The 57,487-nt window shown below is 61.1% G+C and carries 56 protein-coding genes (1 of these 56 running past the window's edge); 35 read left to right on the top strand and 21 right to left on the bottom strand.

What is annotated here, in order from left to right:
- Positions 1-169 precede the first annotated feature (169 nt).
- The 3 genes from ASB58_RS16070 to ASB58_RS16075 all read right to left on the bottom strand — a co-directional run bounded on the left by ASB58_RS16070 (position 170) and on the right by ASB58_RS16075 (position 2,743).
- On the bottom strand, positions 170-1,027 hold the full coding sequence (locus ASB58_RS16070; protein WP_118131620.1) for a DMT family transporter: 858 nt from the start codon (positions 1,025-1,027) through the stop codon (positions 170-172).
- Positions 1,028-1,108: 81 nt separating this feature from the next.
- Positions 1,109-1,258: a hypothetical protein gene (locus tag ASB58_RS20080; RefSeq protein ID WP_160003172.1), complete on the bottom strand. Its 150-nt coding sequence runs from the start codon at positions 1,256-1,258 to the stop codon at positions 1,109-1,111.
- Between the two features lie 474 nt (positions 1,259-1,732).
- Positions 1,733-2,743, bottom strand: a complete 1,011-nt coding sequence (locus ASB58_RS16075; RefSeq protein ID WP_118131621.1) for a zinc-binding alcohol dehydrogenase family protein — start codon at positions 2,741-2,743, stop codon at positions 1,733-1,735.
- A 98-nt stretch (positions 2,744-2,841) separates the two neighbouring features.
- On the opposite strand from ASB58_RS16075, the gene ASB58_RS16080 reads away from it, so the two are divergent.
- A complete protein-coding gene (locus ASB58_RS16080) occupies positions 2,842-3,738 on the top strand; it encodes a LysR family transcriptional regulator (RefSeq protein ID WP_181977960.1) in 897 nt (298 codons plus the stop codon).
- A gap of 109 nt (positions 3,739-3,847) precedes the next feature.
- Here ASB58_RS16080 and ASB58_RS16085 read toward each other — a convergent pair whose 3' ends face one another.
- Together ASB58_RS16085 and ASB58_RS16090 are read right to left on the bottom strand one after the other, a co-directional pair.
- Entirely contained in the window at positions 3,848-4,888 is a 1,041-nt protein-coding gene (locus tag ASB58_RS16085; protein WP_118131622.1) for an aminopeptidase, read from the bottom strand.
- The gene (locus tag ASB58_RS16090; RefSeq protein WP_118131623.1) at positions 4,885-5,781 is read right to left on the bottom strand and encodes a LysR family transcriptional regulator; all 897 of its coding nucleotides are present in this window, start codon (positions 5,779-5,781) and stop codon (positions 4,885-4,887) included. The genes ASB58_RS16085 and ASB58_RS16090 overlap by 4 nt, the downstream gene beginning before the upstream one ends.
- 99 nt (positions 5,782-5,880) lie before the next feature.
- Here ASB58_RS16090 and trpB point away from each other — a divergent pair, with 99 nt between their 5' ends.
- Positions 5,881-7,089: a tryptophan synthase subunit beta gene (gene trpB / locus ASB58_RS16095; RefSeq protein WP_118131624.1), complete on the top strand. Its 1,209-nt coding sequence runs from the start codon at positions 5,881-5,883 to the stop codon at positions 7,087-7,089.
- Positions 7,086-7,877, top strand: a complete 792-nt coding sequence (trpA, locus tag ASB58_RS16100) for a tryptophan synthase subunit alpha (RefSeq protein WP_118131625.1) — start codon at positions 7,086-7,088, stop codon at positions 7,875-7,877. Before trpB ends, trpA begins: the two co-directional genes overlap by 4 nt.
- Here the strand turns inward: trpA and aroE are convergent.
- From aroE to ASB58_RS16125, 5 genes are all read right to left on the bottom strand, one after another.
- Positions 7,868-8,680: a shikimate dehydrogenase gene (gene aroE, locus ASB58_RS16105; RefSeq protein ID WP_118131626.1), complete on the bottom strand. Its 813-nt coding sequence runs from the start codon at positions 8,678-8,680 to the stop codon at positions 7,868-7,870. The two genes, trpA and aroE, sit on opposite strands and share 10 nt — an antisense overlap.
- Positions 8,680-9,615, bottom strand: a complete 936-nt coding sequence (gene hemF / locus ASB58_RS16110) for an oxygen-dependent coproporphyrinogen oxidase (protein WP_268877918.1) — start codon at positions 9,613-9,615, stop codon at positions 8,680-8,682. Before hemF ends, aroE begins: the two co-directional genes overlap by 1 nt.
- A gap of 20 nt (positions 9,616-9,635) precedes the next feature.
- Positions 9,636-10,193 (bottom strand): L-threonylcarbamoyladenylate synthase type 1 TsaC, encoded by a 558-nt coding sequence (locus tag ASB58_RS16115; RefSeq protein WP_118131627.1) that lies wholly within the window; start codon positions 10,191-10,193, stop codon positions 9,636-9,638.
- Positions 10,194-10,247: 54 nt separating this feature from the next.
- Positions 10,248-11,360, bottom strand: coding sequence for a DNA-processing protein DprA (gene dprA / locus ASB58_RS16120; protein WP_118131628.1), 1,113 nt, complete (start codon positions 11,358-11,360; stop codon positions 10,248-10,250).
- A gap of 80 nt (positions 11,361-11,440) precedes the next feature.
- A complete protein-coding gene (locus ASB58_RS16125; RefSeq protein ID WP_096004997.1) occupies positions 11,441-12,466 on the bottom strand; it encodes a LysM peptidoglycan-binding domain-containing protein in 1,026 nt (341 codons plus the stop codon).
- Positions 12,467-12,606: 140 nt separating this feature from the next.
- Here ASB58_RS16125 and def point away from each other — a divergent pair, with 140 nt between their 5' ends.
- The 5 genes from def to ASB58_RS16150 are packed head-to-tail and all read left to right on the top strand — an operon-like array spanning position 12,607 to position 18,288.
- Complete coding sequence (gene def, locus ASB58_RS16130; RefSeq protein ID WP_065335664.1) at positions 12,607-13,119, top strand: peptide deformylase; 513 nt, start codon at positions 12,607-12,609, stop codon at positions 13,117-13,119.
- A 54-nt stretch (positions 13,120-13,173) separates the two neighbouring features.
- Positions 13,174-14,127 (top strand): methionyl-tRNA formyltransferase, encoded by a 954-nt coding sequence (gene fmt / locus ASB58_RS16135; protein ID WP_118131629.1) that lies wholly within the window; start codon positions 13,174-13,176, stop codon positions 14,125-14,127.
- Positions 14,124-15,458 (top strand): 16S rRNA (cytosine(967)-C(5))-methyltransferase RsmB, encoded by a 1,335-nt coding sequence (gene rsmB / locus ASB58_RS16140; RefSeq protein WP_118131630.1) that lies wholly within the window; start codon positions 14,124-14,126, stop codon positions 15,456-15,458. Before fmt ends, rsmB begins: the two co-directional genes overlap by 4 nt.
- Complete coding sequence (gene trkA / locus ASB58_RS16145) at positions 15,455-16,828, top strand: Trk system potassium transporter TrkA (RefSeq protein WP_096004994.1); 1,374 nt, start codon at positions 15,455-15,457, stop codon at positions 16,826-16,828. The genes rsmB and trkA overlap by 4 nt, the downstream gene beginning before the upstream one ends.
- A gap of 11 nt (positions 16,829-16,839) precedes the next feature.
- Positions 16,840-18,288, top strand: coding sequence for a TrkH family potassium uptake protein (locus ASB58_RS16150; RefSeq protein ID WP_118131631.1), 1,449 nt, complete (start codon positions 16,840-16,842; stop codon positions 18,286-18,288).
- Positions 18,289-18,304: 16 nt separating this feature from the next.
- Here the strand turns inward: ASB58_RS16150 and ASB58_RS16155 are convergent, their stop codons facing one another.
- The 3 genes from ASB58_RS16155 to ASB58_RS16165 form a co-directional block, all read right to left on the bottom strand.
- A complete protein-coding gene (locus tag ASB58_RS16155; RefSeq protein WP_096004992.1) occupies positions 18,305-18,574 on the bottom strand; it encodes a PilZ domain-containing protein in 270 nt (89 codons plus the stop codon).
- 129 nt (positions 18,575-18,703) lie between these two features.
- A complete protein-coding gene (locus tag ASB58_RS16160; RefSeq protein ID WP_096004991.1) occupies positions 18,704-19,591 on the bottom strand; it encodes a lysophospholipid acyltransferase in 888 nt (295 codons plus the stop codon).
- A gap of 68 nt (positions 19,592-19,659) precedes the next feature.
- Complete coding sequence (locus tag ASB58_RS16165) at positions 19,660-20,229, bottom strand: DNA-3-methyladenine glycosylase I (RefSeq protein ID WP_096005020.1); 570 nt, start codon at positions 20,227-20,229, stop codon at positions 19,660-19,662.
- A gap of 79 nt (positions 20,230-20,308) precedes the next feature.
- Here ASB58_RS16165 and ASB58_RS16170 point away from each other — a divergent pair, with 79 nt between their 5' ends.
- The 7 genes from ASB58_RS16170 (at position 20,309) to ASB58_RS16200 (ending at position 27,625) form a co-directional block, all read left to right on the top strand.
- Positions 20,309-20,650, top strand: a complete 342-nt coding sequence (locus tag ASB58_RS16170) for an FKBP-type peptidyl-prolyl cis-trans isomerase (protein WP_118131632.1) — start codon at positions 20,309-20,311, stop codon at positions 20,648-20,650.
- Positions 20,651-20,827: 177 nt separating this feature from the next.
- On the top strand, positions 20,828-21,871 hold the full coding sequence (gene ilvA / locus ASB58_RS16175) for a threonine ammonia-lyase, biosynthetic (protein WP_118131633.1): 1,044 nt from the start codon (positions 20,828-20,830) through the stop codon (positions 21,869-21,871).
- Positions 21,872-22,007: 136 nt separating this feature from the next.
- The gene (gene glyQ / locus ASB58_RS16180) at positions 22,008-22,955 is read left to right on the top strand and encodes a glycine--tRNA ligase subunit alpha (RefSeq protein ID WP_083728303.1); all 948 of its coding nucleotides are present in this window, start codon (positions 22,008-22,010) and stop codon (positions 22,953-22,955) included.
- Positions 22,955-25,027, top strand: a complete 2,073-nt coding sequence (glyS, locus tag ASB58_RS16185) for a glycine--tRNA ligase subunit beta (protein WP_118131634.1) — start codon at positions 22,955-22,957, stop codon at positions 25,025-25,027. Before glyQ ends, glyS begins: the two co-directional genes overlap by 1 nt.
- A gap of 77 nt (positions 25,028-25,104) precedes the next feature.
- Positions 25,105-25,638: a D-glycero-beta-D-manno-heptose 1,7-bisphosphate 7-phosphatase gene (gene gmhB, locus ASB58_RS16190; RefSeq protein WP_096004986.1), complete on the top strand. Its 534-nt coding sequence runs from the start codon at positions 25,105-25,107 to the stop codon at positions 25,636-25,638.
- Between the two features lie 4 nt (positions 25,639-25,642).
- Complete coding sequence (locus ASB58_RS16195; RefSeq protein ID WP_118131635.1) at positions 25,643-26,377, top strand: lysophospholipid acyltransferase family protein; 735 nt, start codon at positions 25,643-25,645, stop codon at positions 26,375-26,377.
- A 60-nt stretch (positions 26,378-26,437) separates the two neighbouring features.
- On the top strand, positions 26,438-27,625 hold the full coding sequence (locus ASB58_RS16200) for a PilT/PilU family type 4a pilus ATPase (RefSeq protein ID WP_096004984.1): 1,188 nt from the start codon (positions 26,438-26,440) through the stop codon (positions 27,623-27,625).
- 114 nt (positions 27,626-27,739) lie between these two features.
- On the opposite strand, the gene gyrB is transcribed toward ASB58_RS16200, so the two are convergent.
- From gyrB to dnaA, 4 genes are read right to left on the bottom strand one after another with little or no spacing between them, the layout of a single operon-like run.
- Complete coding sequence (gene gyrB / locus ASB58_RS16205; protein ID WP_096004965.1) at positions 27,740-30,154, bottom strand: DNA topoisomerase (ATP-hydrolyzing) subunit B; 2,415 nt, start codon at positions 30,152-30,154, stop codon at positions 27,740-27,742.
- An 18-nt stretch (positions 30,155-30,172) separates the two neighbouring features.
- The gene (gene recF / locus ASB58_RS16210) at positions 30,173-31,267 is read right to left on the bottom strand and encodes a DNA replication/repair protein RecF (protein ID WP_096004964.1); all 1,095 of its coding nucleotides are present in this window, start codon (positions 31,265-31,267) and stop codon (positions 30,173-30,175) included.
- Positions 31,268-31,273: 6 nt separating this feature from the next.
- Complete coding sequence (gene dnaN, locus ASB58_RS16215) at positions 31,274-32,377, bottom strand: DNA polymerase III subunit beta (protein ID WP_118131636.1); 1,104 nt, start codon at positions 32,375-32,377, stop codon at positions 31,274-31,276.
- 49 nt (positions 32,378-32,426) lie between these two features.
- Positions 32,427-33,914: a chromosomal replication initiator protein DnaA gene (dnaA, locus tag ASB58_RS16220; RefSeq protein ID WP_096004962.1), complete on the bottom strand. Its 1,488-nt coding sequence runs from the start codon at positions 33,912-33,914 to the stop codon at positions 32,427-32,429.
- 601 nt (positions 33,915-34,515) lie between these two features.
- Here dnaA and rpmH point away from each other — a divergent pair.
- The 7 genes from rpmH (at position 34,516) to ASB58_RS16255 (ending at position 41,397) form a co-directional block, all read left to right on the top strand.
- Positions 34,516-34,650, top strand: a complete 135-nt coding sequence (rpmH, locus tag ASB58_RS16225) for a 50S ribosomal protein L34 (RefSeq protein ID WP_083728495.1) — start codon at positions 34,516-34,518, stop codon at positions 34,648-34,650.
- 11 nt (positions 34,651-34,661) lie between these two features.
- A complete protein-coding gene (gene rnpA / locus ASB58_RS16230; RefSeq protein WP_096004961.1) occupies positions 34,662-35,060 on the top strand; it encodes a ribonuclease P protein component in 399 nt (132 codons plus the stop codon).
- Complete coding sequence (gene yidD / locus ASB58_RS16235) at positions 35,053-35,304, top strand: membrane protein insertion efficiency factor YidD (RefSeq protein WP_096004960.1); 252 nt, start codon at positions 35,053-35,055, stop codon at positions 35,302-35,304. Before rnpA ends, yidD begins: the two co-directional genes overlap by 8 nt.
- Positions 35,301-36,989 carry a membrane protein insertase YidC gene (gene yidC, locus ASB58_RS16240; RefSeq protein WP_118131637.1) on the top strand — a complete coding sequence of 563 codons (1,689 nt, stop codon included), beginning with the start codon at positions 35,301-35,303 and terminating at the stop codon, positions 36,987-36,989. The genes yidD and yidC overlap by 4 nt, the downstream gene beginning before the upstream one ends.
- Positions 36,990-37,061: 72 nt before the next feature.
- Entirely contained in the window at positions 37,062-38,432 is a 1,371-nt protein-coding gene (gene mnmE / locus ASB58_RS16245; RefSeq protein WP_118131638.1) for a tRNA uridine-5-carboxymethylaminomethyl(34) synthesis GTPase MnmE, read from the top strand.
- 387 nt (positions 38,433-38,819) lie between these two features.
- On the top strand, positions 38,820-40,514 hold the full coding sequence (locus ASB58_RS16250; protein ID WP_118131639.1) for an AAA family ATPase: 1,695 nt from the start codon (positions 38,820-38,822) through the stop codon (positions 40,512-40,514).
- 7 nt (positions 40,515-40,521) lie between these two features.
- Positions 40,522-41,397: a DNA adenine methylase gene (locus ASB58_RS16255; RefSeq protein WP_118131640.1), complete on the top strand. Its 876-nt coding sequence runs from the start codon at positions 40,522-40,524 to the stop codon at positions 41,395-41,397.
- 436 nt (positions 41,398-41,833) lie between these two features.
- On the opposite strand, the gene ASB58_RS16260 is transcribed toward ASB58_RS16255, so the two are convergent.
- The 4 genes from ASB58_RS16260 to codB all read right to left on the bottom strand — a co-directional run bounded on the left by ASB58_RS16260 (position 41,834) and on the right by codB (position 46,530).
- The gene (locus ASB58_RS16260) at positions 41,834-43,168 is read right to left on the bottom strand and encodes an MFS transporter (RefSeq protein ID WP_202974650.1); all 1,335 of its coding nucleotides are present in this window, start codon (positions 43,166-43,168) and stop codon (positions 41,834-41,836) included.
- Positions 43,169-43,253: 85 nt separating this feature from the next.
- The gene (codA, locus tag ASB58_RS16265; RefSeq protein ID WP_118131642.1) at positions 43,254-44,510 is read right to left on the bottom strand and encodes a cytosine deaminase; all 1,257 of its coding nucleotides are present in this window, start codon (positions 44,508-44,510) and stop codon (positions 43,254-43,256) included.
- A complete protein-coding gene (locus ASB58_RS16270; protein WP_118131643.1) occupies positions 44,507-45,250 on the bottom strand; it encodes a PucR family transcriptional regulator in 744 nt (247 codons plus the stop codon). The genes codA and ASB58_RS16270 overlap by 4 nt, the downstream gene beginning before the upstream one ends.
- Positions 45,247-46,530, bottom strand: coding sequence for a cytosine permease (gene codB / locus ASB58_RS16275; protein WP_118131644.1), 1,284 nt, complete (start codon positions 46,528-46,530; stop codon positions 45,247-45,249). Before codB ends, ASB58_RS16270 begins: the two co-directional genes overlap by 4 nt.
- 231 nt (positions 46,531-46,761) lie before the next feature.
- Between codB and ASB58_RS19955 the strand changes: the two genes are divergently transcribed.
- From ASB58_RS19955 to atpD, 13 genes are all read left to right on the top strand, one after another.
- Complete coding sequence (locus ASB58_RS19955; RefSeq protein ID WP_147336849.1) at positions 46,762-47,121, top strand: hypothetical protein; 360 nt, start codon at positions 46,762-46,764, stop codon at positions 47,119-47,121.
- 127 nt (positions 47,122-47,248) lie between these two features.
- On the top strand, positions 47,249-49,147 hold the full coding sequence (mnmG, locus tag ASB58_RS16280) for a tRNA uridine-5-carboxymethylaminomethyl(34) synthesis enzyme MnmG (RefSeq protein WP_118131645.1): 1,899 nt from the start codon (positions 47,249-47,251) through the stop codon (positions 49,145-49,147).
- A complete protein-coding gene (gene rsmG / locus ASB58_RS16285) occupies positions 49,144-49,788 on the top strand; it encodes a 16S rRNA (guanine(527)-N(7))-methyltransferase RsmG (RefSeq protein ID WP_118131646.1) in 645 nt (214 codons plus the stop codon). The genes mnmG and rsmG overlap by 4 nt, the downstream gene beginning before the upstream one ends.
- Before the next feature lie 17 nt (positions 49,789-49,805).
- A complete protein-coding gene (locus ASB58_RS16290) occupies positions 49,806-50,609 on the top strand; it encodes a ParA family protein (protein ID WP_096004952.1) in 804 nt (267 codons plus the stop codon).
- Between the two features lie 17 nt (positions 50,610-50,626).
- Entirely contained in the window at positions 50,627-51,487 is an 861-nt protein-coding gene (locus ASB58_RS16295; RefSeq protein WP_096004951.1) for a ParB/RepB/Spo0J family partition protein, read from the top strand.
- Between the two features lie 352 nt (positions 51,488-51,839).
- A complete protein-coding gene (locus tag ASB58_RS16300) occupies positions 51,840-52,238 on the top strand; it encodes a F0F1 ATP synthase subunit I (RefSeq protein ID WP_096004950.1) in 399 nt (132 codons plus the stop codon).
- Positions 52,239-52,255: 17 nt separating this feature from the next.
- Positions 52,256-53,131 (top strand): F0F1 ATP synthase subunit A, encoded by an 876-nt coding sequence (atpB, locus tag ASB58_RS16305; RefSeq protein WP_118131647.1) that lies wholly within the window; start codon positions 52,256-52,258, stop codon positions 53,129-53,131.
- A 71-nt stretch (positions 53,132-53,202) separates the two neighbouring features.
- Positions 53,203-53,457, top strand: coding sequence for a F0F1 ATP synthase subunit C (gene atpE, locus ASB58_RS16310; RefSeq protein WP_083728481.1), 255 nt, complete (start codon positions 53,203-53,205; stop codon positions 53,455-53,457).
- A gap of 63 nt (positions 53,458-53,520) precedes the next feature.
- Complete coding sequence (locus ASB58_RS16315) at positions 53,521-53,991, top strand: F0F1 ATP synthase subunit B (protein ID WP_096004948.1); 471 nt, start codon at positions 53,521-53,523, stop codon at positions 53,989-53,991.
- An 11-nt stretch (positions 53,992-54,002) separates the two neighbouring features.
- On the top strand, positions 54,003-54,539 hold the full coding sequence (locus tag ASB58_RS16320) for a F0F1 ATP synthase subunit delta (protein ID WP_118131648.1): 537 nt from the start codon (positions 54,003-54,005) through the stop codon (positions 54,537-54,539).
- A gap of 29 nt (positions 54,540-54,568) precedes the next feature.
- Positions 54,569-56,113: a F0F1 ATP synthase subunit alpha gene (atpA, locus tag ASB58_RS16325; RefSeq protein ID WP_083728478.1), complete on the top strand. Its 1,545-nt coding sequence runs from the start codon at positions 54,569-54,571 to the stop codon at positions 56,111-56,113.
- A 76-nt stretch (positions 56,114-56,189) separates the two neighbouring features.
- Positions 56,190-57,053 (top strand): F0F1 ATP synthase subunit gamma, encoded by an 864-nt coding sequence (gene atpG, locus ASB58_RS16330; protein ID WP_083728477.1) that lies wholly within the window; start codon positions 56,190-56,192, stop codon positions 57,051-57,053.
- 50 nt (positions 57,054-57,103) lie between these two features.
- On the top strand, positions 57,104-57,487 hold the 5' portion of the coding sequence (gene atpD / locus ASB58_RS16335) for a F0F1 ATP synthase subunit beta (protein ID WP_096004946.1). The gene runs 993 nt beyond the window's last position; 384 of the gene's 1,377 nt are visible here — the first part of the coding sequence; the start codon lies at positions 57,104-57,106; its stop codon lies off the right edge, out of view.

A 57,487-nucleotide genomic window follows, 5' to 3' on the forward strand; every position in this document is an offset into this window, starting at 1 on the left:
GGGGGGCCGGGCAAGCGGCCCCCTTTGGCTCGCCGTGAAGGCGAAAGGCGGGTTATCAGACAGCGCCGAAGTGACCGGCATGACCGCCAACCCCATGGATCCTCGCCTTCGCGAGGATGACGTGGTGATAGGGTCAGCGCACCGGGGCTATCCGAGCACGGGCGCTGGATTAACCCCGTTGGCGAAACACCAACACCAACCCCAGCACAATCGCCCCCATCCCCACCAAACTCAACGCCGCCATCCGATTCCCCAAAAACAGAAAATCCAGCAGCGCGGTGCAGCCGGGCATCAAGTAGAACAGGCTAGTGACGTTGACCAGATTGCCCATGCGGATCAGCCGGTACAGCAACAAGGTCGCGCCAACCGAGATCAGCACACCCATGTACAGCAGCGGCACGATAAAGCCGACGCTCCATTCCACGTCAAACGGCTGAAAGGGTACGACCACCGCGCACATCAGCAGGCCAATGGCGTATTGCAGCGGCAGTACGTCCATGGGTGATTGCTGAATACCCTTCTGGAAGATCGAACCTAGGGTGATGCACAGCAGGGCTGCCAACGACAGGCCAATGCCCAGCAGCGAAAAGCGCGCCGCCAGCAGGCTGTCGAGCACTACCAGCGTCAGGCCACCGAGCGCCAGCAGCAAGCCCAATACCCGCAGCAGGTTGGCGCGGCGTTCGACTAGCATCAGGGTGAGGATCGGCTGCACGCCCAGCACCGTTGCCAGCACGCCCGGCGTGAGCCCGGCGTCCAGCGAGAGCAGGTAGAAGATGGTGTAGCCGCCGGTCAGCAGTACCCCCACCAGCGCTACCTGCCTGCGGGTGCCGCGCGCCGGCAGCCAGCGCCGCCGGGTGAGCGCCAGCAGCCCGAGGGCAGCGCAGGCCAGCACAAAGCGCAGCAGCAGAAAGGCAAAGGCAGAGGCGTGTTCCAGCCCCCATTTGGAGAAGATCGCGCCCGCGCTCCACAGCAGCACGAACAGCGCAGTCGGGCCAATGGCGGCCCAGTTCAAACGTTGAATAAACATATGTCACCTGTCAGGACACAGGTTCGCCCTGCGGCGTGACGCCAGTCAGGGAGAACAGAAATCAGAAAAGGGGTAACGGGATCAGTGCGCTGGTGGCGGTGAAGCCACTGCAGCCACGATGGCTACGCCGGGAGGGGTGACCGGCAGGCAGGCCACGGCAGCCTGCACGCGCGCAACCACACCGGCAAGCGCGGGGCGGTTTACAACAGCAGTGGTCTGGGCAGTGGACATGCGGTCACTCTGGACAGGTAAAAACGAAAGGTCGTCGTTTGACGACTCGGTGAGACTAGCACCGTGATGGTGCATGGGCAAGACGGGAGGGTTGCGGCATCGGATGGGCAGCGCACGAACGCGAAGCATGCGCGGACCCACTCCCCGTTTACGCGGGCGAGTAGCGGAGATTTATCGGGAAAAAGAGCCACAGGATGTCTGAGGCTCAAAGAGCCGAGTTTTGTGGCTCCCCGATAAATCGAGCAACGCAGCGAACCCGAAGGGCCGCGTAGTCGGGTGCCCGGGGGGATCGCCAGGGGGGGCCGGGCAAGCGGCCCCCCTTGGCTCGCCGGGAAGGCGAAAGGCGGGTTACCAAACGGCGCTGAAGTGGCCGGCATGACCGCTGAACCCCATGGATCCTCGCCTGCGCGAGGATGACGTGTGGGCAGTGATGCCGAGTGCATCAGCCAGAAGGGCTAATGGGCGCAACGCCGTTCAGAACCCCTCCAACACCAATTTCCCCCGCGCCTTGCCGCTCTCCAGGAGCGCATGCGCGCGCTTGAGGTTGGCCGCGTTGATCGCGCCGTAATGCTCACCCAGGGTGCTGCGCAGGGTGCCGGCATCGACCAGGTCGGCGACGCGTTGCAGCAGTTTGCCCTGCTCGGCCATGTCGGCGGTTTCGAACATGCTGCGGGTGAACATGAACTCCCAGTGGAAGGACGCGCACTTGCGCTTGAGCACGCTCATGTCGAGCGGGCCGAAGTCGTCAATCACGCCGAGGCGGCCCTGTGGGGCGATGCAGTCGCCGTATTGCGGGTAGTGCTGATCGGTGTGGGTCAGCGAGGCGATCAGTTCGACGTCCCTGATACCCAGCGCCTGCAGTTGCGGCAGCAGCGGCTGGCTATGGTCGATGACGTGATGGGCGCCCAGGCCCTTGACCCATTTCACGCTCTCGGCGCGGGCGGCGGTGGCGACTACGGTGAGCTTGGTCAACTGGCGGGCGAGCTGAACCAGGATCGAGCCAACGCCACCGGCGGCGCCGACCACCAGCAGGGCCTGACCTTCACCGCCGCCTTCACGCACTCCCAGCCGGTCGAACAGCAGCTCCCAGGCAGTGATCGCGGTCAGCGGCAGGGCGGCCGCTTCGGCGGCGGACAGCGACAGCGGCGCGTGGGCGGCGATGCGGGCGTCGACCAGTTGGTATTCGGCGTTGCTGCCGGGCCGCTCCAGCGCGCCGGCGTAGTAGACCCGATCACCCGCCGCGAAGCCGGAAACGGCGCTGCCGCAGCTGACCACTTCACCCACGGCGTCCCAGCCGAGCACTTCGGGCGTGTCGCCGGTCGCGCCGCGACGACTGCGGATCTTGGTGTCGACCGGATTGACCGAGATGGCGGCGACCTTGACCAGCAGATCCTGCGGGCCGGGAGAGGGCATGGGGACGTCCAGGTCGATCAGGGCATCGGTGCGGTCCAGCGCGCCAGCTTCAAAGTATCCAATTGCTTTCATTCGGGTGCCTCCGGGGCTGTTCGGTCAGTTGCGTACAGCTTGACTTGCGTGAATGCGAAGAAAAAGATGCGCAAAAGCAAATCACTTTATTCATTACGATGAAAATCCAACGACTTGATGACCTGGCGCTGTTCCTCACTACGGTAGACGCTGGCAGCTTTTCTGCTGCGGCACGTCAGCTGGACGTGGCACCGGCGGTTGCCAGTGCGGCGATCAAGCGGCTGGAGGAGCAACTGGGGGTGCGACTGTTCGAGCGTACCACCCGCCGCCTGCGCCTGAGCGAAGCGGGTGAGCGCTTCCTGCCCAACGCCCGGCAGGCCTGGCAGCACCTGCGTGACGCCGAACAGGCGCTGGATGCAGACGCCCACGCGCTGACCGGTACCTTGCGCCTGACGCTGCCGTCGAATCTGGCGCGCAGCCATCTGCTCGACTGGCTGGAGAACTATCTGGCCGAACGCCCGGCCGTGCGGCTGGAGATGCAGGTGAGTGACCGGGTGGCGGATCTGTACCAGCAGCCGATTGATCTGGCGGTGCGCTACGGCCAGCCGGAAGACTCACGCTTTATCGCCCTGCCGCTGGCCCCGGACAATCGCCGGGTGCTGGTCGCCTCGCCGGGTTATGTTGCCCGTCACGGCGAACCCGGCTCGCTGATCGAGCTACAACAGCACGCCTGCCTGCTCTATCGGTTAGGGGACGCGGTGCACGACCGTTGGCGCTTCGACCTGCCGGGCGAGCCACAGATCAAGGTGCGTGGTACGCGCATCAGCGACGATGGTGACGTGGTGCGGCTGTGGGCACTACGCGGTCTGGGTGTCGCCTACAAATCCTATCTGGATGTCTCCCGTGAACTGGCCTCGGGCGAGCTGGTACAGCTGTTGCCGGAACTGCCGGGCGAACTGGCGCCAGTGCACCTGTTGCTGATTCATCGCCAGCGCCTGAACCCGGCGTTGCGCGAGCTGGCACAGGCCATGGCGCGCTTCTGTCAGCAGCTGTGATCTGATCGTCACTCGGCCACGGCATGCCGTGGCCCTACGCAAGGAGGCTATCTGTTCTGCCGTAGGGATACGACATGTCGCGTCCGGCGCCACGTGCGGAGACAACATGCTAATCGCCGCACTGCTGCCCCAACGCGGCGGTGCGCGCCTCCGCTGCCAACGCGCCCAGAGCTTCAACCCGCTGGTGAAAATCAGCCCAACCGCTGCTGCGCTGATACAGGCACTCAAACGCCGGCACCCATTGATCATAGAGGCCAAAGGGCAGCAGTCGGGCGTTGTTCAGGTCGGCAGCAAACCAATGGTCGAAGCGCGGGTCGCCAGCCCATTGCTGGTCGCGTACAGCGGTATAGTCGACCTTCAGTTGCGCAAGCAGGGCGGCCTTGGCGCGACGCTTGGCATCGTCCGACTGCTCACTCTGATAGAGCGCTTCCAGTCCGGCGCGGGTCCCCAGCACCAGCTCGACAAAGACACGCAGGCGCTCACCGGCAACCGGGTCCAGCGCCTCCCGCCCCAACGCCTTGAGCCACGCACGCTGCCCCTGTTGACCAACAAAGCTGGCATAGGACTCGTTGAAGGCGGTGTCGTTCTTAACGTAAACGCGCTGGTGCGCCAGCTCGTGGAACAGCATCTCGGCGAGATAGTCGTCGCTCCAGTGCAGCATGGAGCTGAACAGCGGGTCGTTGTACCAGCCGAGGGTCGAGTAGGCGGGGATGCCGGCGACATAGACGTCCTTGCCGCGGGCACGCCAGTCATCGGCGGCCTGCTCGGCGCGGGCCTGGTCGAAATAGCCCTTGTAGGCGATGCAGCCGAAGAACGGGTAGCAGTGCTGCACCGGCGCCAGCGACAGTTCGTCGGTGACAAACAGGTTCCACAGCGGATAGGGGCCGGGCAGCGCGGCGTAGCGGGTGTAGGTGGTGTTGTCCGGCAGGGCCAGCGCCTCGACCGCGTAACGGCGAATCTGGCTGGCGGTACGCAGGCGCTCGGCCAGTTGCGGGTCGGTCTGCGGGTCCGCAATCAGCTGCTCAACGGGCTCGGCGCGGGCCATCAGCGCGCGCTGACCCTGCCAGCTCTGATACAGGTAGCCAACCGAGCTGCAGCCGGACAGCCAGAGCAGGCAGGCACCGAGGCCAAGGGTCGCGAGGCGCTTCATGCGTCGGCCTGCTGCAGCGCCTTGCCGAGCCAGTCTGCCAGTTGCTGCGCCGGGCCCTGGGGCTGGCGCTCCGGCACCCAGAGGCCGAGCTGGTGACGGGTCTCGACAAAGCCCCAGGGCGCGAGCAGGCGGCCGGCGGCGATATCGTCTGCGACCAGCAGCTGCGGCGCGATGGCCACGCCAAGGCCCGAGAGCGCCGCTTCCAGCAGGTAGTACAGATGCTCAAAGCCCTGACCTGTTCGCAATTGAGCCGCATCCAGGCCCTGCCGCTCGGCCCAGTCGCGCCAGGCGCCGGGCCGTGAACGGGTGTGCAGCAGCGCTTCGCCGAGCAGCACCTCGGCGGGTTGATCGAGCAGGCGCGCAGCGCCCGAATACCGCGGACTGAGCACCGGGCCGATGCGTTCCTGACGCAGCGGATACACCTGCATGTCGGCCGGCCACGGCGGCTCGGCGTAGAGCAGGGTGGCGCTAACACCGGGGCGGCGCGGGTCGAGTTCACCCTCGGAGGCCGACAGGTGCAGATTCAGTTCGGGCAGTTCAGCGTTCAGGCGGTCCAGTCGCGGGATAAACCAGCGGGCCAACAGGCTGCCCGGGCAGGCGAGCAGGAAGGGCGCCTGCTGCTGGTCCTGCCGCAGCGCCGAGCAGGTGTCGCGCAGACCGTCGAACGCCTCGCGGCAAGCGTCGCGCAGCTGGCGACCGGCCGGGGTCAGGCTGATGCCGCGCCCGGCTTTGCTGAACAGGGCGATGCCGAGCTCGTCTTCAAGCTGACGAATCTGCCGGCTGACGGCGCCGTGGGTGACGTGCAGCTCGCCCGCCGCCTGACTCACGCTTTCCAGTCGGGCAGCGGCTTCGAAGGCGCGCAGGGCGTTCAGTGAGGGAAGGTCTCTGGCCATGGAACTTGTCACTTTTTCTCACAGGTTGCGGCCATCTTATCGATTTTTTCCCGCCTGCGCTTGCCCTAATCTGCGTCCATCGCTCAGGAGGTTCTATCCATGCCCAATCATAATTATCGCCGTGAAGCCGATGCCCTCGGCCAGTTCGGCCAGTTTGGCGGCCGCTTTGTAGCCGAGTCGCTGATGCCGCTGGTGCTGCAGCTGGAACAGGCCTACAACGAGGCCCGCGCCGAGCCCGCGTTTATCGCCGAGTTGGACCGCTTCAACGCCGAGTTCATCGGCCGCCCCAGCCCGCTGTATTTCGCCGAGCGGCTGACCGAGCAATACGGCGGCGCGAAGATCTTCTTCAAGCGCGAGGAGCTCAATCACACCGGCGCGCACAAGATCAACAACTGCATCGGCCAGGCCCTGCTGGCCCGCCGCATGGGCAAGCAGCGGATCATCGCCGAGACCGGCGCCGGCATGCACGGCGTGGCGACCGCCACCGTGTGTGCGCGCTTCGGCCTGCAGTGCGTGGTCTACATGGGCGCAACCGACATTCACCGTCAACGCGACAACGTCGCCCGCATGCGGCTGCTGGGTGCCGAGATCGTCCCCGTGACCTCCGGCACCGGCACCCTCAAGGACGCCATGAACGAGGCGCTGCGCGACTGGGTGACCAACGTCGACAACACCTTCTACATGATCGGCACCGTGGCCGGCCCGCACCCCTACCCGACGCTGGTACGCGACTTTCAGGCGATCATCGGCCGTGAGGCGCATCAGCAGATGCTGGAACGCGAAGGCCGTCTGCCCGATAGCCTGGTCGCCTGTATCGGCGGTGGCTCGAACGCCATGGGCCTGTTCCATCCGTTCCTCGATTACCCCGAGGTGCAGATGGTTGGCGTGGAAGCGGCCGGTCACGGCATCGACACCGGCAAGCACGCCGCCAGCCTGAAGGGCGGCACGCCCGGCGTGCTGCACGGCAACCGCACCTACCTGCTGCAGGACGGTGACGGCCAGATTGCCGATGCCCACTCGATCTCCGCCGGTCTGGACTACCCCGGCATTGGCCCCGAACACGCCTGGTTGCACGAGCAGGGCCGCATCGAATACGTCGCGGTAACCGATCAGCAGGCGCTGGACGCCTTCCACAACTGCTGCCGCACCGAAGGCATCATCCCGGCGCTGGAAACCTCGCACGCGCTGGCCGAAGTGGCGCGCCGCGCGCCGACGCTGCCAAAAGATCACCTGATGGTGGTGTGCCTGTCCGGCCGCGGCGACAAGGACATGCCGACCATTCTGGGTCTGATGGAGGAAGGAAAATGAGCCGTCTGGAAACCCGCTTTGCCGACTGCGCCCGCGACAACCGCGCGGCCCTGGTGACCTACATCTGCGCCGGTGATCCGGACTTCGATACCAGTCTGGAACTGCTGCAGGAGCTGCCCGCCGCCGGTGCCGACATCATCGAACTGGGCATGCCGTTCAGCGACCCGACCGCCGACGGCCCGACCATTCAGGCCGCTGCCCTGCGCGCCCTGCAGGGTGGGCAGAATCAGCAGCGCACGCTGGAGCTGGTGCGCCGTTTCCGCGAACAGAACCAGAGCACGCCGCTGGTGCTGATGGGTTACTACAACCCGATTCATCGCTACGGTGGTGCGGACTTTATTCGTGACGCCGCAGCGGCCGGTGTCGACGCCCTGCTGGTGGTCGACCTGCCGCCCGAGCACGACAACGAACTGGGCCCGATGGCCCGTGATGCCGGTCTGCAAATGATCCGTCTGGCAACGCCAACCACTGACGCCCAGCGTCTGCCCAAGGTGCTGGAGCACGCCAGCGGCTTTCTCTACTACGTGTCGCACAACGGCGTCACCGGGGTGGGCGCAGCGGATCACACCGCGGTGGCGCAGGCGCTGGAAGGCATTCGCGCGCAGAGCAGTGTGCCGATCTGCGTCGGCTTTGGCGTACGCCGGGCCGAACAGGCGGCGCCGCTGGCGCAGGTCGCCGATGGTGTGGTGGTGGGTTCAGCCCTGATCGAGGCGCTGCAGCAGGGTGGGGTGGCAGCGGCGCTCGGGCTGACTGCCGAGCTGGCCGCTGCAATGCCGCGTCAGGCCTGACGCAGGGCTGCCAGCACAGGGGCGGTGTCCGGGCGGACGCCGCGCCACAGGGCAAAGGCTTCGGCGGCCTGCTCAACCAGCATGCCGAGACCATCGATGCAGCGCGCTGCGCCGCGTTCGCGGGCCCAGCGGTTGAACGGGGTCTCTTCGGCGCCGTACATCATGTCGTAGCACCAGGTATGACCGGGCTTGATCAGGCTGTAGGGAATCGGCGGCAGCTCGCCGGCCAGACTCGCCGAAGTCGCATTGATGATCAGATCGACCGGCTCGACCAGCCATTGCAGGCCGGCAGCGGCAATCGGCCCCTGATCGACAAACAGCGCCGCCAGCTCTTCCGCCTTGCTGACCGTGCGGTTGATCACGCACAGATGCGCAGGCCCGGCCGCCAGCAGCGGCTGAATCACGCCGCGAGCGGCACCGCCGGCACCGACCAGCAGCACACTCAGGCCCTTCAGCGACAGCCCGGCATTCACTTCGATATCGCGCACCAGCCCCTTGCCGTCGGTGTTATCACCTAGCAGGCTGCCGTCTTCACGGCGCAGGATGGTATTGACCGCGCCGGCGCGCTCGGCCGCCGGGGTATGTTCATCCACCAAGGCCCAAGCCTGCTCCTTGAACGGCACGGTCACATTGACGCCGCGACCCTCGCGCAGAAAGTCGCGCACCGTGCCGATAAAGTTGTCGAGCGGCGCCAGCAGCTTGCCGTATTCCAGCTGCTGGCCGGTCTGCTCGGCGAACATGGCGTGGATCAGCGGCGACTTGCTGTGCTCAATCGGGTTACCGACCACGGCGTAACGGTCCATCAGGCGTCTCCTGCCAGCCAGTCACGCGGGGTGAGGTAGCGCTCGGTCAGCTCGGCTTCCGGGCTGCCCGGCTCGGGCTGCCAGTTGTAGCCCCAGCGCACGGTCGGCGGCAGCGACATCAGGATCGACTCGGTACGCCCGCCGGTCTGCAGACCGAACAGGGTGCCGCGGTCGTAGACCAGGTTGAACTCGACATAGCGGCCACGGCGGAATTCCTGGAACTGCTTCTGCTCTGGCGTCCAGGCGCTGTTGCGACGGCGCTCAAGAATCGGCAGATAGGCCTCAAGGTAGGCGTCGCCAATGGCGCGCAGGAAAGCAAAGCTGCGCTCGAAGCCCCACTGGTTCAGGTCATCAAAGAACAGACCGCCAATGCCCCGGGCCTCGCCACGGTGCTTGAGGTAGAAATACTCGTCGCACCACTTCTTGAAGCGCGGATACACATCATCACCGAAGGGTGCGCAGGCGTCGCGGGCCACCCGGTGCCAGTGCACGCAGTCTTCCTCATTGGCGTAGTAGGGCGTCAGATCGAAGCCGCCACCGAACCACCAGACTGGATCGGCACCGTCTTTCTCGGCGATAAAGAACCGCACGTTGGCATGCGAGGTCGGCACGAAGGGGTTTTCCGGGTGCATCACCAGCGACACGCCCATGGCCTGGAAGTGGCGACCCGCCAGTTCCGGGCGGTGCGCGGTTGCCGAGGGCGGCATGCCGTCACCAAAAACATGGGAAAAGCCGACACCGCCCTTTTCCAGCAAAGCTCCGTCGGTAATGATCCGCGAGCGGCCACCGCCGCCACCGGGCCGCTCCCAGGCGTCCTCGATGAACTGCTCACGCCCGTCTGCTGCCGCCAGGGCATTGCAGATACGGTCCTGCAGATCCATCAGATAGGCTTTTACCGCGGCAACATCGGCGGCGCTGGGTTGGTCCTGTTTCACGTGGAATCTCTCCGGGCGGCTCAGGCGCCGCGTATGACTTGGTCGGTTTGCAGATCGCGAATGATACTGGGATTACGCGCGCCACCCAACGCACCGGGGACAATGGCATCCAGTTCGCCGTGAAAATACTGCTCGACCCGCAACCGCGAGCGCGCTGAAGGGCGACCAGCGGGATTGGCCGAGGTCGACACCAGCGGCCCGGCAACAGCGCACAGCTGACGCACGATGGGGTGCGTGGTTACCCGCAGGGCGACGGTATCGTGAGCACCGGTAATCCATTCAGGCAGGCGCCCCTGATGGGGCACCAGCCAAGTGTTCGGCCCCGGCCAGGACAGCCGCAGCTTGGCCAGCTGGGCATCGGGCAGATCCCAAAGCAGGAAGTCGAACTGCTCGATCTCGCCGGCAATCAGAATCAGCCCCTTGTGCACCGGGCGCTGCTTGAGGTCCAGCAGGCGCTCTACCGCCGCACCATTCCAGGGATTGCAGCCCAGCCCCCAGACGCCCTCGGTCGGATAGGCAATCACACCGCCTGCCTGCAGCAAACGGTTCAGACGGGTAATGCGCCAGTTAGCCAGCATGTGAACTCCACCGTTATTCAATGCCTGCGACAGTAGCCGAGGCGGCGCGGCGGCTCAAGGCTGGCGACGACAATAGCCGGCCGGCGAAGCCAGCACCTGGCCATCCAGCTCCAGGTCGAGCAATTGCTGCAGCACCTCGGATACCCCGATCCCAGACTGTCGAGCCAGCCAGTCCGGGCTGACCGGATCCGTGCCCAGCCAGCGCCAGAGCGGGGGATCCGGGGAGCCCGGCCTTGTGCTGTCCGGCTCCTCCAGCGCCGCCATTAGCGGCAACCGCAGGGCATCGAGCACGTCCTGCACCTGCTCGACCAGGCAGGCGCCCTCACGCAGCAGGCGATGGCAGCCACGGGCCTGCACATTGTGAATCGAGCCCGGCATGGCAAACACCTCACGGTTGTGCTCCAGCGCCAATCGCGCGGTGATCAACGAGCCGCTGTTGAGGCTCGCCTCGACCACCAGCGTGCCCAGACTCAAGCCGCTGATGATGCGGTTACGGCGCGGAAACTGCGCCGGATGCGGGCCGGCATCAGGCCACAGCTCGGACACCAGCGCACCGCCGTACTCTAAAATCGCCTCGGCCAGCTTGCGGTGACGGCGCGGATAGCAGTTGTCCAGCCCGGTCCCCCAGACCGCGACCGTTTGCCCGCCCGCATCCAGCGCGCCCTGATGACAGGCACCGTCCACACCTAGCGCCATACCGCTGGTCACCGTCAGCCCGCTGGCGGTGAAACTGTGGGCAAAGCGCCGGGCTGTTTCAGCACCGAGCGGGCTGGGATGACGGGTGCCGACCATGGCGATTTGCGGGTCATGCAGGGCGCTTGCGTTGCCGCGCACAAAAAGCACCGGCGGCGGGTCGCTGATGGCCGCCAGCAGCGGCGGATATTCGGGGTCATCCACAAACAGCAACTGGCAGCCCTCGTGGCTCTGCCACTGCAGCGCCATCTGCAGACGCTGGTGCAGCTCGGCATCACCCCGCTGCCAGCGGCGCAGATCGGCGAGGGTCGATGCGGCCATCTGCAAAGGTGCCAGCGTCTCGGGGCGAGCAATCAGAAAGTCGGTGGGGGATAAAGCGAGGGAGCGCAAGCGCTGGAAAAAACGCGGGCCAACGCCGTCTAGCAGCATCAGCGCCAACCAGGCCTGCCGCTCGGCGGACAGGTCGTGGGGCATGGGTCGTCCCTGATCAGAAGGAAACGACAGAGCTTAAACAACAAGGCCGCCCGAAGGCGGCCTTGTCACAGCGTTTTGATTCAGGGGTTGCGAACCTGATCAAGAATTGCCATCTGGCGGCTGGCTTGCAGCACAATGCCGTAGCTCATCTTGTCGTAGGCACGGAACACCATCAGCAGACCGGCGCGCTCGGCGGGCAGCTGCACGCGCTCGTTCATGACGCGGTCACGCACCACTTCACCGGTCTTGTAGATCGCCAGCACGTTGCCAACGGTCAGGCCGTCACGCTCGCCCTTGTCGATCAGCACCACATCGTACTGGCCAATCTGGGTCACGCCATTCGGCACATCCATGATCAGGCCGTTGATCTCCTGGCTCGGCTCGCTGGGGAAGAAGGTCGACGCCACGGCGCGCTCTTCGGATTCCAGCAGACGATCATCAACCAGGACTTCCTGACGGCTGCGGGTGACGTTCAGGGTAGCAATGTCGCCCTCAACGGCGGCAACGGTGCCGTTGCCGATTTCCTGCAGGTGAATACCGAGGAACTCGCTGGTTTCGGGGTTAACGTAGGTCTTGCCGCGACGATAGAACTCGTAGGCAGGGACGTTGTCGGAGAAATCACCACGGGCGTACACCTTGTTGCCCGCACCCAGCACCACGCTTTCGGCTTCGCCACCAATTACGTAAGGCGCGTTTTCGATGATCGCTTCATCCTCGATGATGCGACCGGCACGCAGGAAGGCGTTGATGGCATCCAGCGGAATGGTCGGAATGGCCTCGGCAATCGGCTTCACGCGGGCCTGTGGTGACAGCTTGATGGTGCCGCCGTTACCGCGGTTGACCATCAGGCGAGGCTGACCGTCGATGTAGACCAGGGAGATCACATCACCGGGGTAGATTAGATGGGGGTTGGATATCTGCGGGTTGGCGTGCCAGATTTCCGGCCACTTCCAGGGCAGACGAAGAAAACGTCCCGAGATATCCCACAGGGTATCACCCTTGACCACCGTGTAAGTATCCGGATGATCTTCCTTGAAAACAGGCTCTTGCGCCTGCACCCATACGCTCGCCGCGAGCAACACGAGGCCGAGTAGTGTTTTCCTCATGACACGAATCCCTTTATTATAGAGGCCAGCATCCAGGCCTGGCGACGTGCTCCCACACGCTAGACCCGCTTTATTTCCAAGCTGCTCATCATCTTAGCAGCACAATTTAGATTTGTTCCAGACAAAGCGGTACAAACCCCATGGCGATATTGAACATACTGGAGTTTCCCGACCCACGGCTGCGTACCATCGCCAAGCCGGTGGCAGCAGTGGACGCGCGAATCCAGCAGCTTGTCGACGACATGTTCGAGACCATGTATGACGCTCCCGGTATCGGGCTGGCGGCGACCCAGGTCAACGTGCATGAGCGCATCGTCGTGATCGACATCTCCGAGGACAAGTCCGAACCACGGGTGTTCATCAACCCCGAGCTGGAGCCGCTGACCGAGGATCTGGAGCAGATGCAGGAAGGCTGCCTCTCGGTACCCGGCTTCTACGAAAACGTCGAGCGCCCGGAGCGCGTCCGCGTCAAGGCACTGGACCGTGACGGCAACGCCTTTGACGAGGTCTACGACGGCCTGTTGGCTGTCTGCATCCAGCATGAGTGCGATCACCTCAACGGTAAGCTGTTCGTTGACTATCTGTCCAACCTCAAGCGTGACCGCATTCGCAAGAAGCTGGAGAAAATCCATCGCAGCCAGGCGCAGGCCTGATCTGTCACCGGGTATCAAGGCTTGCTTCGGCAAGCCTTTTCTTTACGGATTTCCATGAACGCATCCGATCTACGCATCGTCTTTGCCGGCACGCCCGAGTTTGCCGCCGCCCACCTGCAGGCGCTGATTGACGCCAAACTCAACATCGTTGGCGTCTACACCCAGCCCGATCGACCCGCTGGCCGTGGCCAGAAACTGGCCATGAGCGCCGTCAAGCAACTGGCGCTGGCCCACAACCTGCCGGTCATGCAGCCCGAGCGGCTGCGTGCCGCCGAGGACCAGCAGGCGCTGGCCGCGCTCAAGCCGGACCTGCTGGTGGTGGTGGCTTACGGGCTGATCCTGCCGCAGGCGGTGCTGGACATTCCACGTCTGGGCTGTATCAACAGCCACGCCTCGCTGCTGCCGCGCTGGCGCGGCGCGGCACCGATCCAGCGCGCCATCGAGGCGGGCGACCGCGAAACCGGCGTCACCGTGATGCAAATGGAAGCCGGGCTGGACACCGGCCCCATGCTGCTCAAGGTCAGCACCCCGATCAGCGCCGATGACACCGGCGGCAGCCTGCATGACCGGCTGGCCGAGCTGGGCCCGCCGGCGGTGCTGCAGGCCATCGACGGCCTGGCCGCCGGCACGCTGCAAGGCGAGGTGCAGGATGATGCCCTGGCCACCTACGCTCACAAACTGAACAAGCAGGTGGCCGCCATCGACTGGCAGCGCCCGGCACCCGAGCTGGACTGTCTGATCCGCGCCTTCACTCCCTGGCCGCTGGCCCACGCGCAGCTGGATGGCAAGCCGCTCAAGGTCTGGGCTGCGCAGGTCGAGGAAGGGCAGGGAGAGCCCGGTCAGGTGCTGGCTTGCGAGAAGCAGGGCCTGCTGGTTGCCTGTGGCCAGGGCGCCCTGCGCCTGACTCGCCTGCAACTGCCCGGCGGCAAGCCGCTGGCCTTTGCCGACCTCTACAACGCTCGCCGCGAGCAGTTTGCGCCCGGCCTGCTGCTGGGTAACGGCCAGTGAATCCGCGCGCCGCGGCGGCCCGCGCCCTGGCTGCCGTGCTGGCCGGCAAGGCCTCACTTGGCGGCAGTCTACCGGTGCAACAGAAGAACGTTGCCCCGCGCGATCAGGCTCTGGTGCAAGAGCTGGCCTTTGGCACCGCCCGCTGGTACAACCGCCTCGAAGCGCTGGCCCGCGAGCTGCTCAACAAACCCATGAAACCCGCCGATCAGGATCTGCACGCGCTGCTGCTGATCGGTCTGTACCAGCTGCTGTACCTGCGGGTGCCGGCCCACGCCGCCATCGCCGAAACCGTAAACGCGGCGGTCAGCCTGGACAAAGCCTGGGCCAAGGGCCTGCTCAACGCCGTACTGCGGCGCGTGCAACGCGATGGCGAGGCGCTGCTGGCCGCCGTGGATAGGTCGCCTTCGCAGCGGTGCGCCCACCCAGGCTGGCTGTACAAGCGCCTGCAACGCGCCTGGCCTGAGCAACTCGACGCCATCACCAGCGCCAATAACCTGCATCCGCCCATGACCCTGCGGGTGAATGTGCGCCGGCAGAGCCGTGACGCCTACCTGCAGCAGTTGGCCGAGGCGAACATCGCCGCCACTGCTTGCTCCTTCAGCCCGGTCGGCATTCAGCTGGCCAGCCCCTGCGACGTCCAGCAGCTGCCCGGGTTCGCCGACGGGCTGGTCAGCGTGCAGGATGAAGCCGCTCAGCTGGCGGCGCCGCTGCTCGATCTCAAGCCCGGTCTACGCGTGCTGGATGCCTGCTGCGCCCCTGGCGGCAAGACCTGTCAGATGCTGGAGCAGCAGTCCGATCTGGCCGAGGTGGTCGGCCTGGATCTGGAGCCGGCGCGGCTCAAGCGGGTAGAGGAGAACCTCACGCGCCTGCAGCTGGCAGCACAACTGATCGCCGCCGACGGTCGAGACGTTGACCAGTGGTGGGACGGCACGCCCTTCCAGCGTATCCTGCTGGACGCACCCTGCTCGGCCACCGGCGTGATTCGCCGCCATCCGGACATCAAGCTGACCCGCAAGGCCGCGGATATCGCCGCACTGGCCAGTTTGCAGGGCGAGCTGCTCGATGCCCTATGGCCTACGCTGGAGGTAGGCGGCATCCTGGTGTACGCCACCTGCTCGGTGCTGCCGCAGGAAAACACCGAGGTGGTCGAGGCGTTTCTCGCGCGCCAGCCCGGTGCCCGCGCGCTGGATATCGTTGCTGACTACGGTATCGTGCAGCCCTGTGGTCGCCAATTGCTGCCGCAGGCAGACGGGCACGACGGTTTTTACCTGGCCCGCCTGATCAAGCTCAGTGCCAGCCCGCAACAGAAGAACAGGGAGTCTGCGGCATGAAGATCATCATTCTCGGTGCCGGTCAGGTCGGCGGCAGCCTGGCAGCGCAGCTGGCCAGCGAAGCCAACGACATCACCGTGATCGACACCGACAACGTGCGGCTACGCGAACTGGGCGACCGCCTGGATATCCGCACCGTGCATGGCAAGGGCTCGTTCCCCACGGTGCTGCGCCAGGCCGGTGCCGATGATGCCGACATGCTGATCGCCGTTACCAGTAGCGACGAAACCAACATGATCGCCTGCCAGGTGGCCTACACCCTGTTTCGCACCCCGACCAAGATCGCCCGCGTGCGCGAGTCGGCCTATCTGACCCGCGGCGGCCTGTTCCACAACGAGGCTGTGCCGATCGACGTGCTGATCAGCCCCGAGCAGGTGGTGACCAACTACGTCAAACGCCTGATCGAGAACCCCGGTGCACTGCAGGTGCTCGACTTTGCCGAGGGCAAGGCCCAGCTGGTGGCGGTGCGCGCCTACTACGGCGGCCCGCTGGTCGGCCAGGAGCTGCGCTTTCTGCGCCAGCACATGCCCGGCGTGGATACGCGGGTGGCGGCCATTTTCCGCAAGGACCGCCCGATCATTCCCAAGGGTGACACCATCATCGAGGCCGATGACGAGGTGTTCTTCATCGCCGCCACCCGCGACATTCGCGCGGTAATGAGCGAGCTGCGTCGCGTCGAGAAGACCCACAAGCGGGTGGTGATCGCCGGCGGCGGCAATATCGGCGAGCGCCTGGCCGAGGCCATCGAGAGCCGCTATCAGGTCAAGATCATCGAAGCCAGCAAGGCCCGCGCCGACTACCTGTCGAAAAATCTCGACCGCTCGGTCGTACTGCACGGCAGCGCCTCGGATCGCGAGCTGCTGATCGAGGAAAATATCGAGGACGTCGATATCTTCTGCGCCGTGACCAACGACGATGAGGCCAACATCATGTCGTCGATGCTGGCCAAGCGACTGGGCGCGCGCAAGGTGATGACGCTGATCAACAACCCGGCCTACGTTGATCTGGTGCAGGGCGGCGAGATCGACATTGCCATTTCACCCTCGCAGGCGACCATCGGCACGCTGCTGACCCACGTGCGTCGGGGCGATATCGTCAATGTTTACTCCCTGCGCCGGGGGGCGGCCGAGGCCATCGAGGTGGTCGCCCACGGCGACGGCCGCTCCTCCAAGGTGGTCGGCAAGTCGGTCGGTCAGATCGATCTGCCGCCGGGCACGACCATCGGCGCCATCGTGCGCGATGACGAGGTACTGATTGCCCACGATTCCACCGTGATCGAATCGGATGACCACGTCATCCTCTTCGTCATCAACAAAAAACATGTTCGCGATGTGGAGCGTCTGTTCCAGGTCGGACTGACCTTTCTCTAAGGCGCCCCGGAATGCAGTATCCGCAGATACAGCGCATCATCGGCATCCTGCTGATGCTTTTCTCCACCAGCATGCTGCCGGCCGCAGCGGTTGGGCTGTACTACCACGAGGAGGCGATGAACGCCTTCCTCAGCGCCTTTGTCATCACCATGATCGCCGGTGCCTGCATCTGGCTGCCGGTGCGCGGACAGCGCGCGGAGCTGCGTACCCGTGACGGCTATCTGATTACCGTTTTGTTCTGGCTGGTTCTCGGCCTGTTCGGGGCCGTGCCGCTGTGGCTGCTGGATATGCCCGACCTGACCGTCGCCGATGCGGTGTTCGAGTCCTTCTCGGGGCTGACGACCACCGGCGCCACGGTGATTACCGGGCTGGATACGCTGCCGCGCGCACTGCTGTATTACCGCCAGCAGCTGCAGTGGTTTGGCGGCATGGGGATCATCGTGCTGGCGGTGGCCATTCTGCCGATGCTGGGCGTGGGCGGCATGCAGCTGTACCGCGCCGAGATGCCCGGCCCGCTGAAAGAGAACAAGCTGACCCCGCGTATTGCAGAAACCGCCAAGGTACTCTGGTACATCTACGCCGGCCTGACCGTGGCCTGTGCGCTGGCCTATTGGGCCGCCGGCATGGACCTGTTCAACGCCATCGGCCACAGTTTCTCGACCGTCGCCATCGGTGGCTTCTCGACCCACGACGCCAGCATCGGCTACTACAACAGCCCGCTGATCGAGGCGATCTGCATCCTGTTCATGCTGATCTCGGGCATCAACTTTGCGCTGCACTTTCTCGCCTGGCGCTTCCGCTCGCTGAAAAACTACTGGCAGGATCCGGAATGCCGGGCCTACGTGCTGGTGATTCTGGCGCTGTTCATCATCTGCTTTGCGGTGCTGGTGCACTATCAGCACCACGATGTCTGGACCTCCGTGCGCTATGCGGCCTTCGAAACCGTGTCCATCGCCACCACCACCGGCTTCGGCGTCACCGACTTCTCAACCTGGCCGACCCTGCTGCCGTACCTGTTGTTGTACGCCAGCTTCATCGGTGCGTGCGCCGGCTCTACCGGCGGCGGCATGAAGGTGATTCGCGTGCTGCTGCTGTACAAACAGGGTGAGCGGGAGATCAAGCGCTTGCTGCATCCGCGCGGAATCTTTCCGGTCAAGCTGGGCAACAGCCCGGTGCCGGATCGCGTGGTAGAAACCGTCTGGGGCTTCTGCGCGGTCTACGTGTTTACCTTCGCGATGCTGTTCCTGATCCTGCTGGGTACCGGTCTGGACTTTGTCACCGCCTTTTCGGCGCTGACCGCCTGCATCAACAACCTGGGCCCGGGTCTGGGCGAGGTGGCGGTGCACTACGGCAATCTGGATGGCGGGGTAAAGTGGGTGTTGAGCTTTGCCATGCTGCTCGGGCGTCTTGAAGTATTTACCCTGCTGGTGCTGCTGTCACCGATGTTCTGGCGGCGCTAGCGCGCCGACCGTCAGATCAGGCCTCGTCGATAAAGGCCAGACCAGCCCCTTCGCCGGCGATCACCCGCTGCACCTGCATGCGCAAAATCGGCGCCTCGAAGGGCATGCCCTGCACCTGCCCGGTGACCTCATCACCGGGCTGCAGCGTGGCGAGCACGGGATGCTCGACAAAAACACCACCGTCGGACAGGTCTCGTGTGTGACCAACCACGTCACCAAAACTCGGGTGGGCAATCTTGATCTGTGCCTTCATCGGCGTGCGCGGATGCTGTCGCTGGTTGGCCAATCCCTTTCCTCACTTCGCAAGATACGCCTGATGAGCACCAGTCATCGCGTATTACATCATCACCTTGGCGAACACTAACATAGCCCGTTGACGGTTTTGCAGCCACAGTGCAAGCGCGCGACTTACCGCTCAGTACCAGCGCTTTTCACCTTCGGGCCGCTTCTTGAAGCGCTTCATGCTCCACATGTACTGGCTCGGCCAGCGCCGCACGTAGCTCTCGATCACCGCACTCATGCAGGCCACGGCCTCGTACTCATCCTGGCTGTAGAGCCCGTCGGGCGCTGCCTCGAGAATGACCTTGAAACCGCTGTTGTCCGGCAGCCGCACACAGTGGAAGAACACCGCCTGGGCCTCGCCGCCCTTGAGCAGGTTGGGCACAAACTTGCTGGTCAGCGCCTGGGTGGCAAAGAAGGGCACGAACAGGCCGCTCTTGAGCGCTGGCTCCGGGTCGGCCGGAATACCCACGGCACCGCCGCGGCGCACTTCACGCATGACGCTGATGATGCCTTCGCGGGTAGACGCCGCTACCTTGTTGCCCAGCTGGGTACGCTGGCGCTGCAGCAGCTCATCCACCGCTTTCTGCTTGGGCGGACGATAGAAGATGATCGGTTTGGCGCGCAGGCAGTACCAGTGATTCAGCACCTCCCAGTTGCCCAGGTGGCTGGTGATGCCCACCACGCCCTTGCCGGCCTCAAGCGCCTTGACCAGGACCTCTTCGCCTTCCACTTCCTTGATTAGGCTGACGGTCTTCTGCGGCGACCACATCCAGGCGCAGGCACTCTCGGCAAAGCTGCGCCCGGTATCGATCAGGGTACGACGCACCAGATCGTTCAGCTCAGCCTCGGTCAGCTCCGGCATGCAGTGAGTGAGGTTGATACGCACCACGTCACGCGAGCGGTTGGGCAGCTTCCACATCAACCAGCCAACCAGCGCACCCAACCGCTGTGCCACGCTGAACGGCAGCATGGAAAACAGCTTGAGAAATCCAACGATGATGGCGCCTTTCAACCGCTCCACGGTAATGCTCCGAACAAGAAATCAGCCGCCATTGTAAGCCGCTCGGGCGGGCAGGGCGAGAACCCGGCTCAGCCGACAGCCAGGGCCGGGTAGCGGTGGCAATCGGTGGTGTGATCCATTGCCATGCCGGTGGCCTGCATGAAGGCGTAGCAGATGGTCGGGCCAACGAAGGTAAAATCGGCTTTCTGCAATGCCTTGCTCATCGCCCTGGCCTGGTCCGTCTGTGCCGGAATCTCGCCCAGGGTTGCGGCGTGGCGAATCAGCGGCTGGCCGCCGACAAACTGCCAGAGCCACTCGACCGGGTCATGCTCGGCGCACAAACGCTGCCAGGCACGGGCGTTGCGCCGCGCACCATAGACCTTGAGGCGGTTGCGAATGATGCCCGGGTCCTGCAACAACGCCTGCAACTCGTCGTCCGTCTGATTGGCCATAAAGTCGATATCAAAGCCTCGGTACACCTGACGGTAGTGCTCACGCTTGCGCAGCACGGTGATCCACGACAGGCCCGCCTGAAAGCCTTCCAGCATCAACATCTCGAACAGGCTGTCAGCATCGCGGCAGGGCACTCCCCACTCCTCGTCGTGATAGCGCTGATAAAGCGGGTCATCACTGCACCAACTGCAGCGCACCGGGTCCATCGGGTTCATGCCTTTGCTCCAACCTGAGAGTTATACTCGCCACCTGAGCGCCATCTTACATCGGCCCACGGAGAACCACATGAGCGACCAGTTGCAAATCATCGACCTGAGCGTGGGCGAGGGCAAGGAGTGCGTCAAAGGCGCGCTGATTACGACCCACTACACCGGCACCCTGGAAGACCGCACCGTATTTGACTCCTCACACCAGCGTGGCCGCCCGTTCCAGTGCGTCATCGGCACCGGCCGGGTCATCAAGGGCTGGGATCAGGGCCTGATGGGCATGCGCGTCGGCGGCCGTCGCCAACTGTTTGTACCGGCAGCGCTGGCCTACGGCGAACGCAGCGTCGGCGAGCACATCAAACCCGGCAGCAATTTGTGTTTCGAGATCGAATTGCTGGAAGTGCTGACCCGCGACGATTGACGCCCAGCACGCCCACGCGCTAGATTCGACCCTATGACCGACGCACGCCTGTTCAACGCCGCCATGATTATTACCGCCATTCCAGCAACGGCGGGCTAGCTTGCGTCCAGACCCCACCCGCCTCCGAGGCGGGTAATCAGCACTGTCTCCGAGGTTTCAACCGCATCAGGAGACAGCATGAACACCGCCACAGCCACCCCCACTTCCGACACCGACCTCAGCGAGGACGACGGCACGGCGCAGCTACGCGCGCTGGTCGGCAGCATCCTCTCGGCCCCGGTCTACGACGTTGCGCTTGAAACCCCGCTGCAATTTGCCCCGCGCCTGTCAGCCAACCTGAACAATCAGGTGTTGCTCAAGCGCGAAGACCTGCAGCCGGTGTTCTCGTTCAAGATCCGCGGCGCCTATACCCGGGTTGCGCGTCTTACCCCAAGCGAGCGCGCACGCGGCGTCATCACCGCCTCTGCCGGCAACCACGCCCAGGGCCTGGCGCTGGCTGCCCAGCGACTCGGCGCGCGCGCCCTGATCGTCATGCCCACCACCACCCCCCGGCTCAAGGTAGAGGGGGTTTGCGCCCGCGGCGCGACCGCACTGCTGCACGGTGAGAGCTTTGCCGAGGCGCTGGCCCACGCCCTGCAACTGGCCGAACAGCAGGGCTATACCTTTGTCCCGCCCTTTGACGACCCCGATGTGATCGCTGGCCAGGGCACAGTCGCCGTGGAGCTGCTGCGCCAGTACCAGAGCCCACTGCACGCGGTATTCGTGCCGGTTGGCGGCGGCGGGCTGATTGCCGGGGTGGCGGCCTACATCAAGTACCTGCGCCCGGAGGTACGGGTGATCGGTGTCGAGTCGAAGGAGTCTGCCTGCCTGCAGGCCGCGCTGGCGGCCAATGCGCGCGTGGTGCTGCCCCAGGTTGGTCGCTTTGCCGATGGCGTCGCCGTCGCGCAGATCGGCGCGCTGAACTTCGAGTACTGCCGGCGCTATGTCGATGAGGTAATCACGGTCAGCAACGATGAGATCTGCAGCGCCGTGCGCGCCATCTACGACGACACCCGCTCCATCACCGAACCCTCCGGTGCACTGGCGGTGGCCGGGCTACGCCAGTACGTGCGCCGGGAGGGCATCCAGGGCGATACCCTGATCGCCATCAACTCCGGCGCCAATATCGATTTCGACCGTCTTGGGCAGGTCATCGAACGTTCGGCCGTGGCGCACCCATGAGCACGCAAAGCGATAGGCAAGGGTCGCCGCATTCTGCGGCGCAGACCAGTAAATACGCCGCTTTCCTGTATGTCGCAGGCGTTCTGACTGTATACTTCGGCCTTTCTCAATTTCACAGCCCGACCTGGTGAAACACGTGACTCAGACCAATCCAGCCGTCCACACCTTTCAAGGACTGATCCTTGCCCTGCAAAGCTACTGGGCAGAGCGGGGTTGTGTGGTTTTGCAGCCCTACGACATGGAAATGGGTGCCGGCACCTTCCACACAGCTACCTTCCTGCGCGCCATTGGCCCGGAAACCTGGAACGCCGCCTACGTACAACCCAGCCGCCGCCCCGCTGACGGCCGCTACGGCGAGAACCCGAACCGCCTGCAGCATTACTACCAGTTCCAGGTGGTGCTCAAGCCGAACCCGGACAACATCCAGGAGCTGTATCTGGATTCACTGCGCCACATCGGCATCGACCCGCTGGTGCATGACATCCGCTTCGTTGAAGACAACTGGGAATCGCCAACCCTAGGCGCCTGGGGTCTGGGCTGGGAAGTCTGGCTCAACGGCATGGAAGTGACCCAGTTCACCTACTTCCAGCAGGTCGGTGGCGTCGAGTGCTATCCGGTCACCGGCGAGATCACCTACGGCCTGGAGCGTCTGGCGATGTACCTGCAGGGCGTCGATTCGGTCTACGACCTGGTCTACTCCGACGGCCCGTTCGGCAAGGTCAGCTACGGCGACGTGTTCCACCAGAACGAGGTGGAGCAGTCGACCTACAACTTCGAGCACGCCAACGTCGACAAGCTGTTCGAACTGTTCGATTTCTACGAAGGTGAAGCCAACCGCTTGATGGAGCTGGAGCTGCCACTGCCAGCCTATGAAATGGTTATCAAGGCATCGCACACCTTCAACTTGCTGGACGCCCGCCGCGCCATCTCGGTAACCGAGCGTCAGCGTTACATTCTCCGTGTTCGCACCCTGTCCCGCGCGATTGCCCAGAGCTACCTGCTGGCCCGCGCCCGCCTCGGCTTCCCGATGGCCACCCCCGAATTGCGTGACGAAGTACTGGCCAAGCTGAAGGAGGCCGAATAATGCAGGCGCAGGATTTTCTCGTTGAACTGGGCACCGAAGAGCTGCCTCCCAAGGCCCTGAAGAAACTGGCCGAAGCCTTTCTGGCCGGGGTTGAAGGCGGCCTGAAAGACGCTGGCCTGGACTACAGCAAGGCTCGCTACTACGCCGCGCCGCGCCGCCTGGCCGTGTTGGTCGAGGCGCTGGCAACCCAGCAGCCCGATCGCACCAGCCAGCTTGATGGCCCGCCGCTGCAGGCCGCGTTCGATGCCGACGGCAAGCCGACCAAGGCCGCCGAGGGCTTTGCCCGCAAGTGTGGTGTCAGCCTGGCCGAGATCGACCAGAGCGGCCCGAAGCTGCGCTTCGTGCAGAACATCCCGGGCCAGCCGGCCACCGACCTGCTGCCGGGCATCGTCGACGCCGCACTGGCCGCGCTGCCGATTCCCAAGCGCATGCGCTGGGGTGCCCGCAAGACCGAATTCGTCCGTCCGACCCAGTGGCTGGTGATGCTGCTCGGCGAGCAGGTCGTGCCCTGCGAGATTCTCTCCCAGCAGGCCGGTAACCTGTCCCGTGGCCACCGCTTCCATCATCCGGATCAGGTCACCATCGCCAGTCCGGCGGCCTACGCGCAAACCCTGCGCAGCGCACACGTGATCGCCGACTTCGCCGAGCGCCGCGAGATCATCAAGAACCGCGTCGACACGCTGGCGGCCGAGCAGCAGGGTACGGCCATCGTGCCGGCCGATCTGCTGGACGAAGTGACCGCGCTGGTCGAGTGGCCGGTACCGCTGGTCTGCAGCTTCGAAGAACGCTTCCTCGACGTACCGCAGGAAGCGCTGATCTCGACCATGCAGGACAACCAGAAATACTTCTGCCTGCTGGATGCGAGCGGCAAGCTGCTGCCGCGCTTTATCACGGTCTCCAACCTGGAGAGCAAAGACCCGACACAGATCATCGAGGGCAACGAGAAAGTCGTACGCCCGCGCCTGACCGACGCCGAGTTCTTCTTCAAGCAGGATCAGAAACATCCCCTGGAGACGCGCAACGAGCGCTTGGCCAATGTGGTGTTCCAGGCTGAACTGGGCAGTGTCTTCGAGAAAGCACAGCGCGTATCCGATCTGGCCCGCCTGATCGCCAACCAGCTGGGTGGTGACGCCGAGCGCGCCGCCCGCGCCGGCCTGCTGTCCAAGTGCGACCTGGCGACCGAGATGGTCGGCGAGTTCCCCGAGCTGCAGGGGATTGCCGGTTACTACTACGCCAAGCACGACGGCGAGGCCGATGACGTTGCCCTGGCCCTGAACGAGCAGTACATGCCACGTGGCGCCGGTGCCGAACTGCCAAGCACCCTGACCGGTGCCGCCGTCGCGCTGGCCGACAAGATCGACACGCTGGTCGGCATCTTCGGTATCGGCATGCTGCCGACCGGCTCCAAGGACCCGTATGCCCTGCGCCGTGCGGCCTTGGGTGTGCTGCGTATCCTGATCGAGAAACAGCTGGATCTGGACCTGGTCGGCACAGTGGCCTGGTCCAGGCAGGAGTATTTGAGCAAGTCGGGCGTTTCGCTGAAGGACGGTGACACCAGCTTGGTCGATCTGGTGAAGGACTTTATCTTCGATCGCCTCCGCGCCCGCTACGAGGACGAAGGCATCGACGTCGCCGTATACCAGTCCGTCCGCGCCGTCAGCCCGACCTCGCCGCTGGACTTTGATCAGCGTGTGCAGGCGGTACAGGCCTTCCGTCGTCTGCCCGAGGCCGACACCCTGGCTGCGGCCAACAAGCGGGTGTCCAATATCCTGTCCAAGGCCGACGGCGTGGTGGGTACCCAGATCAACGCCGCCCTGCTGAGCGAGAGCGCAGAGAAAGCCCTGGCGGCCGCCGTAGAAGCCGCAGAGCAGGCTGTCGCGCCGCTGACCTCGCAACGTCAATACCAACCCACTCTGGAACGACTGGCCGCCCTGCGTGAGCCGGTAGATGCGTTCTTCGAGCAGGTACTGGTCAACGCCGACGATGCCGCCGTGAAAGCCAACCGCTACGCGCTGCTGGCGCGCCTGCGCGGCCTGTTCCTGGGTGTAGCGGATATTTCGCTGTTGGGTTAAAAGCAGCCGCAAGCTACAAGCTGTAAGCGGCAAGCCGTCCGCGTTGACTTGTAGCTTGCCGCTTGGAGCTTGCCGCTGTGAAGCTGATTATTCTCGACCGCGACGGGGTCATCAATTACGACTCCGACGCCTATATCAAATCGCTGGAAGAATGGATTCCGCTACCGGGCTCCATCACCGCCATCGCGCGGCTGAGCAAGGCGGGCTGGACGGTCGCTGTCGCGACCAACCAATCCGGCGTGGGCCGCGGCTACTACAGCGAAGCCACCCTGCAAAGCATGCATGACCGCCTTTGCCAGCTGGTGGCGGAGCAGGGCGGCCAGGTGGACCTCATCCGGTACTGTCCGCACACACCAGAGGCCGGCTGCGACTGCCGCAAGCCGCTGCCGGGCCTGTTCATTCAGATCGCCGAGCATTTCCATCAGTCGCTGAACGGCGTGCCTACCGTGGGCGACAGCCCGCGTGACCTGGAGGCCGGCGCTGCCGTCGGTTGTACACCCTACTTGGTGCGCACCGGCAAGGGCGCTCGCAGCGAGCACAAGACGCTGCCCACCGGCACGCAGGTCTTCGATGACCTGGCGGCCGTTGTCGATCATCTTCTGGAAACCTGAACCCATGTCCCTGCTGATGTCCCTACGCGTCGCCCTGTTCTATCTGCTGCTGTCGACCAGCGCCGCGATCTGGTGCCTGCTGATCATCCCGGTTGCACCCTTTCTCAATGTCCGCTGGCGGGTCAAGGTGATCATCGAGTGGTGGACCGGCGTAGCCGTCTGGCTGACCCGCCACATCGTCGGTATCCACTATGAGGTCAGCGGGCAGGAAAACATTCCCGATCAGCCCGGCGTCATTCTGGCCAATCACCAGAGCACCTGGGAAACCTTTTTCCTGCCTCGTCTGTTCCGCCCGCAAACCCAGCTGATCAAGCGTGAGCTGCTGCTGGTGCCGTTCTTTGGCTGGGCCTTCGCGCTGGCCAAACCCATCGCCATCGACCGCAGCAAGGCTCGGGATTCACTGCAACAGCTGACCCGCATCGGCGGCGAGCGGCTGAAAGACGGCATGTGGATTCTGGTCTTCCCCGAGGGGACCCGTAACCTGCCCGGCCAGCCGGTCAAATTCTCCCGTGGTGGCGCGGCGCTGGCCTGCGCCAATGGTGCCCCGATTATTCCGCTGGCGCACAATGCCGGCGAATTCTGGCCCCGTCACGGCTGGGGCAAGAAGCCCGGCACCATCAAGGTCATGATTGGCCCGGCGATCTATCCGGCCGGCGCCGACCCGCGCTCTATCGTGGCCGCCAACAAGCAGGCCGAAGCCTGGATCAACAGCCAACTGCAGAGCCTGCGCGACGCCTGAGTGCGCTCTGGTCCATAATGGGGGTTCGCCCTACAACTACTGTCTGCTTGGTGTCTTGATATGGATATTAATCGCTATCTCAAAGCCCTGGTCGAGAAGGAAGGATCAGACCTGTTTTTCAGCGTTGGCGCCCCCGTCACTCTCAAGCGCGAGGGGGACTTTTTTGCCTTCGGCAACCAGCCACTCGCCTCCGGTGCCGTCAAGGAACTCGCCTGGCAGGTGATGAGCGAGAAGCAGATCGAAGAGTTTGAGCGCGAGCAGGAAATGAACCTCGCGGTCGGCCTGCCCAACTGCGGGCGTTTCCGTATCAACGTCTACTACCAGCGCGGCGAAGTCGGCATGGTGGTTCGCCACATTAGCCATCAGATCCCGGCATTCGCCGAACTGGGCTTGCCGGCGCAGCTGGAGAAGCTGGCCCTCAAGGACCGCGGGCTGATCCTGGTGGTCGGTGCCACCGGCTCCGGTAAATCCACTACGCTTGCGGCGATGCTCGATTACCGCAACACCAACCGCGCCGGGCATATCGTCTGTATCGAAGATCCCATCGAGTTTCTGCACAAGCACAAAAAGTCCATCGTCGATCAGCGTGAGGTCGGCCTGGACACCCAGAGCTTTGCCCATGCCTTGCGTAACGTGCTGCGCGAATCGCCGGATGTGATCATGATCGGCGAGGTCCGCGACAAGGCGACCATGCAGCACGCACTGCACTACAGCGAAACGGGTCACCTGGTGGTCGCCACCCTGCACGCCACCAACAGCGTTCAGGCGATCGAGCGCATCGTCAATCTGTTCCCGGAAGGCGAGCGCAAACAAACCCTCGGTGATATCTCAATGAACCTGGCCGGCATCGTTGCCCAGCGGCTGGTTCCGGGCGTAGAGAAGAAGCGGGTCGCCGCCGTCGAGGTGTTGCTGCGTACGCCGTACATACGCAACCTGATCGCCCGTGATGAACTGCACGAGATCAAGGATTCGATGAACCGTGGTCAGGAGCCCGGCCTGCAGAGCTTTGATCAGCACCTGTACGAGCTGGTCGGCAAGGGCAGCATCACGCTGGATATGGCGCTGCGCTACGCCGACTCGGCGACCGACCTGAAGCTCAAGGCCAAGTTCAGCGATACCCGCAGCGAGTCGCCGCTGAGCATGCCCGAGCAGAAGCCTGAGGCTTCCCCGCAGCAGGAAACGGAGCTCACCTTCAAGTCGTCCGGCAACAGCTTCTCCGATTCGGATCTGACCGACGATTTTCGCTAGCTCCCGGCTTGCCTGCGGGCCTGAGGCAGGGGCAGGGCAGCAGGCAGCGAGCATTAAAAAACCCCTTTAACCATACAGTTAAAGGGGTTTTTACCATGCAACTTGCGAGCGCCGTTAGACGTCCAGGTTAGACACGGCCAGCGCGTTGGTTTCGATGAACTCGCGACGCGGTTCAACGTGATCGCCCATCAGGGTATTGAAGATCTGATCCGCCGCGATGGCATCTTCAATGTTGACCCGCAGCATGCGACGGCTTTCCGGATCCATGGTGGTTTCCCACAGCTGGTCCGGGTTCATCTCACCCAGCCCTTTGTAGCGCTGAATGTAATGACGACGCGCGGTCTCGTTCATCATCCATTCGAGCGCTTCCTTGAAGGTGCTGATCGGCTTCTTCTTCTCGCCGCGCTGCATGTACGCACCCGGCTCCAGCAGGCTTTGCAGGGTTTCCCCCAACTCGGCCATGGAGCGGTAGTCGTTACTCGCAAACAGATCGCGGTTGAAGGTGATGTAGCTGGACAGACCGTGAGTGATGGATTCCACTTCGGGCAGCCACAGGTGGCGTTCGGTATCCTCGCGCAGGCTGACGTTGTACTGCTGGCCCGAGCGCTCGGTCGCCGCTACACGGGTAGCCAGGCCTTTGATCCACTCGTCCATGAACGCCTTGTCGCCAAGGTTCTCGACGGTCAGACGCGGCAGGTAAACGAAGTGCTCCATCAGCTCCTGCGGATACAGACGGGCCAGACGCTTGAGGGTACGCATGACCGCGCGGAACTGCTGCACGATACGCTCCAGCGCCTCACCGGTGATGCCCGGCGCGTCTTCGTTGACGTACAGGTAGGAGTCTTCGAGGGCGGACTGGGTCAGGTACTCTTCCAGCGCCTCATCGTCCTTCAGATACTGTTCTTGCTTGCCTTTCTTGATCTTGTACAGCGGCGGCTGCGCTATGTACACGTAGCCGTTCTCGATCAGCTCCGGCATCTGGCGGAAGAAGAAGGTCAGCAGCAGGGTACGAATGTGCGAGCCGTCGACGTCCGCATCGGTCATGATGATGATGTTGTGGTAACGCAGCTTTTCGATATTGAATTCTTCGCGACCGATGCCGCAACCCAGCGCCGTGATCAGCGTACCGACCTCGGCGGAGGAGAGCATCTTGTCAAAGCGTGCTTTCTCGACGTTGAGGATCTTGCCCTTCAACGGCAGGATCGCCTGGGTACGACGATTGCGGCCCTGTTTCGCAGAGCCGCCGGCGGAGTCACCCTCCACAATGTACAGTTCGGACAACGCCGGATCTTTTTCCTGGCAGTCCGCCAGTTTGCCCGGCAGACCGGCGATATCCAGTGCACCCTTGCGGCGAGTCATCTCGCGCGCCTTGCGGGCCGCTTCACGGGCACGGGCAGCATCGATCATCTTGCCGACAACGGCCTTGGCTTCGCTGGGCTTCTCTAGCAGATAGTCGCCGAAGAACTTGTTCATTTCCTGTTCCACCGCCGTCTTCACCTCGGACGACACCAGCTTGTCCTTGGTTTGGGAGGAGAACTTGGGGTCCGGTACCTTGACCGAAATGATCGCAGTCAGACCTTCCCGGGCATCGTCGCCGGAGGTGTTGACCTTGAGCTTTTTCAGCAGACCTTCCTGCTCAATGTAGGCGTTCAGGCTGCGGGTGAGGGCGCTACGGAAACCCGCGAGGTGGGTACCGCCGTCGCGCTGAGGAATATTGTTGGTGAAGCAGAGAATGCTTTCGTTAAAGCTGTCGTTCCACTGCATCGCCACTTCCACGCCAATGCCGTCTTCGCGCTGCAGGTTGAAGTGGAACACCGAGTTGATGCTGCTCTTGTTCTGATTCAGGTAGTCGACAAAAGCACGCAGGCCGCCTTCATAGCGGAATAGCTCATGCTTGCCGGTGCGCTCATCCCTCAGGTTGATACCCACACCCGAGTTAAGGAAGGACAGCTCGCGCAGGCGTTTGGCAAGGATATCCCAGCTAAAGCTGATGCTGCTGAAGGTCTCGGCGGAGGGCTTGAAGTGGATCTGCGTGCCGGTGCTATCGGTGTCGCCGACTTCAGCCAGTGGAGCCTGTGGCACGCCGTGTACATAGGTCTGTTCCCAGACTTTACCGTGACGGCGAATGGTTAGGATCAGCTTTTCAGACAGGGCATTCACAACGGACACCCCCACCCCGTGCAGACCGCCGGACACCTTGTAGCTGTTGTCGTCGAATTTGCCGCCTGCGTGCAGGACGGTCATGATCACCTCGGCCGCCGATACGCCTTCCTCGTGCGCATCAACCGGGATGCCCCGGCCGTTGTCTCGCACGCTGACGGACTCATCGGTGTGGATGGTGATGTCGATATCGCTACAGTATCCCGCCAGGGCTTCGTCGATAGAGTTGTCGACGACTTCGAAGACCATGTGGTGGAGGCCAGTGCCATCATCCGTGTCGCCGATGTACATACCGGGGCGCTTGCGCACTGCATCTAGGCCCTTGAGTACCTTAATGCTCGACGAATCATAGGCTTTGTTATCGGTCATCTTGAGTCACTCCAGACTTCATTCGGTCTGCACAATGTGCCCATGTTCCACGTGGAACATGGATAAAGGTGTATCCGGCTGCCAGCAATTGCTCAGCGAGTCGGCATCTACGCAGGTAATAAATACCTGACACTCCAGCGATTCGAGCAGGCGACACAGCGCCTGCCGATGCGCGCTATCGAGTTCAGAGGGCAAGTCGTCCACCAGGAAAACACAGTCCTGCTGACGATCCAGCTGCCGCAGCAAGCGCCCTTGGGCGATCTTGAGCGCGCATACCACCAGCTTCTGCTGGCCTCTGGACAGCACCTCAGCGGCATTCAAGCCCCGAAGCCGCAACCTCAGGTCGCCCCGTTGTGGGCCGGCCTGGGTATGCCCGAGGGCGCAATCGCGCGCGAACTGGCTGTCCAGCACCTCGGCCAAACTTCGCTCCTTATCCCAACCTCTGAAGTAACTGAGGGTAAGACCGTCCAGTGAAACCAGCTCGGCAAGCGTCTGCTCGAAGATCGGTTTCAGCTGCTGCAGATAAGCCTGTCTGAAGCCGTCTATCTGCTCGCCAGCGGCGACAATCTCGGCCTCCCAGGGGGCGAGGAGCGAACGTTCGATTCTACCACGTCGAAGCAGTGAATTCCGTTGTTTGAGACTCTTTTGCAGCCGCTGCCAGGCTGGTAGGAAACGATGTTCCACGTGGAACACGCCCCAGTCCAGGTACTGGCGGCGCTGCTTGGGCGCCCCTTCGAGCAACCGAAAGCTATCCGGATTGATCAACTGCAGCGGCAACAACTCGGCGAGCTGAGCCGTACTACGTGCGCTCTGCCCATTGATACGAATTTCGTAATCCGCCTGGCGGTTACGTGAAATCCCCAAACGCGACGCGACACCCTGCACTGATTGCAACTCGGCAAACACGGTGCAGCTGTCTTGGTCGTACTGAATAACGGGTTGCAGTCGAGTGCTTCGGAAGGAGCGCGCGAGGCCAAGAATGTGAACGGCCTCCAGCAAACTGGTTTTGCCACTGCCGTTGGCGCCGGAAACGAGGTTGATACGCGGAGAGGGGAGCAGGGTCACCGGGTGCAGATTGCGCACCGCGGTGACCGCAAGACGAGTCAGGGGCATGCGCGATTAGAGGCGCATGGGCATAACGACGTAAAGACTTTCATCGGATTCAGCTTCCTGAACCAGTGCACTGCTGTTGGCATCGGACAGTACCAGCTTGGCCTGTTCGTGACCCAGCACATTCATCACGTCGAGGAGGTAACTGACGTTGAAGCCGATCTCCAGGCCCGCGCCGTTGTAGTCGACCATTACTTCTTCTTCGGCCTCTTCCTGCTCCGGGTTATTCGCCTGGATCTTCAGCTGACCGGATTCCAGAGTGAGACGAATACCGCGGTATTTCTCATTCGACAGAATGGCTGTACGGCTGAAAGCGTCACGCAGGGTCTGGCGATCGGCGATAACGATCTTGTCACCACCCCGCGGCAGCACACGTTCGTAATCCGGGAACTTGCCGTCCACCAGTTTGGAGGTGAAGGTGAAGTCACCGGTGGTCGCGCGAATGTGGTGGCTACCCAGCATAACGTTGACGGTGTCGTCGGCTTCGCCGAGCAGCCGGGCCAGCTCGAGGATGCCCTTACGCGGCACAATCAGCTGATAGCGTTCTTGGTAATCGATATTGGCATCGACGGTACACATCGCCATACGGTGACCGTCAGTGGCTACCGCACGCAGCTGCCCTTTGTTGATTTCCAGCAAGAGGCCGTTGAGGTAGTAACGAACATCCTGCTGCGCCATGGCGAAACTGGTACGGTCGATCAAGCGACGTAGTTTGTTCTGCGTAATGGCGAAACTCATGGCGCCCGGCCCGTCTTCGACGTTGGGGAAGTCTGTCGCAGGCAGAGTGGCCAGAGTAAAGCGACTGCGGCCAGCCTTGATCAGCGCCTTGCCTTCTTCCACCTTGAGAGTGATGGCAGTTTCATCTGGCAGCGATTTGCAGATGTCCATCAGCTTGCGCGCAGGTACGGTGATCTCGCCGGCTTCGCTGCCTTCTTCCAGGGGAATGCGACCAACCAGTTCGACTTCCAGATCGGTACCGGTGAGCGACAGGGTATTGCCGTCAACAACAAGCAGTACGTTGGACAGAACCGGAAGGGTCTGGCGGCGTTCCACAACACCCGCAACCAGTTGCAGGGGCTTCAACAGAGCTTCGCGCTGAATGGTGAATTGCATTGTCTTCCTTCGACCTCGTGCTGGTTGGCAGTGGTGTGGGCTGACGATCTCAGGTCGTCAGCGTCCTCAACAAATTCTTGTAGTCCTCGCGGATGTCCGCATCCGTTTCACGCAGTTCAGCAATCTTGCGCGTGGCATGCAATACCGTGGTGTGATCACGTCCACCAAAGGCATCGCCAATCTCGGGCAGGCTGTGATTGGTCAGCTCTTTGGACAAAGCCATGGCAACCTGTCGCGGCCTGGCAACAGAGCGCGAACGACGCTTGGACAGCACATCCGCAACCTTGATTTTGTAATACTCGGCGACCGTGCGCTGAATATTATCGATACTGACCAATTTGTCCTGCAAGGCCAGCAAGTCCTTCAATGACTCGCGAATCAGCTCGATGGTGATATCGCGCCCCATGAAGTGCGCGCTGGCGATCACTCGCTTGAGCGCACCTTCCAGTTCGCGCACGTTGGAGCGGATACGTTGGGCAATAAAAAACGCCGCATCGTGGGGCAGATCCACCCGCGACTGTTCGGCCTTCTTCATCAGAATGGCTACGCGGGTTTCCAGTTCCGGCGGCTCGACCGCCACGGTCAACCCCCAGCCAAAACGCGATTTGAGCCGCTCTTCCAGGCCGTCGATTTCCTTCGGGTAACGGTCGCTGGTAAGAATGACCTGTTGCCCACCTTCGAGCAGCGCGTTAAAGGTATGGAAAAACTCCTCCTGCGAACGCTCCTTCTTGGCAAAGAACTGAATGTCGTCAATCAACAGCGCATCGACCGAGCGGTAGTAGCGCTTGAAATCGTTGATGGCATTCATCTGCAGCGCCTTCACCATGTCGGCCACAAAACGCTCGGAATGCAGGTAAACGATCTTCGCTGCCGGGTTCTTCTTCAGCAGGTGGTTGCCCACCGCGTGCATAAGGTGGGTCTTACCCAAACCCACACCGCCGTAAAGAAACAGCGGGTTGTAACCATGCTTGGGGTTATCGGCCACCTGCCAGGCGGCGGCGCGCGCCAATTGGTTCGACTTGCCTTCAACAAAGTTCTCGAAGGTAAAGCTGCGGTTGAGCAGACTGGTGTGCTTGATCAGCGTCGGTGGCGGCTGACTGGTATCGGGCTGGCTGTTGCCGGCGAACTCGGCTGCGGCATCGGACGCGCCGCGGTGATCGGCAGCGGGTTGCGAGCTCACCACCACCGGTGTCACCGCGGGGCTGGCAGGAGCCGCGGCTGGCGTGGGGTCGATCGGACGCGGCGCGGCTGCCGGCGCAACTTGAGCAGCTGGTGCTGCCGCAGGAGCCGCGCGACGACTGCCAATCAGCAGCGACACCATCGGCGCCTGCCCCTGGGACAGGTCATCCAGCAGCTCTTGAATACGATTCAGGTATTTGTCGTTGACCCAATCAAGCACGAAGCGGTTGGGCGCATACAGACGGATCTCGGCCTGATCGCCATCAACCTGCAACGGGCGGATCCAGGTATTGAACTGTTGAGATGGAAGCTCATCACGCAAAAAATCGATGCATTGCTGCCAAAGTGCAACAGACACTGAATCCCCCGGGGACCACTGAAACCAGCGGCTTTTATTGAAGACAAATGCACATCGCGGCAAGGCGACGAACTACGGATAACAGAGCCGCCTATTCTATCCCTTCACCCCTGACTTATCCACACACCAGCCGCCTCCCGGTGACAAAAAAGCGACTGGCGTTTTGCCTTGTCAGGTTGCAGAACAGACCGCCGGAAGACACCAACGCCTTGTAAATCGCGCTCTGTAGAAGCTGTGAACAACTGCACCTCAGCCTTGTTGGCAAACAGCCCTCTAACCGGTGGATAAAACCGCCTGTGGATATCCATACCTTTTATCCACAGGGCGCACACAGGGACACCCGGGTGCCGTCCCCCGCTTATCCGCAGGGTTATCATGCAAGCAACCCACTGATCTGCTTTGCTTTTATGGCCTTATCCACAGAAAATCACGGCACCATATACAGTCACTGCATTTATCTTTTAATCAAACTGATTTCATATTATTTATTCATGGTTCTTTTGCCCTGCGGGGAAATTGACCTCGGCCAGCTTTTTCTCTAGAATTGCCGGTCCCTCGAAGGGGCACTTAGCTCTGATGTGACTTACTCAGGTATCTGAAGATGAAAAGAACGTTCCAACCCAGCGTACTGAAGCGCAAGCGCACCCACGGTTTCCGTGCTCGTATGGCTACCAAGAACGGCCGTGCTGTTCTGGCTCGCCGTCGTGCCAAAGGCCGCGCACGCCTGTCCGCTTAAGCACCGGTTTACTGGTGGATCTCGGGTTCACACCTGAACACAGGCTACTGACGCCTGCTCAGTTCAAGCGCGTATTCGATGGAGCCACCTGCAAAGCCTCAGGACCCAGCCTGCTGCTGTTGGCCAGAGAAAACTCTCTGGGCCACGCACGGTTGGGTCTGGTCATTGCCAAGAAAAGTGTTCGGCGTGCGGTAGACCGTAACAAGGTCAAGCGCATTGCCCGCGAGTCGTTCAGACAGCATCGTGCTGAGCTGGGGGATCTGGACATTGTCGTACTGGCCCGCAAGGGACTGGGCGACCTGGACAATGCTGCACTGCATGCCCTGTATCAGGGTATGTGGCGCAGGCTTATAAAATCGGCCGCAAAAAACCGCTCACGTGACCCCGGACCCCCGTCATCCCATGCGTAGCATCGCGCTCGGACTGATCAAGGTTTACCGCTACGCCATCAGTCCCATGATGGCCAGTCACTGCCGTTTCTATCCCTCCTGTTCCTGCTACGCCCAGGAAGCCATCGAACAGCATGGTCTTCTCAAGGGCAGCCTGCTCAGCGCACGCCGCCTGGGACGTTGTCATCCCTGGAACCCCGGTGGATATGATCCGGTACCGCCAGCTTCTGCCAACCGACCGACCCGAATGGCCAACAAACCATGAACCTCCAACGTAATATCCTCATCGGTGCTCTACTGGTGATCACCTACCTGATGGTGGTGCAGTGGAATAAGGATTTTGTTCAGCAGGATCTTGCTCCGGCAGCCCAGACCCAGATGGCCCCGCTCGACAGCAGCGATCTGCCGGGCGATGACACCGCCGCGTCCCACGACGGTGACGTGCCGGCTGCCATCAATGGCGAGGGCGAAGCCCTGGCGCCGGCCCAGGTGACCACCCCGGATGCAAAGGGTGGACTGGTCAAGGTTGAAACCGACACCCTGCAGGTGACCATTAACCCGGTGGGAGGTGACATTGTCTCCCTGGCACTACCGCAGTATCCGACCCGCAAGGATCGTCCGGATCTGCCATTCCAGCTGCTGGAGCAATCGGGCAACCGCACTTACATCGCGCAAAGCGGCCTGACCGGTCAACAAGGCCCGGACAAGTCCAGCGGCCGCGCGCAGTACAGCGTCGAGCAGAACAGTTACCAGCTGGCTGATGGCCAGGATCAACTGGTTGTTGACCTGACTACCAGCAACGACGGCGTCAATGTCACCAAGCGCTTCACCTTTACCCGCGGCAGCTATCTGGTCGGCGTCAGCTACCTGATCGACAACCAGAGCAGCCAGCCCTGGAGTGGCAGTCTGTTCGGTCAGATCAAGCGCGATGGCAGCGGTGATCCTTCCAGCTCCACAGCGACCGGTATGGCGACCTTCCTGGGTACCGCCTACTGGAGCGCCGATGCCTCCTACACCAAGATGAAGATGTCCGAGCTGGACGACACTCGCTTGGCTGAGAACGTCACCGGTGGCTGGATTGCCTGGCTGCAGCACTACTTTGTCAGTGCCTGGATTCCCAGCCCCGAGGTGACACATCACTACCGCACACTGAAAGACCGCAGCGGCAACTACATTGTCGGCTTCACCAGCCCGGCCGTTACCGTACCGGCAGGCGAGCAGCAGCAGATCAGCGCCGACTTCTACGCCGGTCCGAAGATCCAGGATGACCTCAAGGCCATCTCCCAGGGGCTGGAGCTGACCGTCGACTACGGCTTCCTGTGGTGGATTGCCCAGCCGCTGTTCTGGGTGCTGAGCTTGATCCACGGCTTTGTCGGCAACTGGGGCTGGAGCATCATCCTGCTGACCTGCCTGATCAAGCTGATATTCTTCCCGCTGTCGGCTACCAGCTACCGCTCCATGGCCAATATGCGCCGCGTTGCGCCCAAGCTGCAGGCGCTGCGTGAACAGTACGGCGATGACCGTCAGAAAATGTCCCAGGGCATGATGGAGCTGTACAAGAAGGAAAAGATCAACCCGCTGGGTGGCTGTCTGCCGATCCTGGTGCAGATGCCGGTCTTTATCGCCCTGTACTGGACCCTGATGGAAAGCGTCGAAATCCGTCAGGCCGAATGGCTGGGCTGGATCACTGACCTGTCGCTGAAGGACCCGTACTTCATCCTGCCGATCATCATGGGCGCGACCATGTTCCTGCAGCAGCAGTTGAACCCGACGCCACCGGACCCGATGCAGGCCAAGGTGATGAAGATGCTGCCGATCATCTTCACCTTCTTCTTCCTGTGGTTCCCGGCCGGTCTGGTGCTGTACTGGGTAGTCAACAACTGCCTGTCCATTGCGCAACAGTGGTACATTACCCGGCAGATCGAAAAGGGCGCCGCGAGCAAGGACTAAGTCCGGCTCACCGCCAGTCAAACGCCCCGTTCGCGGGGCGTTTTGCTATCCACAGAAAACACCGGAGCCGCCATGAGCACGCCCTATCACGCCGATACCATTGCCGCGCTGGCCACCGCTCCTGGCCAGGGCGGCGTCGGGATCATTCGTGTCTCCGGCCCGGCTGCTCGGGACATTGCCGAGCGCATCGCCCGCCGCAACCTGCAACCGCGCTACGCCCACTACGGTCCGTTCTGGTCTGGTGAGCAGACACTGGACGAAGGCATCGCGCTGTTCTTCCCCGGCCCGCATTCCTTTACCGGTGAAGACGTGCTGGAACTGCAGGGCCACGGTGGTCCGGTGGTAATGGATCTGTTGCTCAAGGCATGCCTGGCCGCCGGCGCACGACAGGCGCGCCCCGGTGAATTCAGTGAACGTGCCTTCCTTAATGACAAGCTGGACCTGGCTCAGGCCGAAGCGATTGCCGATCTGATCGAAGCCTGCTCCGAGCAGGCGGCGCGCAATGCCCTGAACTCGCTGCAAGGGGTGTTCTCCCAGCGCGTGCGTTCCCTGACCGAGTCGCTGATTGCCCTGCGCATCTACGTTGAAGCGGCGATCGACTTCCCTGAGGAGGAGATCGACTTTCTCGCCGACGGTCACGTGCTGTCGCAACTGCAGGCAGTGCAGGCTGAACTGACCCAGGTACAGCGCCAGGCCGGGCAGGGCGCGCTGCTGCGTGACGGCATGAACGTGGTGATCGCCGGGCGGCCCAACGCCGGCAAGTCGAGCTTGCTCAACGCCCTGGCCGGGCGCGAAAGTGCGATTGTCACCGATATTGCCGGCACCACCCGGGACATCCTGCGCGAACATATCCACATCGATGGCATGCCGCTGCATATCATCGATACCGCGGGCCTGCGTGACACCGACGATCAGGTCGAGCGTATTGGTGTGCAGCGTGCGATGAACGCCATCGGCGAGGCCGATCGGATTCTGCTGATGGTCGATGCCAGTCAGCCGGAAGCCAAAAATCCAGACCTGCTGTGGCCGGAGTTTCTCGCCCAACGCCCCGACCCGGCCAAGGTCACGCTGATCTATAACAAGATCGATGTCACCGCAGAGCCCGTTGCACAGGACATCGCAGCAGACGGTTCGGTGGTGCTGCATCTGTCAGCCCGGCAGGGTGAGGGTATCGATCTGCTGCGTGAACATTTGAAAGCCTGCATGGGCTTTGAGCAAACCGGCGAAAGCCTGTTCAGCGCCCGCCGCCGCCATCTCGAAGCACTGGAAGAAGCTGCTAGTTACTTGCAGCATGGCTTTGATCAGCTCACCCTGATGGGCGCTGGCGAGCTGCTGGCCGAAGACCTGCGCATGGCCCAGCAAGCCCTCGGCAAGATCACCGGCGAGTTTTCCGCCGATGACCTGCTGGGGCGGATTTTCTCCAGCTTTTGTATTGGTAAGTGATTTTGGGTCCAGTTAAACCCGTTGAGCTCTGCTGACAAACGAGCGGCCAAACATTGAAAGCCGCAAAAAGGTGCTGCTACGCGAGATCAATCAACGTAACCTAGGCTACTTACAACAGTGGTGCAAAAAACCAACGTGCGTGCCACCAACCTAAAACGGGAAATCAAGACTATCGCCGACGCACCATCCACACAGGAAGAAAGTTTACACATCAGAAGCGCCAACGAGAGCTGGAAACTAAGCTCGATAGACTACGCAGGGAGTTATTAGCTAGGCTGAGTCACATCGAGATGCAGCGTAATACGCAGATCAACCAGCTAAGGAAGCAACTATAACAGCAGGTTCAAGAACAGCTGTTTTTCATATGGAATAGAGGTTGTGATAAGAATGAAAAATGTGACCAAGACGCAACTGAAAAAACTTGTGATTGAGAAATTTCGTGCATTAAACAGCGTTGAGGTAGAGTTTGGGGATCACATCACTGTTGTTTGCGGAAAAAACGGTACGTCAAAATCATCAATCCTCGGCATCGCCGCCCAGATCTTCAGTTTTGAAAAAGACTATACGAAAGACGAAATTATTTCTCATCAACAAATTACAGGTGGAAAATTCAAATCGCAATATAGCGAGCATTTTAGAATTTCCAAAAAATACGATGTCCCTGGTTCAATGGAAGTAAATATCGAGCTAAGTGATGGGTATACAGGAAAAAGTGCAACAGCAAAGCTGGAACTAATGAGCCGTAGAAATTCGCCTCGTCCAGTGGTCCGTAAAAACAGCACCTCTGAGAAAGGCGAAAATTCAAGTAGAAATTTTACGCACCCCGTTATATTTCTTAGCTTGAAGCGACTTTTCCCAATTGCGGATCGTGATTACAAAGTTATTGACTTTGACTACCTAAATAGGCGTAAACAAGAATTTATTGGACTAACCAACGAATTATTGAATCGGCAATCATCCGTGGCTACCGGCACGGAAGGAACCATTAGCTCTGCTGTTGCACATGGTGAAAATTACGATCAGGACTCTGTTTCAGCGGGTGAAGATAATGCGGGCCAGATCGTTCTTGCCTTAATGTCTTTCCATAAGCTGAAAGAAGAGTATGCGGACTACAAGGGCGGGCTTCTTTTGATTGATGAGGCGGATGCTGGGCTATTCCCAACAGCCCAAGTCAATCTGATCAAAATTCTTGATCGCGAGTGCAAGAAGCTGGATCTGCAAGTAATCATGACTTCTCACTCGCCTACCCTGATCGAGTACGCTTACGAACAAAGCCAGCAATATAGAAGAAGATATAAAACCGTTTATTTGAGTAATACATACGGCAATGTGCAGGTTGTTCAGGATTGGTCATGGCCTCAGATCAGTGCTGACATCCACACTAAAACAGTTTCAACTTCAGCGGAAACTCGTCTTCCACGTGTGAATATTTATTTTGAAGACAAGGAAGCAGCAGATTTTTTTGCTGCCTTGTTAAACAGGCAACCAATAAAGAAATTCACTCGCCCCTTGCCAGAAATATCCCTAGGCTGCTCAAATTACTTACAGCTAATTCAAAAGGGCGTTTCAGAGTTTTCCAAAAAAAGTGTGATTTGTTTAGACGCGGATACTTCTGGAAAGGTAGAAGATAAAAACTATAAAACGGTTGTTTTGCTTCCGGGTAGCTTGCCCCCTGATCAGTTAATTTTTGAATATTTGTACAATCTTCCCGCGAATAACGATTTTTGGCAGAACGATTTGGGGTACGCGCGGCCTAATTTCACTAACTCGGCATCGGAGATCATTCGTCAATTCGCTATCAATGGAACAAGTGTTGATGTGAAGGAAAGGCTCAAGGCCTACCAGGGAACTGAAAAGCCGAGAGATATATTCAAACGGTTCTACAAAGATGCAGATTTTCAGAGGCTGTTTACCACAGTTTCTAAGCCTTATAATCCTTGGTTGCATTGGATTAACGCCCACCCTGCTGAAAGCAATGTTTTTTTGGAACAATTTAAGGCAGCGTTACATCAGGCCATGAAATTTGGATATTCTGTTGATGCAGCCAAGCTGACTGTCTTGGAAATCAAGTTAAAAAAGTGACATAGCAATGTACTCAAAAAAGCTATACAGCCCTTTGCGTTATCCAGGTGGCAAGGCTCCTTTTGCCCCCTTCATCGCCAAAGTCATGGAAACTAACGGGGTTAAAGGCGGACACTATATGGAGCCTTATGCAGGCGGCGCAGGCGTTGCACTAACGTTGCTGCTTGATGGCCATGCCAGTCATATTCATATTAACGATGCTGACCCGGCAATCCATGCCTTCTGGGTGTCTGTCACCAAGCATTCCGGTGCACTTCTTAGCCTTCTTGAGTCCACCCCGATCACCATTGACGAGTGGTTCAAATGGCGGTCTATTCTGCGCGGAGAAATCCAAGCTAGCTTGGTCGAGAAAGGATTTGCGACACTATTTATGAATCGCACAAATCGTTCCGGCATCCTCAAAGCAGGGGTGATTGGCGGACAGAAGCAGGATGGCGAGTACAAACTGGATGCGCGATTCAAGAAAGACATTGTAGGGGCGCGAATCCAAGAAATTGCCAAGCACTCAAAAAACATTTCTATATATTGCGAAGACTCGCTTGGTCTGTTGAATCGTTGCTCAGAGTTTTTGCCGAAAAAATCACTGATCTATCTTGACCCCCCCTACTACGTCAAAGGCAAGGGACTGTACCGCAACTACTACAAACATGATGATCATATTGCCATAGCCAAAGCTCTCCAGAATAAGGCGTTTAAGTGGCCGTGGGTGGTTTCCTACGATAATACGGAAGAAATTTGCGCTATGTACCAGTTAAGTCAATCGCTTACCTATGGTCTGAATTACACAGCACAACGACGATATGTGGGAAATGAAGTAATGTTTTTTAGCCAGAATACCCAGGTGCCAGGTGGAGATATTCCGCAAACCAAAGCCGTCGGCTAGTAGTTCTTGTGCAGGAATGATTGATGCAAAGCAAAGAAAAACCCGGGCTCACATCGTTTAACAGGGAAAGCGCCCAATCTGGTGTGTTTTCTCATGCTAGAGGCCGGTACCTTCGAGAGACTGCGCTAAAGCTGACACTGGAAGAAATAGCCATCTTGGCCGAATGCCGCTGACATGGCACACGTGTGAAAATGCCGTCAAAAGCCTCAAATGAACCCTTAGCACAGAACACAACCTTGTGCTCGCCTCAACGCTCATGGGTTTAACGGTGGACCTCGTCCAACCACGACTTTGGCCTTGGGCCGCTGAGGCGCACTGCCATGGTAGTGGTCGTGCGGGACACAGGAGGCTACTTGGGTTAAGCGTGTGTTCAATATACTTATTAACGAATACACGACAAATCTGATAGGAAATGTAGCGCCGAGCCATCCGATGCTTAGGGCAGCGCCTGACGCATCCGCCAGCTGCTGACCACCGCCGCCATTACCGCAAAGGTGCTGGCCACCAGCAGCGCAACATGGGTGCCGTTATCCGCAAACAGGTTGAACATCAACGCCACCAGCGCCGCACCGCTGGTCTGGCCAACCAGCCTGGCGGTGCTCAGCATGCCACTGGCGCCGCCACTGCGGTGCAAGGGGGCAGCGGTAATGATGGTGTGATTGTTGGGCGACTGGAACAGCCCGAACCCGGCGCCGCACAGCACCATCCAGCCGAGTATTGCGCCAGTTCCCGGCTTGTCCGGCAATGCTGCCAACCCCCAAAGACCTCCGGCGAACAGCAGCATGCCGATGCCCCCCAGCAGACCCGCGTGATAACGCTCCAGCAGTCGACCGGCCAGGGGCGCAGTCAACATGGTTGCCAGTGGCCAGGGTGTCATCAGCAGACCGGTCTGGATGGCATTAAGGCCCAGTTGATGCTGAAAATAGAAGGGGATGGAGACCATCGCCAGCATCTGCGCGGTGAAGGCGCTGATCGAGCTGCAGATAGACAGGGCAAAGATCGGAATGCGCAGCAAATCCACCGGCAACAGCGGCATGCTGCGACTCAGCTGCCGGCGCACGAACAGCCAGCCCAACGGCACACCGATGAGTACCGGCAGCACTAGCCACCAGCCGGCGTGGCCCTGGGCAAAACCGGTCACGGCAAGAAAGAAGCACCCCAGCGTCAGCACGTTGAGCAGGGCGCTGGGCAGGTCAAAGCGCTGACTCGGGGCGCCCTCGTTGGAGGGCAGAAAGTGCCAGCCCATGATCAACGCCAACAGGCCAACCGGCGCGCTGACGGCAAACAGCCAGGGCCAGCTGGCCAGCGACAGAATGGCCGCCGCCACACTGGGCCCGGCGGCGGCGGCAACGGAGACGATCAGGGTATTGAGGGCCACACCCCGGCCCAGGCGTGCGCGCGGGTAAATCAGCCGGGTCAGTGCACCGTTGACGCTCATCACCGCCGCCGCACCCAGGCCTTGCAGCATGCGCGCCAGGGTCAGCTCCAGCAGGGAATCGCTGAGGGCACAGAACACCGACATGCTGGCAAACACCGCCAGCCCGATCAGATAGATGCGCCGGTAGCTCCACAAATCGCCCAGTGAAGCCAGCGGCAGCAGACTGACGGCAATGACCAGTTGATAGGCATTGACCACCCAGATGGAACTGGCGGCACTGGCGCCCAGATCGGCGCCGATAGTTGGCAGGGCGACGTTGGCGATCATGCCGTCGAGTACGGCCATGGTCACCCCCAGGACGATCGCAATGATCGCCCCGAGGCGCTGCGGCATGGGTAAACCGTTTTGGTGTGCAGGGGACAAGTCGGGCCTCTGAATGACAGAACCGGCCGGTCACCTTAGCACAGCACAGGCTCCTTCAGCGCCACCCGGCAACCTCATGCACGGGCGCATCGCGCTGCACCAGGCAGCGGCCGTCACGGATTGAGGCCAGCACCGGCGACTGGTTCAACAACACCTCGTAAGGTGTAGCACCGTTCACCACCATGCAGCGTGCCGGATTGCCGACGGCAATGCCGTAGTCGTTCAGGTTGAGCGCGGCCGCGCCGTTGTCGGTCACGATCTCCAACGCGGTCTCGATGCGTTCCATCCCCAGCATGTGGCAGGCGTGCAGGCCGACATCCAGGGTACGCAGCAGGTTGCCGTTGCCCATCGGATACCAGGGGTCGCGAATCGAGTCCTGGCCAAAACAGACTTTGAGGCCCGCATCAAGCAGCTCCGGTACCCGGGTCACGCCACGGCGTTTGGGGTAACCGTCAAAGCGGCCCTGCAGGTGCAGGTTCTCGGTTGGCAGGGCAACAAAGTTCAGGCCCGACTTGCCCAGCAGACGGAACAGGCGGCTGCAGTAAGCCTCATCGTAGGAGTGCATGGCGCAGGTGTGGCTGGCGGTTACCCGGCTGCCGTAGTCACGACTGAGGGCTTCCGCCGCCAATACTTCCAGGAAGCGCGACTGCGGGTCGTCGATCTCGTCGCAATGCACATCCACCAGGCAATCGCTGCGCTCGGCCAGATCCATCAACCATTTGACCGATTCCACGCCGTAGTCGCGGGTGAACTCAAAATGTGGAATACCGCCGATGACGTCGGCCCCCACCGTGACCGCCTCGCGCATCAGCTCCTTGCCTCCGCAGAAGGACAGAATGCCCTCCTGCGGAAAGGCAACAATCTGCAGATCGACAAACTCGGCAACCCGCTCGCGCACCTCGACCATCGCGCGCAACGCAGTGAGCTGCGGATCGGTCACGTCGACATGGGTGCGCACATACTGAATGCCATGGGCGGCGAACAACTTGAGCGTCTGCTCGGCCCGACTGATAACGTCGTCGCGGCTGAGCATGGCCTTGCGCTCGCCCCAGCATTCGATGCCTTCGAACAGGGTGCCGCTCTGGTTCCAGCGCGGCTCACCGGCGGTCAGCGCTGCATCGAGGTGAATGTGCGGCTCCACAAAAGGAGGCAGCAACAGGTTGCCGCCGGCATCCAGCACGCCAGCCGCCGCGCTCTGGCTGGCAGATTGGACATCAATCGCAGTGAAGCGACCGTCAGCCATGCCGACGCGGTACAGGCCGGAACGCCCGGCCAGGCGGGCGTTGACGATGGCGGTGAGGGGCAGGGTCATGGGTGTTCTCCAGAATCAGGGCATTGGCACAGCAGGTGCGCCAGTATCAGGTTATTCAAATCGTCGGGCCGTTTTGGATCCAGCCCGGTGGCGCGAAACAGCTTGTTCAGTCGATAACGTACAGAGTTGCGGTGGCTGCCCAGGCTGCTGGCGGCCGCGCTGACATTACCGCCGTGCTGCAACCAGGCGGTGAGTGTCGGGCCCAATTCATCCAGCAAGGCCTGATGCTCGGCAAACCAGGGGGCGATGAACTCCCGACGGGCCGGCAAATTACCCAAGCGCAGCTGCAGGCGCTGCAGCAGGGTCTCGGCCCGGGTTTCATCCTCCCGGCTGGCCAGTTGCTCACGACTGATAATGGCGCGGCTGATGGCTTCGGTCACCGTCACCATCGGCAACGAATAGGGCTGCTCCAGCACCGGCAGTTGCAATACGTCAGCCCGCTTGAGCAGAGCACTGGGGAGCTGGCCGATATAGGCATCACCGGTCAGAATCACCAACCCGGCAACACCGGTCGCCACGCTCTCATGCACCAGCTCAAACAGGTTATCCAGGCTGTGATGCCGACCGATCCCGGTGATGAACACCAGCTCTCCGCCCTTGATCCAGGGCGCGAAGGAGCGGTTCTCCGCCACATAGGGCCAGCGTACCCGCCGCCCGGCACCGGCTTGCCCGGCGCGCAGACGGATGGCGCCGAGACCGGGCAGATCAGGGATATCGGCCGTACACAGCAGCTCGCTCATGCGCGGCTGGACAACGCGGCACGGCGTTCACGTACCGGGTTGATCAGCAATGCCAGCAGCGTGTAGGCCACGCCTGCTGTCAGCACACCCACCAGGGGAGCAACCCAGTTGGAGGTATAGGCAACCAGCGAACCGATGGCGTAGGCGCTCAGGCCGACCCAGTTGAAAGCCGGCAGGGCGGTCGTAGCCAGGTCGCCGTATCGACCACGCCAGGTGACCAGGTAATTGGCCATGATCACGCCACCCACCGGCGGGATAAAGGTGCCCAGCAGAATCAGGAACGGAATCAGCCACTCGTACATGCCCAGTACCGCCAGCAAGGTGCCGATGGCAGCGCCAACGACCGTGACAGTGCGGCGACGCTCGGTACGCAGCAAATTACAGCCGGCCACGGCAAAGTTGTAGACCGTATTGTCCTGGGTGGTCCACAGGTTGAGGAACAGCATCAGGACACCCAGCGTCGCCAGCCCCTGCGCGACCATGATGTCAACGATGTCGGCCTGCTGATACACCAGCGCACCGAACGCGCCGACCAGCGTCATCAAGCCGTTGCCGACGAAGAACGCCGCCAGCGTAGCAATCACCGCCGCCTTGCCGGACTTGGCAAAGCGGGTCCAGTTGGTGGCCTGGGTGCCACCGCTGACGAAGGTGCCGAACACCAGGGTAATGGCCGCCGCCACGCTCATCTCGGCGCTCGGGTCGATTGCTGACAAACCGGCCAACCCGCCGGCATCGGAGCCGGCAATGCCCAGGCTGACGGCAATCAGAATGATCATCGCCGGTACGGCCACCCGCGACAGCAGATCCAGCCCGCGATAGCCGATAAAGGCACTGATACAGAAGCCAAAACCAAACAGCACCATCAGCGGCAAGGTCAGGCTTTCCGGCAGCCCGGTCATTTTCACCAGCAGCAGCGCCATGGTGGCCGTGCCCCAGGCGTACCAGCCAATCTGGGTGAAACCGAGAATGAAGTCGGACAGCTTGCTGCCCAGATCACCAAAGGCATAGCGACTCATCAGCGCGGTGTTCAGGCCCGAGCGGGCGGCGATGTAGCCCAGCGCCGCAGCGTAGGCACCGAGCAGCAGGTTGCCGACCAGCAGAATCCACAGCAGCGTGGAAAACCCGAAGGCAGCTCCCACGCTACCGCCTGCCCACATGGTGGCACTGAAAAAGGTAAAGCCCAGCAGGACGAAACTCATTGACCACATGCTCTTGCGTGCATGGGTCGGCACCGGGCTCAGCGGGTAATCCTGATCGGCGCTATCGATTAACTCACTCATTGTCTTTTTCTCCGGTTGGCAGCGGTTGCATCCACGACGGCGGATGCGTGCTCGGCAACGAGCAACCAGCGTGCCAGCAGCCCGAATTGAGCCGCTGACCTCCGTTTGGGTGCGCGGATTGCTGTGCAGACTGCACAAACAACCGGGGAGGTTGCCCCAATACGAGGCATATATTAGAGCGAATTAACGAAGCGCTGAGCAAATCGGCCTGCAAACACAGCATCCTCCTGGGTGAACGTGGTACGCCCAGAGGCGGGCTGGCAAGACCCTGTTTTGACGCCAGGCTCCACCCGACAGCAGACAGGGCAGACCAAACAGGCTGTTCCTGAGGGCTGTGGAAAACTGCCCTTCAACCCGGTCGATAACCAGGGGGATAAGCCTGGGCATAACCAGCCTGTGGATAACACGCCCATTCATCCACAGGCTGTACCACTGGGTACCCACCTGTCGTCGACGGCTTTCACACAGCCTTTTGTTTTCTGCAGTGCATTGAAAATAAAAGAATTTATTGAGTTTTCCACAGACAGGCTTTGCCCCAATAGCATTAACTTATTCAATCTTTTTATATATTTTCATCTTTATTCTTTTTAACTCTTTGCCGGGAGAAAAAAGCCGGTTGTACAAAAAATGGTCAGCACGGCTGCAATTTTCTCCCCTTGGCCCTATAATCAGCCCCTTTTTTCTGCGTCGGGGATACGCCCGGCAAACGAGGTGACAGGTGGACTTTCCCAGCCGTTTTGACGTCATTGTGGTCGGTGGTGGCCATGCCGGTACCGAAGCTGCGCTGGCAGCCGCGCGTATGGGCGTGAAGACCCTGCTGCTCAGTCACAACGTTGAGACGCTGGGACAGATGAGCTGCAACCCGGCTATCGGTGGTATCGGCAAAAGCCATCTGGTCAAGGAAATCGACGCGCTGGGTGGCGCCATGGCCTTGGCTACCGATCAGGCCGGCATCCAGTTCCGCGTGCTCAACAGCCGCAAGGGCCCCGCTGTGCGCGCTACCCGTGCCCAGGCTGACCGCGTGCTGTACAAGGCTGCCATTCGCCATACGCTGGAAAACCAGCCAAACCTGTGGATCTTCCAACAGGCTTGTGATGACCTGATTGTGGAACAACAACAGGTGCGCGGTGTGGTCACCCAGATGGGCCTGCGTTTTCTGGCTGACAACGTGGTGCTGACCACCGGTACCTTCCTCGGCGGACTGATTCATATCGGCCTGGATAACTACTCCGGTGGCCGCGCGGGTGATCCGCCGGCCATTGCCCTGGCAAAACGATTACGTGAATTACCCCTGCGGGTTGATCGCCTGAAAACCGGTACTCCGCCGCGCATCGACGGGCGCAGCGTCGATTTCAGCCAGATGACCGTGCAGCCGGGTGACACACCGATCCCGGTGATGTCGTTCATGGGCAGTGCAGCGCTGCACCCCGATCAGGTCAACTGCTACATCACGCACACCAACGAGCGTACCCACGACATCATTCGCGAGAATCTTGACCGCTCGCCGATGTACTCCGGCGTTATCGAGGGCATTGGGCCGCGCTACTGCCCGTCGATCGAGGACAAGATTCACCGCTTTGCCGACAAGCACAGCCACCAGGTGTTTATCGAGCCCGAGGGCCTGACTACCCATGAGCTGTACCCCAACGGCATTTCCACCTCGCTGCCGTTCGACGTCCAGCTGCAGATTGTGCAGTCGATCAAGGGCATGGAAAGCGCGCACATCCTGCGTCCGGGTTATGCCATCGAATACGATTACTTCAATCCGCAGGACCTGAAGTACTCGCTGGAAACCAAGGTGATCGACGGCCTGTTCTTTGCCGGTCAGATCAACGGCACCACAGGCTACGAAGAAGCCGGCGCCCAAGGTTTGCTGGCGGGTCTGAACGCTGCACGGCGTGCGCAGGAACTGGACGCCTGGTGTCCGCGTCGGGATGAAGCCTACATCGGCGTATTGGTCGACGACCTGATCACCATGGGCACCCGCGAGCCCTATCGCATGTTCACCTCGCGCGCCGAGTACCGCCTGGTGCTGCGTGAAGACAACGCCGACTTGCGGCTGACCGAGCAGGGCCGTGCACTGGGTCTGGTCGATGACGCTCGCTGGGCGGCGTTCAACACCAAGCGCGAAGCCATCGAACAGGAAACCCAGCGCCTGCGCAGCACCTGGGTGCAGCCCGCCAGCGAACAGGGCAAGGCCTACAGTGCCCAGTACGGTACGCCGCTGACCCACGAGTACAGCTTGCTGGACTTGTTGCGGCGCCCGGAAGTGGATTACCCCGCACTAGTGGCCTTGACCGGCGGCAGTGACGTGCCCGCCGATGCCGCCGAGCAGGTTGAGATTCAGGCCAAGTACGCCGGCTACATCGAGCGCCAACAGGAAGAAATCGACCGCCTGCGCCAACACGAACAGACCCGCCTGCCCGAGGACCTGGACTACGCCAGCCTGAATGGGCTGTCCAACGAGATTCGCGGCAAGCTGGCTGATGTGCGGCCGCAGACGCTGGGACAGGCCTCGCGCATTCCGGGCGTCACGCCGGCGGCAGTCAGCTTGTTGCTGATTCACCTGAAAAAACGCAACGCGCTGGGCAGTGGCTCTCTGGCCAGGGAGGCATGAGCGCGATGGGGCAACACGCAATCGAGCTGGCCCACGGCGCGCGGCAGCTCGGTATCGATCTGACCGACGACCAGCAGACACAACTGCTGGCCTACCTCAGTCTGCTGAACAAGTGGAACAAGGCCTACAACCTCACCGCCGTGCGCAACCCGGACGAAATGGTCAGCCGTCATCTGCTCGACAGCCTCAGCATCCTGCCCTACATCGAGGGCGAGCGCTGGCTCGACGTGGGCAGCGGCGGTGGCATGCCCGGTGTGATGCTGGCGATCATGTTTCCTGCCCGCCATTTCACCCTGCTGGACAGCAACGGCAAGAAGACCCGCTTTCTGACCCAGGTAAAAACCGAGTTGGGGCTGGCCAACCTGGAGGTGATCAACAGCCGTGTCGAGGCGTTCAATGTTGAGCAGCCGTTCGACGGCATTACCTCGCGGGCCTTCGCCTCGCTGGCCGACTTCACCCACCTGACCCGTCACCTGGGTAGCCCGGATACCCGCTGGCTGGCAATGAAAGGGGTGTACCCCGACGACGAGTTGGCTGCCATGCCGGTCGACTTCCAGCTCGAGAGCAGTGCACAATTGCAGGTTCCCGGTTGCGTCGGCAGCCGCCATCTGTTGATACTGCGACGGATGAATCAGGGCTGAGATCAAGGGGGTCATACGTGGGCAAGGTGCTGGCAATTGCCAACCAGAAAGGCGGTGTGGGAAAGACCACCACCACGATCAATCTCGCCGCCTCGCTGGCCGCAACCAAGCGCAAGGTGCTGCTGATCGATCTCGACCCCCAGGGCAACGCGACCATGGGCAGCGGCATCGACAAGGCGAACCTGGACAACTCGGTGTACGAGCTGCTGACCGGGCAGTGCGAGTTTGCCGACGCGGTCTGTCGCTCGGAATACGGCGGCTACGATTTGCTGCCGGCCAACGGTGACCTGACCGCTGCCGAAGTCGAGCTGATCAACATCAAGATGAAAGAAAGCCGGCTGCGCTACGCGCTGGTCAATGCCCGCGAGCAGTACGACTTCATCCTCATCGACTGTCCGCCGTCGTTGAACATGCTGACCGTCAACGGCCTGGTTGCCGCTGACGGGGTCATCATTCCGATGCAGTGCGAGTATTACGCGCTGGAAGGCTTGTCCGCGCTGGTCAATACCATCAGCCGCATCAGCTCGGTGCTCAACCCGAGTCTGCAGATCGAAGGTCTTCTGCGCACCATGTACGATCCGCGCAACAGCCTGACGCTGGATGTATCCGCCCAGCTCAGTGCCCATTTTGGCGACAAGCTTTACCAGACCGTGATTCCGCGCAACGTGCGTCTGGCCGAGGCGCCGAGCTTCGGTATGCCCGCGCTGGCGTACGACAAGCAGTCGCGTGGCGCTGTCGCCTATCTGGCGCTCGCCGGCGAGGTGGTACGTCGCAGCAAGCAGGCAGCCAAGGCGGCTGCCGTTACCGATTTGAACGAATGACAACAAGGACAACGAGCATGGCGGGCAAGAAGCGCGGCTTGGGACGGGGACTGGATGCACTGCTGAGTGCAGGCGCCGGTGCGGCCAGCGAGAACGACAGCCAGGATCGGATCCTCAAGGAGCTGCCGGTAGATCTGGTCCAGCGCGGCAAGTATCAGCCACGCCGGGACATGGACCCGCAGGCACTGGAGGAACTCGCCGAGTCGATTCGTGCCCAGGGCGTGATGCAGCCCATCGTCGTACGCCCGATCAGCGAAGGCCGCTACGAGATCATCGCCGGTGAGCGGCGCTGGCGTGCCAGTCAGCTGGCCGGCCTGGACAGCATTCCGGCGGTGATCCGCGAAGTGCCGGATGAAGCCGCTATCGCCATGGCGCTGATCGAGAACATCCAGCGCGAAGACCTCAACCCGATCGAGGAAGCCATCGCCCTGCAGCGGCTGCAGCAGGAATTCGAACTGACCCAGCAGCAGGTGGCTGATGCGGTTGGCAAGTCGCGGGTGAGTATTACCAACCTGTTGCGCCTGATGAGCCTGCCCGAAGACGTCAAGCTGATGCTGGAGCGCGGCGACCTGGAAATGGGCCATGCCCGTGCCTTGCTGGGCTTGCCGGCTGAGCAGCAGACCACCGCAGCGCGCCAGGTGGTCGCCAAGGGGCTGACCGTTCGTCAGACCGAAGCGCTGGTCCGCCAGTGGCTGAACCCCAGAAGGGATGCGACACAACAGCGCACCAACCCTGACGTGGAGCGTCTGCAACAGGACCTGGGCGAGCGTCTGGGCGCCGATGTGAAGTTGCAGCACGGTGCCCGCGGCAAAGGCCGGCTGGTGATCAGCTACAGCTCGCTTGACGAGCTTGATGGCATTCTCGAGCACATCCGCTAAGCTCTTGCGAGCGCGCAAGCAGCGTCATTGCTGGCTTGGCGAGGCGCGGTCAATTATTACAAAACATGACCGTCCGGCGGCCCGTCCGGCGTTTTGACCACAACATGTAGTGCCTGACCCCAAGGCACAACCAAAGCAGCCGGGGATGCCGCGCAGATCAGGCAGCATGCGCCCTCGCGCCTTGTAGTGCCGCGCCTGTTTGGTTGCTACTGACAGGTCGAACACATATAATCACCGGCGCTTTAGGGGGCGGCCACACGAATCCCCGCGCCGAGTGCGCGCGCAGTCAAGATGGCCGGACAGCCCGGCAATTTGTTTCACGCATGCACCACCCGCAGGGTTTTGAGTACTGATGACGACTGTGAAGACCAATGCCATTCGTCGTCCCCCGCTGATCAAGTGGTTCGCGTTTCAGGCTGTTGTTGTGGTTTTGATGGGGGCGCTTTTCTGGATTAAAAGCCCCGTGGCGGCATACTCCGCCCTGGTGGGAGGGCTTATTTTTCTCCTGCCCAATGTGTATTTCGCGCTCAAGGCTTTCAGGTACACCGGGGCGCGCGCTGCAAAGCAGATAATGGATTCTTTTTACAAGGGTGAGGCCGGCAAGCTCATCCTCTGCGCTGTCCTCTTTGCGATAGCGTTCAAAAGTATTAAGCCGATTGATGTATCGGCACTGTTTCTTACATTTGCGATCATGCTGGTCACGAACTGGCTAACACCTGCGGTAATGGGTGGAAAAACGCAGCACAGCTAAAGGACCTGAGGAACGTTATGGCAGGCGCTACCGCATCAGAGTACATCAAGCACCACCTTCAGAATTTGACCTACGGGAAACTCCCGGCCGGTTATGAGCGTGCCGATGGCACGGTTCTGGGGCAGGACACCTGGACCATGGCCCACGGCGCTCAGGAAGCGTCCGACATGGGTTTCATGGCTATTCACGTAGACACCATCGGCTGGTCACTGTTCCTCGGTGCGCTGTTTTTGTTCTTCTTCCGCATGGCGGCCAAGAAAGCCACCTCCGATGTTCCCGGCGGTCTGCAGAACTTTGTTGAAATGATGGTCGAGTTTGTCGATCAGAGCGTTAAAGAGACCTTCCACGGTCGCAACAAGGTGATCGCACCGCTGTCGCTGACCATCTTCTGCTGGGTCTTCCTGATGAACCTGATGGACCTGGTACCCGTCGACTTCCTGCCGCAGCTGTTCCACATGGCCGGTGTCGAGTACATGAAGGTCGTACCCACTACCGATGTCAACGCCACCCTGGGCATGTCCCTGTCGGTCTTCGCGCTGATCATCTTCTACAGCATCAAGGTCAAGGGTGTTGGCGGCTTCCTCGGTGAGCTGACCCTGCATCCCTTCTCCTCCAGCAACATTTTCCTGAAGGTCCTGCTGATTCCGGTCAACCTGCTGCTCGAAGGCGTCAGCCTGCTGGCCAAACCGGTCTCCCTCGCTCTGCGTCTGTTCGGTAACCTGTACGCCGGCGAGCTGATCTTCATCCTGATCGCTCTGCTGCCCTTCTGGGCTCAGTGGGCGCTGTCCGTGCCGTGGGCTATCTTCCACATTCTGATCATCACGCTGCAGGCATTCATCTTCATGATGCTGACCATCGTGTACCTCAGTATGGCGCACGAAGACAGTCACTGATTCAGGCGATAACGATTTAGTTCTACCCGAAAACCCATAACTTGCAATTAACTGAAAACTGGGAGCTTTAAATGGAAACTGTAGTTGGAATGACCGCGATTGCCGTAGCACTGCTGATTGGCCTGGGCGCACTGGGCACTGCAATTGGCTTTGGTATCCTGGGTGGCAAATTCCTGGAAGGCGCTGCGCGTCAGCCGGAAATGATCCCCGCCCTGCAGGTGAAAATGTTCATCGTCGCCGGTCTGCTCGACGCCGTAACCATGATCGGTGTTGGTATCGCTCTGTTCTTCACCTTTGCCAACCCCTTCATTGCCCAAGTTGCGTAATGCAGTCGCCGGTAACGGCGACTCCAACTTGATGGTTTTGAATAACAGGCAAGAGGTGAAGACGTGAACATCAATTTGACGATACTCGGTCAAGCGATCGCGTTCTTCATCTTCGTGGTGTTCTGCATGAAGTATGTGTGGCCTCCGGTCATCGCTGCTCTGCAGGAGCGCCAGAAGAAGATCGCAGACGGCCTTGCAGCCTCTGATCGCGCCGCCAAGGACCTGGAACTGACACAAGAGAAGTCAGCCCAGGAACTGCGTCAGGCAAAAGAGCAGGCTGCAGCACTGATTGAGCAAGCTAACAAGCGTGCCAACCAGATTGTTGAAGCCTCCAAAGAGGACGCTCGCAAAGAAGGCGAGAAGATTCTGGCTCAGGCCCAGGCGGAAATCGAACAGCAGCGCATCAAGGCCAGAGACGCTCTGCGCGCCGAAATCGCTGCCATCGCAGTGGCTGGCGCCGAGAAGATTCTGGAAACTTCTGTCGACGCTGACAAGCACGGTGACATGCTGAACAAGCTGGTAGCCGAACTCTAAGCGAGGTCATCATGGCAGAACTGATTACGCTGGCCCGCCCCTACGCCAAAGCGGCATTTGAGCGGGCAAAAGCCCAACAGGCCCTGGCCGAATGGGCTGAGGTGCTGAACGCTGCTGGCCAGGTGGCCGCAGACGAGGCAACTCGCCAGCTGCTGACCGATCCGGGTCTGGCGGAACAGAAGAAAGCCGAGGTCATCCTCGAGTGCACCGGTCAGTCGGTGTCCGAGGAGCAACGCAACTTTCTGATGATCCTCGCCGATAACCGCAGGCTTGCCCTGCTGCCCGAGATTGCGACGCTATTCAACAGCTTCCGAGCTGAACTTGAGCGCACTATCGACATTGACGTCAGCTCTGCTTTCGAGCTGACTGACGCACAGCAGCAGCAGCTTGCCCAGGCGCTGTCCAAGAAGCTCGATCGCAATGTGCGCATCGACGCGACCCTGGACAAGTCACTGATTGGTGGACTGGTTGTTCGCACCGGCGACCTGGTCATCGACGCCTCCGTGCGCGGAAAGCTGACCAAACTGGCCGAGTCGTTGGGCTCCTGATTTCAGCATAAGGTTTTGAGGATAAAGGCATGCAACAACTGAATCCATCAGAGATCAGTGACATCATCAAGAAGCGGATCGAGCAACTCGATATCTCTTCTCAGGCACGTAACGAAGGTACGATTCTTTCCGTATCTGACGGTATTGTGCGGATTCACGGTCTCGCCGATGTAATGTACGGGGAAATGCTTGAGTTTCCCGAAGGCGTCTTTGGTATGGCACTGAACCTGGAGCAAGACTCCGTCGGTGCTGTCATCCTGGGTGACTACCTGGGTCTGGCCGAAGGCATGACCGTCAAGTGCACCGGTCGTATCCTGGAAGTGCCGGTAGGTCCGGAACTGCTGGGCCGCGTTGTTAACGCACTGGGCGCGCCGATCGATGGCAAGGGCGATATCAACGCCAACGCCACCGACGCGGTTGAAAAGGTTGCGCCGGGCGTGATCTGGCGTAAGTCGGTCGACCAGCCCATCCAGACTGGCTACAAGGCCGTCGACGCGATGGTTCCGGTAGGTCGTGGTCAGCGTGAGCTGATCATTGGTGACCGCCAGACTGGTAAGACTGCGATGGCTGTTGACGCCATCATCAACCAGAAAGGGTCCGGCGTTAAGTGTGTCTACGTCGCGGTTGGTCAGAAGCAATCGACCATCGCCAACGTGGTACGCAAGCTGGAAGAGCACGATGCCATGGGGCACACCGTGATCGTCGCCGCTTCCGCTTCCGACCCGGCTGCTCTGCAGTTCCTGGCTCCTTACGCCGGCTGCACCATGGGTGAGTACTTCCGCGACCGCGGCGAAGACGCGCTGATCATCTACGATGACCTGTCCAAGCAAGCCGTTGCCTACCGTCAGATCTCCCTGCTGCTGCGCCGCCCGCCGGGCCGTGAAGCCTACCCGGGTGACGTGTTCTATCTCCACAGCCGTCTGCTGGAGCGCGCTTCCCGCGTTTCCGAAGAGTACGTCGAGAAGTTCACCAACGGTGCCGTAACCGGCAAGACTGGCTCGCTGACCGCTCTGCCGATCATCGAAACCCAGGCTGGTGACGTATCTGCGTTCGTACCGACCAACGTGATCTCCATCACCGACGGTCAGATCTTCCTGGAATCCAACCTGTTCAACTCGGGTGTCCGTCCGGCCGTTAACGCCGGTGTATCGGTATCTCGTGTAGGTGGTGCTGCTCAGACCAAGATCATCAAGAAGCTGTCCGGTGGTATCCGTACCGCACTGGCGCAGTACCGTGAACTGGCTGCTTTCGCCCAGTTTGCCTCTGATCTGGATGAAGCGACCCGCAAGCAGCTGGAACACGGTCAGCGTGTTACCGAGCTGATGAAACAGGACCAGTACGCGCCGATGTCCATCGCCGAGATGGGTGTCAGCCTGTTCGCAGCCGAGAAGGGCTTCCTGTCCGACGTCGAGCAGAACAAGGTCGGTGCTTTCGAGAAAGCCATGATTGCCTACTTCAAATCTGAGCACGCAGACCTGCTTGCCAAGATCAACGAAAAGGGCGATTACAACGACGATATCGAAGCAGGCATCAAAGCCGGCATCGAGAAGTTCAAGGCGACCCAGAGCTGGTAAGCCGACGGCGGGGCGCAGCGTGAGCTGAGCCCCGCTTCGCGCGATCCGGCCAAGGGCAAACCTGGAAAGGTGTGACATGGCAGGCGCAAAAGAGATTCGCGGCAAGATCGCGAGTATTAAAAGTACGCAGAAGATCACCAGCGCCATGGAAAAGGTGGCGGTCAGCAAGATGCGCAAGGCACAACAGCGCATGACTGCCAGCCGCCCGTACGCTGAGCGTATCCAGCAGGTGATCGGTCATTTGGCCAACGCCAACCCCGAGTACCGCCACGCGTTCATGCAAGAGCGTGAAGTCAAGCGTGTGGGTTACATCGTGGTGAGCACGGATCGCGGTCTGTGCGGCGGCCTGAACACTAACCTGTTCAAGGCTCTGGTCAACAGCATGAAAGAATGGCGTGACCGTAACGTCGAAACCGAACTCTGTGTTATCGGCAGCAAGGGCGCTTCCTTCTTCCGTAGCTACGGCGGCAACGTTGTCGCGGCGATCAGCAACCTGGGCGAAAAGCCTGCGTTGAACGACCTGATCGGCAGCGTCAAGGTGATGCTGGACGGCTACAACGAAGGACGCATCGACCGTCTGTACCTGGTCTCCAACGGCTTCGTCAATACCATGGTTCAGCAGCCCAAAGTGGAACAGATGATTCCGCTGGTGCCCTCCGAAGACGAAGGCGCACAGAAAGGCAGCTGGGACTACCTGTACGAGCCCGATGCCCGGGAACTGCTTGATGGACTGCTGGTGCGGTACATCGAGTCCCAGGTCTACCAGGCTGTGGTCGAAAACAATGCCTGTGAACAGGCAGCCCGGATGATCGCGATGAAGAACGCGACTGACAACGCCGGTGAGCTCATCAACAATCTGCAGCTCATCTACAACAAGGCTCGTCAGGCAGCGATCACGCAGGAAATTTCGGAAATCGTCGGCGGCGCCGCCGCGGTTTGAGGCGACCCGGTTTAACCGGAACGGTTTCAACCATTTAGAGGAACCAACAAATGAGTAGCGGACGTATCGTTCAAATCATCGGCGCCGTCATCGACGTGGAATTCCCGCGCGAAGACGTGCCGAAGGTGTATGACGCGCTGCAGGTGACCGATCAGGGCCTGACCCTGGAAGTCCAGCAGCAACTGGGTGATGGCATCGTACGTACCATCGCCATGGGTACCACCGAAGGTGTCAAGCGCGGTCTGACCGTCGCCAACACCGGTGCAGCCATCTCCGTGCCGGTCGGGGTCAAGACCCTGGGCCGTATCATGGACGTGCTGGGTAACCCGATTGACGAAGCTGGCCCGATCGGCGAAGAAGAGCGCTGGGGTATTCACCGCGCGGCTCCGAGCTACGACGAGCAAGCTGGCTCCAACGAGCTGCTGGAAACCGGC

The sequence above is a fragment of the Pseudomonas abyssi genome (genome assembly GCF_003444685.1).
In the GTDB taxonomy this organism is placed as follows: Bacteria; Pseudomonadota; Gammaproteobacteria; order Pseudomonadales; family Pseudomonadaceae; genus Halopseudomonas; species Halopseudomonas abyssi.

Coding starts and splice junctions, on each gene's coding strand:
- fmt (WP_118131629.1), top strand. CDS start 13,174: ATGAACGCATCCGATCTACGCATCGTCTTTGCCGGCACGCCCGAGTTT.
- ASB58_RS16125 (WP_096004997.1), bottom strand. CDS start 12,466: ATGAGGAAAACACTACTCGGCCTCGTGTTGCTCGCGGCGAGCGTATGG.
- rpmH (WP_083728495.1), top strand. CDS start 34,516: ATGAAAAGAACGTTCCAACCCAGCGTACTGAAGCGCAAGCGCACCCAC.
- def (WP_065335664.1), top strand. CDS start 12,607: ATGGCGATATTGAACATACTGGAGTTTCCCGACCCACGGCTGCGTACC.
- codB (WP_118131644.1), bottom strand. CDS start 46,530: ATGAGTGAGTTAATCGATAGCGCCGATCAGGATTACCCGCTGAGCCCG.
- trpB (WP_118131624.1), top strand. CDS start 5,881: ATGCCCAATCATAATTATCGCCGTGAAGCCGATGCCCTCGGCCAGTTC.
- ASB58_RS16250 (WP_118131639.1), top strand. CDS start 38,820: ATGAAAAATGTGACCAAGACGCAACTGAAAAAACTTGTGATTGAGAAA.
- atpA (WP_083728478.1), top strand. CDS start 54,569: ATGCAACAACTGAATCCATCAGAGATCAGTGACATCATCAAGAAGCGG.
- rsmG (WP_118131646.1), top strand. CDS start 49,144: ATGAGCGCGATGGGGCAACACGCAATCGAGCTGGCCCACGGCGCGCGG.
- trkA (WP_096004994.1), top strand. CDS start 15,455: ATGAAGATCATCATTCTCGGTGCCGGTCAGGTCGGCGGCAGCCTGGCA.
- ASB58_RS16200 (WP_096004984.1), top strand. CDS start 26,438: ATGGATATTAATCGCTATCTCAAAGCCCTGGTCGAGAAGGAAGGATCA.
- dnaN (WP_118131636.1), bottom strand. CDS start 32,377: ATGCAATTCACCATTCAGCGCGAAGCTCTGTTGAAGCCCCTGCAACTG.
- ASB58_RS16255 (WP_118131640.1), top strand. CDS start 40,522: ATGTACTCAAAAAAGCTATACAGCCCTTTGCGTTATCCAGGTGGCAAG.
- ASB58_RS16270 (WP_118131643.1), bottom strand. CDS start 45,250: ATGAGCGAGCTGCTGTGTACGGCCGATATCCCTGATCTGCCCGGTCTC.
- ASB58_RS16085 (WP_118131622.1), bottom strand. CDS start 4,888: ATGAAGCGCCTCGCGACCCTTGGCCTCGGTGCCTGCCTGCTCTGGCTG.
- ASB58_RS16320 (WP_118131648.1), top strand. CDS start 54,003: ATGGCAGAACTGATTACGCTGGCCCGCCCCTACGCCAAAGCGGCATTT.
- ASB58_RS16075 (WP_118131621.1), bottom strand. CDS start 2,743: ATGAAAGCAATTGGATACTTTGAAGCTGGCGCGCTGGACCGCACCGAT.
- aroE (WP_118131626.1), bottom strand. CDS start 8,680: ATGGACCGTTACGCCGTGGTCGGTAACCCGATTGAGCACAGCAAGTCG.
- ASB58_RS16115 (WP_118131627.1), bottom strand. CDS start 10,193: ATGCTGGCTAACTGGCGCATTACCCGTCTGAACCGTTTGCTGCAGGCA.
- trpA (WP_118131625.1), top strand. CDS start 7,086: ATGAGCCGTCTGGAAACCCGCTTTGCCGACTGCGCCCGCGACAACCGC.
- ASB58_RS16195 (WP_118131635.1), top strand. CDS start 25,643: ATGTCCCTGCTGATGTCCCTACGCGTCGCCCTGTTCTATCTGCTGCTG.
- atpE (WP_083728481.1), top strand. CDS start 53,203: ATGGAAACTGTAGTTGGAATGACCGCGATTGCCGTAGCACTGCTGATT.
- yidC (WP_118131637.1), top strand. CDS start 35,301: ATGAACCTCCAACGTAATATCCTCATCGGTGCTCTACTGGTGATCACC.
- atpG (WP_083728477.1), top strand. CDS start 56,190: ATGGCAGGCGCAAAAGAGATTCGCGGCAAGATCGCGAGTATTAAAAGT.
- ASB58_RS16300 (WP_096004950.1), top strand. CDS start 51,840: ATGACGACTGTGAAGACCAATGCCATTCGTCGTCCCCCGCTGATCAAG.
- ASB58_RS16165 (WP_096005020.1), bottom strand. CDS start 20,229: ATGGACCCGGTGCGCTGCAGTTGGTGCAGTGATGACCCGCTTTATCAG.
- atpB (WP_118131647.1), top strand. CDS start 52,256: ATGGCAGGCGCTACCGCATCAGAGTACATCAAGCACCACCTTCAGAAT.
- mnmE (WP_118131638.1), top strand. CDS start 37,062: ATGAGCACGCCCTATCACGCCGATACCATTGCCGCGCTGGCCACCGCT.
- ASB58_RS16295 (WP_096004951.1), top strand. CDS start 50,627: ATGGCGGGCAAGAAGCGCGGCTTGGGACGGGGACTGGATGCACTGCTG.
- recF (WP_096004964.1), bottom strand. CDS start 31,267: ATGCCCCTGACTCGTCTTGCGGTCACCGCGGTGCGCAATCTGCACCCG.
- ASB58_RS16080 (WP_181977960.1), top strand. CDS start 2,842: ATGAAAATCCAACGACTTGATGACCTGGCGCTGTTCCTCACTACGGTA.
- yidD (WP_096004960.1), top strand. CDS start 35,053: ATGCGTAGCATCGCGCTCGGACTGATCAAGGTTTACCGCTACGCCATC.
- codA (WP_118131642.1), bottom strand. CDS start 44,510: ATGACCCTGCCCCTCACCGCCATCGTCAACGCCCGCCTGGCCGGGCGT.
- ilvA (WP_118131633.1), top strand. CDS start 20,828: ATGAACACCGCCACAGCCACCCCCACTTCCGACACCGACCTCAGCGAG.
- ASB58_RS16170 (WP_118131632.1), top strand. CDS start 20,309: ATGAGCGACCAGTTGCAAATCATCGACCTGAGCGTGGGCGAGGGCAAG.
- dprA (WP_118131628.1), bottom strand. CDS start 11,360: ATGCCCCACGACCTGTCCGCCGAGCGGCAGGCCTGGTTGGCGCTGATG.
- ASB58_RS20080 (WP_160003172.1), bottom strand. CDS start 1,258: ATGTCCACTGCCCAGACCACTGCTGTTGTAAACCGCCCCGCGCTTGCC.
- ASB58_RS16260 (WP_202974650.1), bottom strand. CDS start 43,168: ATGCCGCAGCGCCTCGGGGCGATCATTGCGATCGTCCTGGGGGTGACC.
- ASB58_RS16150 (WP_118131631.1), top strand. CDS start 16,840: ATGCAGTATCCGCAGATACAGCGCATCATCGGCATCCTGCTGATGCTT.
- ASB58_RS16070 (WP_118131620.1), bottom strand. CDS start 1,027: ATGTTTATTCAACGTTTGAACTGGGCCGCCATTGGCCCGACTGCGCTG.
- ASB58_RS16090 (WP_118131623.1), bottom strand. CDS start 5,781: ATGGCCAGAGACCTTCCCTCACTGAACGCCCTGCGCGCCTTCGAAGCC.
- glyS (WP_118131634.1), top strand. CDS start 22,955: ATGCAGGCGCAGGATTTTCTCGTTGAACTGGGCACCGAAGAGCTGCCT.
- gyrB (WP_096004965.1), bottom strand. CDS start 30,154: ATGACCGATAACAAAGCCTATGATTCGTCGAGCATTAAGGTACTCAAG.